46 protein-coding genes and 1 pseudogene are annotated in these 57,671 nt (G+C 67.8%); 23 read left to right on the top strand and 24 right to left on the bottom strand.

The window, feature by feature from the left end; translation table 11 throughout:
* Window positions 1-7: 7 nt before the first annotated feature.
* From narJ to KYC_RS21040, 5 genes are all read right to left on the bottom strand, one after another.
* Complete coding sequence (narJ, locus tag KYC_RS21060; protein WP_008166146.1) at window positions 8-655, bottom strand: nitrate reductase molybdenum cofactor assembly chaperone; 648 nt, start codon at window positions 653-655, stop codon at window positions 8-10.
* Window positions 656-670: 15 nt separating this feature from the next.
* A complete protein-coding gene (gene narH, locus KYC_RS21055) occupies window positions 671-2,236 on the bottom strand; it encodes a nitrate reductase subunit beta (protein ID WP_008166145.1) in 1,566 nt (521 codons plus the stop codon).
* The gene (locus KYC_RS21050) at window positions 2,233-5,976 is read right to left on the bottom strand and encodes a nitrate reductase subunit alpha (protein WP_008166144.1); all 3,744 of its coding nucleotides are present in this window, start codon (window positions 5,974-5,976) and stop codon (window positions 2,233-2,235) included. The genes narH and KYC_RS21050 overlap by 4 nt, the downstream gene beginning before the upstream one ends.
* Window positions 5,977-6,137: 161 nt before the next feature.
* Entirely contained in the window at window positions 6,138-7,523 is a 1,386-nt protein-coding gene (locus KYC_RS21045; RefSeq protein WP_008166143.1) for a NarK family nitrate/nitrite MFS transporter, read from the bottom strand.
* 26 nt (window positions 7,524-7,549) lie between these two features.
* Window positions 7,550-8,809 (bottom strand): MFS transporter, encoded by a 1,260-nt coding sequence (locus KYC_RS21040; protein ID WP_008166142.1) that lies wholly within the window; start codon window positions 8,807-8,809, stop codon window positions 7,550-7,552.
* Window positions 8,810-9,052: 243 nt separating this feature from the next.
* Between KYC_RS21040 and KYC_RS21035 the strand changes: the two genes are divergently transcribed.
* The 6 genes from KYC_RS21035 (at window position 9,053) to KYC_RS21010 (ending at window position 15,666) form a co-directional block, all read left to right on the top strand.
* A complete protein-coding gene (locus KYC_RS21035) occupies window positions 9,053-10,303 on the top strand; it encodes an NnrS family protein (protein ID WP_008166141.1) in 1,251 nt (416 codons plus the stop codon).
* 238 nt (window positions 10,304-10,541) lie between these two features.
* On the top strand, window positions 10,542-11,015 hold the full coding sequence (locus KYC_RS21030) for a MarR family winged helix-turn-helix transcriptional regulator (protein WP_043519037.1): 474 nt from the start codon (window positions 10,542-10,544) through the stop codon (window positions 11,013-11,015).
* On the top strand, window positions 11,012-13,063 hold the full coding sequence (locus tag KYC_RS21025) for an FUSC family protein (protein WP_008166138.1): 2,052 nt from the start codon (window positions 11,012-11,014) through the stop codon (window positions 13,061-13,063). The genes KYC_RS21030 and KYC_RS21025 overlap by 4 nt, the downstream gene beginning before the upstream one ends.
* Window positions 13,060-13,272: a DUF1656 domain-containing protein gene (locus tag KYC_RS21020; protein WP_008166131.1), complete on the top strand. Its 213-nt coding sequence runs from the start codon at window positions 13,060-13,062 to the stop codon at window positions 13,270-13,272. Before KYC_RS21025 ends, KYC_RS21020 begins: the two co-directional genes overlap by 4 nt.
* 2 nt (window positions 13,273-13,274) lie before the next feature.
* Window positions 13,275-14,189, top strand: coding sequence for an efflux RND transporter periplasmic adaptor subunit (locus KYC_RS21015; protein WP_008166126.1), 915 nt, complete (start codon window positions 13,275-13,277; stop codon window positions 14,187-14,189).
* A gap of 55 nt (window positions 14,190-14,244) precedes the next feature.
* Entirely contained in the window at window positions 14,245-15,666 is a 1,422-nt protein-coding gene (locus KYC_RS21010) for an efflux transporter outer membrane subunit (RefSeq protein WP_043519036.1), read from the top strand.
* Between the two features lie 180 nt (window positions 15,667-15,846).
* On the opposite strand, the gene ypfH is transcribed toward KYC_RS21010, so the two are convergent.
* Entirely contained in the window at window positions 15,847-16,551 is a 705-nt protein-coding gene (ypfH, locus tag KYC_RS21005) for an esterase (RefSeq protein ID WP_008166122.1), read from the bottom strand.
* A 117-nt stretch (window positions 16,552-16,668) separates the two neighbouring features.
* Here ypfH and KYC_RS21000 point away from each other — a divergent pair, with 117 nt between their 5' ends.
* From KYC_RS21000 to KYC_RS20980, 5 genes and pseudogenes are all read left to right on the top strand, one after another.
* Entirely contained in the window at window positions 16,669-18,210 is a 1,542-nt protein-coding gene (locus KYC_RS21000; RefSeq protein WP_008166120.1) for an amino acid permease, read from the top strand.
* Between the two features lie 158 nt (window positions 18,211-18,368).
* Window positions 18,369-19,073, top strand: a complete 705-nt coding sequence (gene imuA / locus KYC_RS20995) for a translesion DNA synthesis-associated protein ImuA (RefSeq protein ID WP_008166118.1) — start codon at window positions 18,369-18,371, stop codon at window positions 19,071-19,073.
* A pseudogene (locus tag KYC_RS20990) lies at window positions 19,003-20,471 on the top strand (Y-family DNA polymerase). Before imuA ends, KYC_RS20990 begins: the two are co-directional and overlap by 71 nt.
* Before the next feature lies 1 nt (window position 20,472).
* Window positions 20,473-23,712, top strand: a complete 3,240-nt coding sequence (locus KYC_RS20985) for an error-prone DNA polymerase (protein WP_008166115.1) — start codon at window positions 20,473-20,475, stop codon at window positions 23,710-23,712.
* Window positions 23,713-23,836: 124 nt separating this feature from the next.
* Window positions 23,837-24,220 carry an I78 family peptidase inhibitor gene (locus KYC_RS20980; RefSeq protein WP_043519035.1) on the top strand — a complete coding sequence of 128 codons (384 nt, stop codon included), beginning with the start codon at window positions 23,837-23,839 and terminating at the stop codon, window positions 24,218-24,220.
* A 24-nt stretch (window positions 24,221-24,244) separates the two neighbouring features.
* On the opposite strand, the gene KYC_RS20975 is transcribed toward KYC_RS20980, so the two are convergent.
* The 9 genes from KYC_RS20975 to KYC_RS20935 all read right to left on the bottom strand — a co-directional run bounded on the left by KYC_RS20975 (window position 24,245) and on the right by KYC_RS20935 (window position 31,928).
* Window positions 24,245-25,210, bottom strand: coding sequence for a LysR family transcriptional regulator (locus KYC_RS20975; RefSeq protein WP_008166111.1), 966 nt, complete (start codon window positions 25,208-25,210; stop codon window positions 24,245-24,247).
* Window positions 25,211-25,249: 39 nt separating this feature from the next.
* A complete protein-coding gene (locus KYC_RS20970) occupies window positions 25,250-25,984 on the bottom strand; it encodes an amino acid ABC transporter ATP-binding protein (protein ID WP_008166110.1) in 735 nt (244 codons plus the stop codon).
* An 11-nt stretch (window positions 25,985-25,995) separates the two neighbouring features.
* On the bottom strand, window positions 25,996-26,685 hold the full coding sequence (locus KYC_RS20965; protein ID WP_043519034.1) for an amino acid ABC transporter permease: 690 nt from the start codon (window positions 26,683-26,685) through the stop codon (window positions 25,996-25,998).
* Window positions 26,678-27,367: an amino acid ABC transporter permease gene (locus tag KYC_RS20960; protein ID WP_008166108.1), complete on the bottom strand. Its 690-nt coding sequence runs from the start codon at window positions 27,365-27,367 to the stop codon at window positions 26,678-26,680. The genes KYC_RS20965 and KYC_RS20960 overlap by 8 nt, the downstream gene beginning before the upstream one ends.
* A gap of 124 nt (window positions 27,368-27,491) precedes the next feature.
* Window positions 27,492-28,313, bottom strand: a complete 822-nt coding sequence (locus tag KYC_RS20955; RefSeq protein ID WP_008166107.1) for an ABC transporter substrate-binding protein — start codon at window positions 28,311-28,313, stop codon at window positions 27,492-27,494.
* A 66-nt stretch (window positions 28,314-28,379) separates the two neighbouring features.
* Entirely contained in the window at window positions 28,380-29,582 is a 1,203-nt protein-coding gene (locus KYC_RS20950) for an aminotransferase class I/II-fold pyridoxal phosphate-dependent enzyme (RefSeq protein ID WP_008166105.1), read from the bottom strand.
* Window positions 29,579-30,259, bottom strand: coding sequence for an RraA family protein (locus tag KYC_RS20945; RefSeq protein ID WP_008166104.1), 681 nt, complete (start codon window positions 30,257-30,259; stop codon window positions 29,579-29,581). Before KYC_RS20945 ends, KYC_RS20950 begins: the two co-directional genes overlap by 4 nt.
* A gap of 157 nt (window positions 30,260-30,416) precedes the next feature.
* The gene (locus KYC_RS20940; RefSeq protein WP_008166103.1) at window positions 30,417-31,289 is read right to left on the bottom strand and encodes a ParB N-terminal domain-containing protein; all 873 of its coding nucleotides are present in this window, start codon (window positions 31,287-31,289) and stop codon (window positions 30,417-30,419) included.
* A 27-nt stretch (window positions 31,290-31,316) separates the two neighbouring features.
* Entirely contained in the window at window positions 31,317-31,928 is a 612-nt protein-coding gene (locus tag KYC_RS20935) for an LON peptidase substrate-binding domain-containing protein (RefSeq protein ID WP_008166101.1), read from the bottom strand.
* Between the two features lie 233 nt (window positions 31,929-32,161).
* Here KYC_RS20935 and KYC_RS20930 point away from each other — a divergent pair, with 233 nt between their 5' ends.
* Window positions 32,162-32,590 (top strand): VOC family protein, encoded by a 429-nt coding sequence (locus KYC_RS20930; protein WP_008166099.1) that lies wholly within the window; start codon window positions 32,162-32,164, stop codon window positions 32,588-32,590.
* A gap of 26 nt (window positions 32,591-32,616) precedes the next feature.
* Here the strand turns inward: KYC_RS20930 and KYC_RS20925 are convergent, their stop codons facing one another.
* Complete coding sequence (locus KYC_RS20925; protein ID WP_008166096.1) at window positions 32,617-33,537, bottom strand: helix-turn-helix domain-containing protein; 921 nt, start codon at window positions 33,535-33,537, stop codon at window positions 32,617-32,619.
* A gap of 170 nt (window positions 33,538-33,707) precedes the next feature.
* Between KYC_RS20925 and KYC_RS20920 the strand changes: the two genes are divergently transcribed.
* Window positions 33,708-34,748, top strand: coding sequence for a methyltransferase (locus KYC_RS20920; RefSeq protein ID WP_008166095.1), 1,041 nt, complete (start codon window positions 33,708-33,710; stop codon window positions 34,746-34,748).
* Between the two features lie 21 nt (window positions 34,749-34,769).
* Here KYC_RS20920 and KYC_RS20915 read toward each other — a convergent pair whose 3' ends face one another.
* The gene (locus KYC_RS20915) at window positions 34,770-35,615 is read right to left on the bottom strand and encodes an IclR family transcriptional regulator (protein WP_008166094.1); all 846 of its coding nucleotides are present in this window, start codon (window positions 35,613-35,615) and stop codon (window positions 34,770-34,772) included.
* Between the two features lie 131 nt (window positions 35,616-35,746).
* On the opposite strand from KYC_RS20915, the gene KYC_RS20910 reads away from it, so the two are divergent.
* Together KYC_RS20910 and KYC_RS20905 are read left to right on the top strand one after the other, a co-directional pair.
* A complete protein-coding gene (locus tag KYC_RS20910; RefSeq protein WP_008166093.1) occupies window positions 35,747-37,408 on the top strand; it encodes a GMC family oxidoreductase in 1,662 nt (553 codons plus the stop codon).
* A 75-nt stretch (window positions 37,409-37,483) separates the two neighbouring features.
* Window positions 37,484-38,824 (top strand): MFS transporter, encoded by a 1,341-nt coding sequence (locus KYC_RS20905; RefSeq protein WP_008166092.1) that lies wholly within the window; start codon window positions 37,484-37,486, stop codon window positions 38,822-38,824.
* Between the two features lie 18 nt (window positions 38,825-38,842).
* Here KYC_RS20905 and KYC_RS20900 read toward each other — a convergent pair whose 3' ends face one another.
* Genes KYC_RS20900 through KYC_RS20890 form a run of 3 tightly spaced genes read right to left on the bottom strand, consistent with a single transcriptional unit; the run spans window position 38,843 to window position 44,638 of the window.
* Window positions 38,843-40,279 (bottom strand): efflux transporter outer membrane subunit, encoded by a 1,437-nt coding sequence (locus tag KYC_RS20900; RefSeq protein WP_008166091.1) that lies wholly within the window; start codon window positions 40,277-40,279, stop codon window positions 38,843-38,845.
* A gap of 5 nt (window positions 40,280-40,284) precedes the next feature.
* Window positions 40,285-43,434: an efflux RND transporter permease subunit gene (locus KYC_RS20895; protein ID WP_008166090.1), complete on the bottom strand. Its 3,150-nt coding sequence runs from the start codon at window positions 43,432-43,434 to the stop codon at window positions 40,285-40,287.
* Window positions 43,435-43,462: 28 nt separating this feature from the next.
* A complete protein-coding gene (locus KYC_RS20890) occupies window positions 43,463-44,638 on the bottom strand; it encodes an efflux RND transporter periplasmic adaptor subunit (RefSeq protein ID WP_008166089.1) in 1,176 nt (391 codons plus the stop codon).
* Window positions 44,639-44,854: 216 nt separating this feature from the next.
* Here KYC_RS20890 and KYC_RS20885 point away from each other — a divergent pair, with 216 nt between their 5' ends.
* Complete coding sequence (locus tag KYC_RS20885; protein WP_043519033.1) at window positions 44,855-45,442, top strand: TetR/AcrR family transcriptional regulator; 588 nt, start codon at window positions 44,855-44,857, stop codon at window positions 45,440-45,442.
* Between the two features lie 58 nt (window positions 45,443-45,500).
* Here KYC_RS20885 and KYC_RS20880 read toward each other — a convergent pair whose 3' ends face one another.
* The 3 genes from KYC_RS20880 to KYC_RS20870 form a co-directional block, all read right to left on the bottom strand.
* Window positions 45,501-46,511, bottom strand: a complete 1,011-nt coding sequence (locus tag KYC_RS20880) for an aldo/keto reductase (RefSeq protein ID WP_008166085.1) — start codon at window positions 46,509-46,511, stop codon at window positions 45,501-45,503.
* A 118-nt stretch (window positions 46,512-46,629) separates the two neighbouring features.
* A complete protein-coding gene (locus tag KYC_RS20875) occupies window positions 46,630-47,685 on the bottom strand; it encodes a serine hydrolase domain-containing protein (protein WP_043519032.1) in 1,056 nt (351 codons plus the stop codon).
* A 21-nt stretch (window positions 47,686-47,706) separates the two neighbouring features.
* On the bottom strand, window positions 47,707-48,903 hold the full coding sequence (locus KYC_RS20870) for a pyridoxal-phosphate-dependent aminotransferase family protein (protein WP_008166081.1): 1,197 nt from the start codon (window positions 48,901-48,903) through the stop codon (window positions 47,707-47,709).
* Between the two features lie 200 nt (window positions 48,904-49,103).
* Here KYC_RS20870 and KYC_RS20865 point away from each other — a divergent pair, with 200 nt between their 5' ends.
* The 7 genes from KYC_RS20865 (at window position 49,104) to KYC_RS20835 (ending at window position 56,699) form a co-directional block, all read left to right on the top strand.
* Window positions 49,104-49,853 carry a GntR family transcriptional regulator gene (locus tag KYC_RS20865; RefSeq protein WP_008166079.1) on the top strand — a complete coding sequence of 250 codons (750 nt, stop codon included), beginning with the start codon at window positions 49,104-49,106 and terminating at the stop codon, window positions 49,851-49,853.
* A 23-nt stretch (window positions 49,854-49,876) separates the two neighbouring features.
* Complete coding sequence (locus KYC_RS20860) at window positions 49,877-51,448, top strand: ABC transporter substrate-binding protein (RefSeq protein ID WP_043519031.1); 1,572 nt, start codon at window positions 49,877-49,879, stop codon at window positions 51,446-51,448.
* A 63-nt stretch (window positions 51,449-51,511) separates the two neighbouring features.
* A complete protein-coding gene (locus KYC_RS20855; protein ID WP_008166076.1) occupies window positions 51,512-52,429 on the top strand; it encodes an ABC transporter permease in 918 nt (305 codons plus the stop codon).
* Between the two features lies 1 nt (window position 52,430).
* A complete protein-coding gene (locus tag KYC_RS20850; RefSeq protein ID WP_008166074.1) occupies window positions 52,431-53,339 on the top strand; it encodes an ABC transporter permease in 909 nt (302 codons plus the stop codon).
* Between the two features lie 2 nt (window positions 53,340-53,341).
* Window positions 53,342-54,331, top strand: coding sequence for an ABC transporter ATP-binding protein (locus KYC_RS20845; protein WP_008166073.1), 990 nt, complete (start codon window positions 53,342-53,344; stop codon window positions 54,329-54,331).
* Window positions 54,328-55,308: an ABC transporter ATP-binding protein gene (locus KYC_RS20840; protein ID WP_008166071.1), complete on the top strand. Its 981-nt coding sequence runs from the start codon at window positions 54,328-54,330 to the stop codon at window positions 55,306-55,308. The genes KYC_RS20845 and KYC_RS20840 overlap by 4 nt, the downstream gene beginning before the upstream one ends.
* Window positions 55,305-56,699, top strand: a complete 1,395-nt coding sequence (locus KYC_RS20835) for a M20 family metallopeptidase (protein ID WP_008166068.1) — start codon at window positions 55,305-55,307, stop codon at window positions 56,697-56,699. The genes KYC_RS20840 and KYC_RS20835 overlap by 4 nt, the downstream gene beginning before the upstream one ends.
* 36 nt (window positions 56,700-56,735) lie before the next feature.
* On the opposite strand, the gene KYC_RS20830 is transcribed toward KYC_RS20835, so the two are convergent.
* On the bottom strand, window positions 56,736-57,671 hold a 936-nt coding region (locus tag KYC_RS20830; protein WP_008166066.1), incomplete at its 5' end, for an alpha/beta hydrolase.

Here is a 57,671-nt window from a genome sequence, read left to right as displayed (position 1 = left end):
CTGAGCATTAATGAGTCGCGGTCGAACGGGGATAGAAGTGCACGGTCTGCGCCCCGTCTCCGGAGAACGGCCGCAGCAGCGGTTCCACGCCGTCCGGCCCCGCACCGAAGATCTCCATCGCCTCGTCCATGTCGCGCACCGGCGCCTCGGTCTGCACACGCGGAATCACCCGCGACTGGGCGCGCAGCGCCACGAAGATGCAGGCGTAGGGGCTGTCGCCCTTGGCCAGGCGCGAGCCGATGGCGGCCAGCACGTGGATGGCCTCGTCCAGCAGTTCCTGCGCCTGGTCCGGGTCAATGACCCCCAGGAACTCCAGGAACAGCGGCACGTGGTCCGGCAGTTCGGACACGACGGGCTCGAAGCCGTGCGCACGATAGGTGTCCAGCAGGTCCACCATGGCCTGGCCGCGGTCGCGGCTTTCGCCGTGCACGTGTTCGAACAGGTGCAGCGAATGCGAGCGGTTGCGGTCGAAGGTGGCGACGTAGTTTTCCTGCAGGGAAATCAGGTCGTTGGAAGCCAGATAGCCGATCAGGGGCTGCAGGGTTTCCTCGGCTTCCGGGTAGGCGGCCAGGGCCTCCTCCATTTCACCCAGGTATTCCAGCAGCTCGGGCTCGGGATAGCAGAGCAAGGCGGAAAGCAGGCGGTACAAGCTCATGGTGTTCTCCTATCCTCAGGCCGAAACGGCCTTCTTGCGTGACTTGGGCATCTCGATGAAGATCTCGCTGCCCTGCGGCTTGCGGCCGAACAAGGTGCCTTCCGACACCCCGCCCGAGCAGCCGTTGCCGAAGGTGAAGCCGCAGCTGCCCTTTTCGTTGAAGCTGTCTTCCACCACTTCCTTGTGGCTGCTGGGCACGACGAAGCGGTCTTCGTAGTTGGCGATGGCCATGATCCGGTACATGTCCTGCACCGTTTCCTCGGACAGGCCGACCTGGTCCAGCAGCGCCGTGTCGCGTTCGCCATGAACGGTCTCGGACCGCTTGTAGGCGCGCATGGCGAGCATGCGTTCCAGGGCCTGCAGCACCGGGGCTTCCTTCCCGGCGGTCAACAGGTTGGCCAGGTAGCGCACGGGGATACGCAGGCTGGACACGTCGGGAATCACGCCGCTCTTGCCCACGGTGCGCTGGGGCATCTTGCCGGATTCGGCGGCCGACTGGATCGGCGACAGCGGCGGGATGTACCAGACCATCGGCAGCGTGCGATATTCCGGATGCAGCGGGAAAGCGACCTTCCACTCGACGGCCATCTTGTAGACGGGAGAGTTGCGGGCGGCTTCGAGCCAGGATTCCGGGATGCCCTGCTCGCGCGCCGCGGCGATCACCTGGGGCGAGTGCGGGTCCAGGAACAGGCCCAGCTGTTCTTCGTACAGGTCCTGCTCGCTGGCGGTGGACGCGGCGTTCTCGATCTGGTCGGCGTCATACAGCAGGACGCCCAGGTAGCGGATGCGGCCCACGCAGGTTTCCGAGCACACGGTCGGCTGGCCGGCCTCGATGCGCGGGTAGCAGAACGTGCACTTCTCGGCCTTGCCGCTGTTCCAGTTGTAGTAGATCTTCTTGTACGGGCAGCCCGAGATGCACATGCGCCAGCCGCGGCACTTGTCCTGGTCCACCAGGACGATGCCGTCGTCTTCGCGCTTGTAGATGGAGCCGGACGGGCAACTGGCGACACAGGCCGGGTTCAGGCAGTGTTCGCACAGGCGCGGCAGGTACATCATGAAGGTGTTCTCGAAGGTCGAGTACATCTCCTTCTGGACGCCTTCGAACAGCGCGTCGCGGCTGCGGGCGCTGAATTCGCCGCCCAGGTCGTCTTCCCAGTTCGGGCCCCACTCGATCTTGTCCATCTTCTTGCCGGTCAGCACCGACACGGGACGCGCGGTGGGCGGCGTCTGCGACAACGGCGCGTTCTGCAGGTGCTCGTAGTCGTAGGTGAAGGGCTCGTAGTAGTCGTCGATGGCCGGCAGGTTCGGGTTGGCGAACAGGTTGGCCAGGATGCGCAGCTTGCCGCCCTGGCGCGGTTCAAGCTTGCCGGCGGCGGTGCGTTTCCAGCCGCCGTTCCACTTGCCCTGGTTCTCCCATTCTTTCGGATAGCCGATGCCGGGCTTGGTTTCAACGTTGTTGAACCAGGCATACTCGACACCGTCGCGGCTGGTCCAGACGTTCTTGCAGGTGACCGAGCAAGTGTGGCAGCCAATGCACTTGTCCAGGTTGAGCACCATGCCGATTTGGGCGCGTATCCTCATGATTGCTTCTCTTCTTGTTGCAGTTCTTCGACGAGCGGGCCTTCCAGCCAGTCCACTTTCTTCATCTTGCGCACGACCACGAATTCGTCGCGGTTGGCGCCCACGGTGCCGTAGTAGTTGAAGCCGTAGGCCTGCTGGGCGTAGCCGCCGATCATGTGCGTAGGCTTGAGCACCGTGCGCGTCACCGAGTTGTGGATCCCGCCGCGCTTGCCGCTGGTTTCAGCGCCTGGCACGTTCACGATCTTTTCCTGGGCGTGGTACATCAGGCACATGCCCACCGGCACGCGCTGGCTGACGACCACGCGGGCGGTCAGCGTGCCGTTCACGTTGAAGACTTCCACCCAGTCGTTGTCGACCAGACCGGCCTGCTTGGCCTCGGCTTCGGACACCCACACGTGGGGGCCGCCGCGGCTCAGGGTCAGCATGCGCAGGTTGTCCGAGTACGTGCTGTGGATGCCCCACTTCTGGTGCGGCGTGATCCAGTTCAGGACCAGTTCCTTTTCGCCGTTCGGATACTTGCCCAGCATGGGCGCCACCGTCTTGGTGTCGATGGCGGGCTTGTACACGCACGAGCCTTCGCCGAAGTCCAGCATCCAGCGATGGTCCTGATAGAACTGCTGGCGGCCCGTCAGGGTGCGCCATGGGATCAATTCATGCACGTTGGTGTAGCCGGCGTTGTAGCTGACCTCTTCGCTTTCCAGGCCGGACCAGGTGGGCGCCGAGATGATCTTGCGCGGCTGGGCCTGGATGTCGCGGAAGCGGATCTTGTCGTGCTCGCGGCCGACGGCCAGGTGGGTGTGGTCGCGCCCGGTGATCTTGCCCAGCGCTTCCCAGGCCTTGACCGACACATGGCCGTTGGTCTCGGGCGCGAAGGTCAGGATCATTTCGGCCGCGTCGATGGCGGTGTCCAGGCGCGGACGGCCCTGGCTGACGCCGGCTTCGGTGACGCTGTCGTTGATGCCCGCCAGTTCGTGGACTTCATGCTGCGTATTCCAGGTGATGCCCTTGCCGCCGTTGCCCAGCTTGTCCAGCAGCGGCCCCACCGACGTGAACTTGCGGTAGATGTCGTTGTAGTCGCGCTCGACCACCGTCATGGACGGCGCGGTCTTGCCGGGAACCAGGTCGCATTCGCCCAGCTTCCAGTCCTTGGGCTCAAAGGCCTGGCCGAGTTCTCCCGGGGTGTCGTGCATCAGCGGGGTCAGCACCAGATCGCGGCGCTTGCCCAGGTACGGGCCGCCGATTTCGGTGAATTTTTTGGCCAGGAGCTTGTAGATTTCCCAGTCGGTCTTGCTTTCCCACAGCGGCTGCACGGCCTCGCTCAGCGGGTGGATGAAGGGGTGCATGTCGGACGTGTTGAGGTCGTCCTTTTCGTACCAGGTGGCGGTCGGCAGCACGATGTCGCCGTACAGGCAGGTGGTGCTCATGCGGAAGTCCAGCACCGTCAGCAGATCCAGCTTGCCTTCGGCCGCGTCTTCTTCGTACGTGACTTCCGACGGCTTGATCGCCGCGGCCTCTTCGCCGAACACGGCGTTCTGCGTACCCAGCAGGTACTTCAGGAAGTACTCGTGGCCCTTGCCGCTGGAACCCAGGATGTTGGAGCGCCACACGAACATGTTGCGCGGGAAGTTGGCGGGATCATCCGGGTTTTCGCAGGACATGCGCAGTTCGCCCGACTTCATCATGTCGACGGCGTGCGCCACGGGATCCTTGCCCAGGCTGTCGGCCTGCGCCACCACGTCCAGCGGATTGGTGCGCAATTGCGGGGCCGACGGCAGCCAACCCATGCGCTCGGCGCGGGCGTTCAGGTCGATCATGCTGAGTTCGCTGTACTTGGCTCGGTCGGCGGTGGGGCCCAGCACTTCCTGCACATTCAGTTTTTCATGGCGCCACTGGCTGGTATGCGCATAGAAGAAGGACGTGCCGTTCATCTGGCGCGGCGGGCGGACCCAGTCCGCGGCGAACGCCAGGGGCGCCCAGCCGAACTGCGGACGCAGCTTTTCCTGGCCCACGTAGTGCGCCCAGCCGCCGCCGCTCTTGCCCACGCAGCCGCACATCATCAGCATGTTGATGATGCCGCGGTAGATCATGTCCATGTGGTACCAGTGGTTCAGACCGGCGCCGACGATGACCATGGACTTGCCTTCGGTATCGTGGGCGTTCTGCGCGAACTCGCGCGCCACCTGGATGACCTGCGCGCGCGGCACGCTGGTGTGCTTTTCCTGCCAGGCCGGGGTGTAGGGCACGTCGTCGTCGTACGAGGCCGCGACGTTGCCGCCGCCCAGTCCGCGGTCCAGGCCGTAGTTGGCCATCTGCAGGTCGTACACCGTGGCAACCAGGGCCTCGGTGCCGTCCGCCAGGCGGATGCGGCGGGCCGGCACGTTGCGCACCAGCAGTTCGTCGTGTTCGCTGCCGAAGTACGGGAAGCCCACGCCGACCACGGTGTCCGACTTGTCCAGCAGGCTCAGCGTCGGCAGGATTTCGCGGCCGTTGCCGCCGTCCTTGGATTCCAGATTCCAGCGGCCGACCTTTTCGCCGCCATTGACCGCGCCCTCGCCCCAGCGGAAACCGATGCTGCCGTTGGGGGCCACCAGATCGCCGCTGGTTTCGTCCAGCACCAGCGTCTTCCAGTCGGGGTTGTTCTGTTCCCCCAGCGCATTGTCCAGCTGCGAGGCACGCAGGAAATGGTCGGGCGCGTAGAAGCCGTCGCGCTCTTTGAGCAGCACCAGCATCGGCATGTCGGTGTAGCGGCGCACGTAGTCCGTGAAGTAGGCCGACTTGCCCGACAGGTGGAATTCCTTGAGGATCACATGGCCCATGGCCATGGCCAGCGCGGCATCGGTGCCCTGCTTCGGGGCCAGCCAGATGTCGCCGAACTTGACCATTTCGCCGAAGTCGCTGGACACGGCCACGGTCTTGGTGCCCTTGTAGCGGACCTCGGTGTAGAAGTGGGCGTCGGGCGTGCGGGTCTGGGGCACGTTGGAGCCCCACACCATCAGGTAGGTCGAGTTGTACCAGTCGGCCGATTCGGGGACGTCAGTCTGTTCGCCCCAGATCTGCGGGCTGGCGGGGGGAAGATCGCAGTACCAGTCGTAGAAGCTGAGGCAGGCGCCGCCAAGCAGGCTCAGGTAGCGCGCGCCGGCGGCGTAGCTGACCATGGACATGGCGGGGATCGGCGAAAAGCCGATCAGGCGGTCGGGACCGTACTTCTTGATGGTCAGGGCGTTGGCGGCGGCAATGATTTCGGTGGCGGTGTCCCAGTCGGCGCGCACAAAGCCGCCCAGGCCGCGGACCGACTTGTAGCGCTTGGCGCGCTTGGGGTCCTGGCTGATCCATTCCCAGGCCGCGATGGGGTCCATGGTCTTGCGGGCTTCGCGCCACATTTCGATCAGGCGGCCGCGGATCATCGGGTACTTCACGCGCTGCGCCGAATACACATACCAGCTGTACGACGCGCCCCGCGGACAGCCGCGCGGCTCATGGTTGGGCAGATCGGGCCGCGTGCGCGGGTAGTCGGTCTGCTGCGTTTCCCAGGTGATCAGGCCATTCTTGACATACACCTTCCAGGAGCAGGAACCGGTGCAGTTGACGCCGTGCGTCGAGCGCACCACCTTGTCGTGCTGCCAGCGGGCGCGGTAGGCGTTTTCCCACTTGCGGTCCTCGTTCACCGTTTCGCCGTGACCGTTCGCGAAGGTGGACTTCACCCGCGACATGAACTTCAACCGGTCCAGAAAATGACTCATTGTGTTTCTCCAAGAACGCCGGCCTGGCCGGCGCGTACTGCGATCAATGCTGTTGAAACAACTTTAGGGCTGGGGCGTCTGGCGGACCATTCGCCGGTGGCACAGGCCGGATTCGGCAGAGTGACTAGTCACCCCAACCACCCGGCCTGCCCGGCCGCGCATCAGCAGGGCACGGGCGCGTTGCGGCGCGCGTAGTACCACCACGTGATCACCATGCAGCTGGCGTAGAAAGCGATGAAGCAATACAGCGCGGTCTGGACGCTGCCCGTCATTTCGAGCGAGGTGCCGAAGCTGCGCGGGATGAAGAAGCCGCCATAGGCCCCGATGGCGCCGGAAAAGCCCAGTACGGCGGCCGATTCCTTGGCCGCGTCCGCCATGGCCTGCTTTTGCGCCGCCGGGCCCTTGCCCTGCGCGGCCTGCGTGCGTTCACGCAGGAAGATCACCGGAATCATGCGGAACGTCGACCCGTTGCCCACGCCGGTCAGCGCGAACAGCACGATGAACATCGCCAGGAAGCCGTTGAAGTCGCCCGCGCGGCCGCCGGCCGGGAGGAACATCACCACGCCTGCCACTGCGGCGATCATGGCGGCGAAGGTGAACAGCGTGACCCGCGCGCCGCCCAGCTTGTCCGAGATCCAGCCGCCCAAGGGACGCGTCAGGGAACCCACCAGCGGGCCCAGGAACGCGTAGGCCATCGGGTTCACCGTCGGGAACAGGGTCTTGGTCAGCATGGCGAAGCCCGCCGAAAAGCCGATGAAGGAGCCGAAGGTGCCCACGTACAGCCAGCACATCAGCCAGTTGTGCTTGCGCTTGAAAATCACCGCCTGGTCCGCGAACGAGGCCCGTGCGTCGGCGATGTCGTTCATCCCGAACCAGGCGGCAATCGAAGCCAGCGCGATGGGAATTACCCAGATGAAGCCCGCGTTCTGCAGCCACAGGTTCTGCTGGGCGCCGTTTACGGTGATCACCTGGGGATCGCCACCGGCCACGCCGAAGACGCCCACCGAGATCACCACGGGAACTACGAACTGCACCAGCGACACGCCCAGGTTTCCGATGCCCGCGTTCAGCCCCGTTGCCAGGCCCTTCTTTTCCTTGGGGAAGAAGAAGCTGATGTTGGCCATGCTGGAACTGAAGTTGCCGCCGCCCAGGCCGCACAGCAGCGCCAGGATCAGGAGCGTGGGGAACGAGGTGGTCGGGTCGCGCAGCGCAAAGCCCATGCCCAGCGCGGGTATCAGCAGCGAGGCGGTCGAGATGGCCGTCCACTTGCGCCCGCCGAAGACGGGCACCAGGAACGAGTAGAAGATGCGCAGCGTGGCGCCAGACAGCGCGGGCAGCGCCGTCAGCCAGAACAGCTGGTTCTTGGACAGCATGAAGCCGGCGCGGTCCAGGTTGACCACCACAACGCTCCACAGCATCCAGATGCTGAACGCCAGCATCAGCGCCGGGATCGAAATCCACAGATTGCGGTTGGCGACGCGCGCGCCAGTCTGTTTCCAGAAGCCGGGATTATCCGGCTCCCAGCGCGCGAGGACATGAGTGGACATGGGTTTCTCTCAGGGTGGTGGGTGGGTCAGGCGGCTTGCTGCCGGGCGATGGCCGCGCTTTCGGGCCGGAAACTGAAGTGCATGAAGATGAGCGAGACGCAGACGGTGCCGTAGAGCAGCATGAAGGCGCTGGAGCGCACGCCGGTCAGGTCCAGCAGCACGCCGAACATGATCGGGAGCACGAAGCCGCCCAGGCCGCCGGCCAGGCCGACGATGCCGGACACGGCGCCGATGTTGTCGCTGAACTCATCGGAGATGAACTTGAAGACGGACGCCTTGCCGATCGCCATCGCGATGCCGACGATGAACAGCAGGACGGTGAAGGTGACGGGGCCCAGCGCGATGCCGAAGGAACGCGGGCCGTTTGCGGTCATGACAGTGAATTCGGTCTGCGGATAGCTGAGCAGGAAGAACGCCACCCAGCACACCCACATCACCCACCAGGTGGTCTTGTAGGCGCCGTAGCGGTCGGAGATCCAGCCGCCCACCGCGCGCAGCACGCCGCCGGGCAGCGAGAAGCAAGCGGCCAGCAACGCGGCCAGCTTCATGTCGAAGCCGTATTCGCCGATGTAGTACTTGGTCATCCACAGCGCCAGCGCCACATAGCCGCCGAACACCACCGAGTAGTACTGGCAATAGCGCCAGACGCGCGGGTCCTTCAGCATGGCGAACTGCGCCGACAGCGACGCGCCGCCCGCCACGCGATGCGACGGATCGGACGACGAGAACATCCAGAACAGGATCGCGGTGATCAGCAGCGCCACGGCGTACACCTGCGGCACGATGACCCAGGCGCCGCCGGCGGCCGCGATCAGCGCGGGGGCCACGAACTTGGTGATGGCCGACCCGGAGTTGCCGGCGCCGAACACGCCCATGGCCAGGCCCTGCTTGTTGCGCGGGAACCAGCGCGCCACGTACGGCGTGCCCACCGAGAACGAGCCGCCGGTCAGGCCGACGAACAGGGCCAGCACCAGGAACTGCCAGTACTCCGTGGCGTAGGACAGCAGCCAGATCGGCACCACCGCCAGCAGCATCAGCACGAAGAAGACGGGACGGCCGCCGTAGCGGTCGGTCCAGATGCCCAAGGGCACCCGCACGAGGGAGCCGGTCAGGACCGGCATGGCGGCCAGAAGGCCGAACTGGGTTTCGGACAGGCCAAGCTGCGTCTTGATCGGGATGCCCAGAACTGCAAAGATCATCCAGACCGCAAAACAGATGGTGAAGGCAAACGTACTGGATATCAGGACCCGCATCGGCGCGCCGGCCGAGGAATGATGTGCTGCCATGGTTAGTCTCGCTTTTTGCTGACAAATTCCTATGTGGCTAGCCTAAGGAGGCCGCTCGCCGCGCACCATTCCCCACCCGACCAAAGGGGCATTTCCGATGTGCCTAGTCATGCGGGTGAACCGGACAGGCTTGCGCTGGATCAAGCGCGCCGCTCGTGGCCGCTTGGCCGGCGGAGTTAATATGTATTTCAAATACACGTTTAAACCCGCAACCCCGCGCCTGCATCGCGCAAGGCCCCGACCATGACGACGCTGCTCTCCATCGAAGAACCCGCACGGCCCGCGCGCCGCCCGCCTCCCGCCTGGGGCGCCTTCACCGAAATGGGCTTTCGCCCCCTGTACCTGGCCGGCTGCTTCTGGGCGCTGGTGTCCGTGCTGCTCTGGGTGCACGCGCCCGCGCGCCTGACCGGCGTGCTGAACGGCATGTTCTGGCACGCGCACGAAATGTTGTGGGGCTTTGTCGCCACCATCGCCGTGGGCTTCCTGCTGACGGCGGGCGCAAACTGGACCGGCAAGAATCCGCTGCGCGGCAATCCGCTGGCCGTGCTCTGCGTGCTATGGATGGCGGCGCGCGTAGGCTATCTGGTGCCGGGACGCCCCGCGTTCCTGGTCGCGGCGGTAGCCGAAATGCTGTTCTTCCTGTGGGCGGCCGGGGCGCTGGGACGCGCCGTCGCCGTCACGCGCAACCAGCGCAACTACGGCGTGCCCCTGCTGCTGCTGGCGCTGGGCGCGACGAATGCGCTCTATCTCTGGGCCACCGTCCAGGGCGATTACCTGACGCTGATGCGCTACTTCAACGCCGGGCTGCTCAGCATGGCCGTGCTTACCCTGCTGATCGCCCGCCGCGTCATGCCGTTCTTCGCCAAGCGCGCCGTCGCCGGGCTGGACATTCCGCCACACACCAAGAGCGGCCACTGGCAGTTGGGCGCGGGCATCGTCGCCATCGCCTGCCTGCTGGCGGGCGCGCAGCAGGCCGCCGCGCTGGCGCTGGCGGCAAGCGGCGTGATCGCGTTGGTGCAATGGGTGTCGTGGAAGCCCTGGGCCGTGCGGCGCGTGCCGCTCTTGTGGATCCTCTACGCCGGCTACCTGGGCCTGGGCATCGGGCTGTTGGTGGGCGCGGCGCAACTGGCCGGATACGTCGTCCGGCAGGCCTGGCCCGCCCACGTGATCGGCGTGGCCGGCTTCTCGGTGCTGATCCTGGGAATGGTGACTCGCACCGCGCTGGGCCATCTGGGGCGTCCCCTGCAGACGGACCGCAGCATGGTCGTAAGCTACGCCCTGATGATCCTGGCCGCCCTGCTGCGGCTGGCCGCCCTGCTTCCGACCGCCGCTACACTGGGCCTGCTGCACGCATCCGCCACCGCCTGGGCGCTGGCGCTGGGGCTGTACCTGTGGCGGTTCTTCCCCATGATGATCCGGCCAAGGGCGGACGCCGTGGCCAAGCAAGGCGCGCCAGTCATGCGGGTGATGCCGGTGTCGCGGACTAAAAGCTGACGTTTGATGTTGGCGGGCGGCCCATTTTGGGCGGGTGTCAGACACCCATCGCCAAGACTATGCCCCGAGGGTGTCAGACAGCTGGCCGATCAGCGCCAGACTGCCTGACAGGCGATTGCCGTCCCCGGTTTTCCACCCATGGAAAACCGCCCTCCTATCTTCCCAATTGAAAGAATCTATCGCGATAGTCGCTATTTTCAATTATTAGTAAGCTAATAGATAGGATACAATCTATTCCATGAACTCGCCCTCCGACTCCCAACTCATGGCCACCACCGCAAACCTGATGGTGCTGTCGCGCGCCTATCGCGGCGCCGCCGACAAGGCGCTTGCCGACTACGGCCTGTCGCAGGCCACCGCTTGGCCCGTCATCCTGGCCGGCCGTCTGGGAGACGGCGTACGCCAGGGCGCGCTGGCCGAGGCGCTGGGCGTCGAAGGCCCGTCGCTGGTGCGCGTGCTGGATCAGTTGGTCGCCGCCGGCCTGATGGAACGCCGCGAAGACCCCCACGACCGCCGCGCCCGCACCCTGCACCTGACCGACGCCGGCCATGCGCTGCGCGCCCAGGTCGAAGACGTGCTGGTCGAACTGCGCCGCCGCATCTTCAACGGGGTCAGCGAGGCGGACCTGGAAGCTTGCCTGCGCGTCTTCGATGCGCTGAAGGTATCGCTGGGCCGCACCGGAGCGGGCGCGCAAGAGGACGCGCGGCCATGAAGCTGCCGAACGTCCGCGAATCCATTTTTTCGCTCAAGAGCTATCTGAGCGCCATCACGGCGCTCTACCTGGCGTACAGCATCGGGCTGCCGCGTCCGTTCTGGGCCATGACCACCGCCTATGTGGTGGCCCAGCCCTGGTCCGGCGCCGTGCGGTCCAAGGCGCTGTATCGCCTGGTCGGCACCTTCATCGGGTCGGCCGCCACCGTCTACATGGTGCCGCGGCTGTCGAATTCCCCGGTCGTCATGACCGGCGCGATGGTGCTGTGGGTGGGCGCCTGCCTGTATATGTCGGTGCTGGACCGCACGCCGCGGTCCTATCTGTTCATGCTGGCCGGCTACACCGCCGCGATGATCGGCTTTCCCAGCGTCACCGAGCCGTCCCTGGTGTTCGACACGGCGCTCGCCCGCGTCGAGGAAATCAGCCTGGGCATCGTGTGCGCCACGCTGGTCCACAGCATTGTCCTGCCGCGCGGCCTGGCGCCGGCGCTGACGCTGCAGCTGGACAAGGCGGTGCGCGACGCCCGCAACTGGATGCACGACACCCTCAGCGGCAAGAACGCCGAACAACGTGACAAAGACCGCCGCGTGCTCGCCAACGACATCACCCAGCTGCGTCTGCTGTCCACGCACGTCCCGTTCGACACCAGCAACCTGCGCTGGACGGCCGGCGCCGTGCGCGCCATGCAGGACCAGATCTCGGCGCTGACGCCCGCGGTGTCGGCCGTGGAAGACCGCATGCGCGCCCTGCAGGCCGACGGCCAGGAATTGCCCGCCCCCGTGCAGGCGCTGCTTTCGGACATCTCGGAATGGATCAACGCCGGGGCGCAGGCCTCGCACGAAACCGCCGTGCGCTTGCGTGCCGTCGTGACGCGGCTCACGCCCGCCATCGACAGCCGTTCCACGTGGCGCGACGCCCTGCTGGCCAGCCTGATGACGCGGCTGCGCGAACTGATCGACACCTACGACGAATGCCTGGCCCTGCGCCGCGATATCCGCGCGGGCCTGCAAGGCGCGCCGGTGCGCGCGTCGCGGCCCTCCCGCGATCCCAATTCGGCGCTGCACCGCGACCACGGCATGGCGCTGCTGTCCGCGCTGGCCGCGGGCGTGGCCATTTCGGTCTGCTGCGCCTTCTGGATCGGCACGGCCTGGAGCAACGGCGCCACCGCCGCGCTGATGGCCGCCATCTTCAGCTGCTTCTTCGCGTCGCAGGACAATCCCGTGCCCGGCATCATGCAGTTCCTGACCTATACGGTGTATTCGATTCCGCTGTCGGCGCTGTACCTGCTGGGCATCATGCCCGCCATCCATTCGTTCGAGATGCTGGCCCTGTCCATGCTGCCGACGGCCTTTGTGCTGGGCATCTTCATCGCCCGCCCGGCCAGCGCCGGCAAGGCCATGGCGATGCTCTTCGGCTTCCTGGGAACCATGGCGCTGCAGGACACCAACACCGCCGACGTCGTGTCGTTCATCGACACGCAGGTCGCGCAATGCATGGGCGTGGCCACGGCCGCGATCATCGCCGCCATCTTCCGCACCGTCAGCGCCGACTGGAGCGCGCGCCGCATCCAGGCCGCCAACTGGAAAGAGCTGGCGACGCTTGCCAGTTCGCCGCGTGCGCCCTCGCGCCATACGTACGCCGCCCGCATGCTGGACCGCATCGGCCTGTTGCAACCGCGGCTGGCGCTGGCCAAGCGCCCCGATGACGTGGTGGCCGCCGACGCCCTGAAAGACCTGCGCGTGGGCCGCGACATCGCTGAACTGCAGCGCGCGCGCCGTCATCTGCCGATGGCCGACCCCACCATACAGCCGGTGCTGAACAGCCTGGCGCAGTTCTTCCGGGTCCGCTCGTCGGGACGCACGCACGAAAAATCGCCCGAGTTCCTGGCGCAGATCGACCGCGCGCTGTCCAGCGTGGCCGCCACGCCGCAGGGCCCCAACGCGCGCGACCGCGCCGTGGTGGCGCTGGTGGGCATCCGCCGCGCGTTCTTCCCCGAGGCGCCCGACTACCAACCCGCCCACCCGACGCTGGAGGGCCAAGCATCATGATCGGCGAATTCAATCTCTACGGCATCTATTTCCCCTGGCTGCTGGTGCTGGGCGTGATCACCCTGGGCGTGGCCTGGGGCGTGCGCCGCGTGCTGGCCCGCGCCGGACTGTATCGCCTGGTGTGGCACCCCGCGCTCTTCGATCTGGCGCTGTTTGTGGTGCTGCTGTATGGCGTATCCCTCATTTCCCCTTATTTTCTCCAGAGATAGGTATGAAACTCCCCAATGCCCTTCGCCCTGCTGCTATCGGCAAGTTCGCGGTGACGGCCGTCGTCGTCGCCGCCGCCGCTTACGCCGGCTGGCAGCTCTGGGACCACTATGAAGTCGAACCCTGGACGCGCGACGGACGCGTCAAGGCCTATGTCGTGCAGGTTGCGCCCGACGTCTCCGGACTGGTGACCCGCGTGCCGGTGCACGACAACCAGGACGTGAAGGCCGGCGACCTGCTGTTCGAAATCGACCGCGCGCGCTTCCAGCTGGCGTTCGACCAGGCCCAGGCCTCAGTGCGTTCGCAGCAGGTGGCGCACGACCAGGCGCTGCGCGACGCCAAGCGCAACCGCTCGCTTGGCCAGCTGGTAGCGGCCGAAGCTGTCGAGCAAAGCCAGACCAAGGTGCAGCAGACCGAAGCCGCGCTCGCCCAGGCGCAGGTGCAGCTGAACACTGCGCGCCTGAACCTGGAGCGCAGCCGCGTGGTCGCGGCCAGCGACGGCCGCGTCACCAACCTGGACCTGCGCGCCGGTTCGTACGCCACCGCCGGCCGCGGCGTGATGGCGCTGGTGGACGCGGGCTCGTTCTACGTCGAAGGCTACTTCGAGGAAACCAAGCTCCCCGGCATCCACGAAGGCGATCCGGTCACCGTGACCCTGATGGGCGACCCGCGCCACATCCGCGGCCACGTGGAAAGCATCGCCATGGGCATTGCCGACCGCGACCGCAGCACCGGCGCCAACCTGCTGCCCAACGTGAATCCCACCTTCAACTGGGTCCGCCTGGCGCAACGCATCCCCGTGCGCGTGAAGATCGACGACGTGCCCGACGGCGTGCGCCTGGTTGCCGGCCAGACCGCCACGGTGTCGGTGGACCCCGCCCCCGCGCAATCGTCCGCCGCCACGCGCCAGGCCTCCTGACGCTCGCCCTGCCTTCCAACCCATTACCCAATATCGACAACAAGCCGTAGCTGCCATGAACACCAGACACCTCCTTCCGCTGATGCTGGCCCTTGCGCTGGCCGGATGCGCCTCCGTGGGCCCCGACTACCAGGTGCCCGCCGAGTCCGCGTCCCTGCGGCCGGGCGCGCAAACCTCCTTCGTGCAAGCGCGGGAGACCGCGTACCGGCAGGAAGCGGTGCCCGGGCACTGGTGGCGCCTGTACGCCGATCCCGTGCTGGACGGTCTGGTGGAAAAGGCCCTGGCAGCAAACACGGACCTGCGCGTGGCCAGCGCCAACCTGGAACGCGCCCAAGCCGCGCTGCGCGAAACACAGGCGCAGCAGCAGCCGACCATCGGCGTGAACGCATCGCCCACTTTCGGCCATGCCTCCGGCCTGCAGCAACTGCAGCCGGGCATAGACCCTCCCAATCACTGGTCCTATTCCACCGGCGCCAGCGTGTCGTACCAGCTGGATCTTTTCGGCCAGATCCGCCGCGCCGTGGAAGCGTCCACCGGCGACGCGCAGGCGGCCCAGGCTGCCTATGACGCCACCCGCGTCACCGTTGCGGCCGAGACCGCGCGCGCTTACGCCAATATGTGCGCGGCCGGCATGCAGCTCGCATCGGCGCAGCATTCGGTGCAGGTGCAGAAAGAATCGCTGGACGCGGTCAGCCGTCTGCAGCAGGCCGGACGCGGCACCACGCTGGACGTGACCCGCGCGCGCAGCCAGCTCGAACAACTGCAGGCCAACCTGCCGCCCTTCCAGGCACAGCAGCGCACGGCGCTATACCGCCTGGCCGCCCTGACTGGCCAGACGCCGTCCGAAATCTCGCCGGCGCTGCTGCAATGCGCCAGCGCGCCCCGCCTGACGGAAACCATTCCCGTGGGCGACGGCGCCGAACTGCTGCGCCGCCGGCCGGACATCCGGCAGGCCGAGCGCGCCCTCGCAGCCTCCACCGCACGCATCGGCGTGGCGACGGCCGATCTCTATCCCAAGATCACGCTGGGCCTGTCGGCGGCGTCGGGCGGCCCGGCCACCATGTTCGGCGACCGCGGCACGTTCAGCTGGAGCGTGGGGCCGCTGATCTCGTGGACCATTCCCAACACGGGCGCCGCGCAGGCGCGCATCGCCGAGGCCGAGGCCAACACCAAGGCCGCCGCCGCCCGCTTTGACGCTACCGTGCTGAACGCGCTGCGGGAAACGGAAAGCGCGCTGGTCGTCTACGCCCGCCAGCTGGACCGCGACACAGCCCTGCGCGCCGCGCGCGACCAGAGCGCCGAGGCCGCCTCGCAGGCGCGCCGGCTGTTCCAGTACGGCAAGACCGACTACCTGACGGTATTGGACGCCGAACGCACGCTGGCCACCAACGAAAGCGCGCTGGCGGCTTCGCAAGCCGAACTCAGCAGCGACCAGATCGCGCTGTTCCTGGCGCTGGGCGGCGGCTGGGAAAAGTAAGCCGCTCTCTCCCCCTCATTTCCGCCCTGCGCCGCTGCCGCCTGCGCGGTCTGCTCGCGCCCTGAAAATCAATTTCCACAATATGGAGATTGGATTGATCCCGGAAGTGCGGCCGCCGCTCATCGGGCGCCACCCGTGACCGGCGCGCCCACACCGGCCGGCGCGCAAGATGGACAGCCATCAATGCACCGTCGTGCCGTCCGGCGGCGTCTGGTTCAATCCCAGCGCCGCTTCCCAGCTGCGCAGCGGCACGCAGGTCTGCAGGCGCAGGATGGCGCGCTGGATCAGGGCCGGATGCAATTCATGGCCGACATGGGTGGCGATGTCGATGGTGGAGTCGCCGTGCAGCTCGGCCAGCCGGGCCTGCGCCGCCTGGGCGTTGGCCACGCTCATGACGGGGTCGTCGGCGCCGTGCAGCAGGTGGATGGTGGTGTATTGCGGGGCGCTCTTGGGCAGTTGCGCGTAGCGGCCCGAAAACGCCAGGACGCGGCCGGCCATGCCGTCATGGGCCTGCACCAGTTCCAGCGCCATGATGGCGCCCTGCGAAAAACCCGCCAGCGCGGTGTCGGATTGCAGCAGCCCGAAGCGCGCCTGCGCGTCGCGCACATAGGCTTCCAGGGGCGGCATGGCGCGGGCCACGCGTTCGGCGCGGTTGTCCTCGGTGACGCCGCGCACGGAAAACCATTGCCGGCCCGAGCCGCCGCCGTCGAAGGGCTCGAAGCCTTCGGGAATCAGCACCGCCGCCGTCGGAAACGCGGCGCGCAGGGCCTGGGCCAGGGGCTCCAGGCCGTCGGGGGAGCCGCCCACGCCATGCAGCAGGATGAACAGCTGGCGCACGTCGACGCCCGGATCGGGAAGAAATTCGATAGAACTGGAAGACGCCATGAAACCGCTCCGTACAGGCCTGGGGCCGCCGGAACGCGCCCCGATTGCCGCATTGTAAAATGCGCCGCCCCGACGCCGCCTGCCCTGCGCGCGGCGGCGGCCATCACCGATTCAGCCATGCATACACCGACTACCGACACGGGCGCCGCAGCGCCCGCCAGCCAGAACCAGCTGCACCGCGTGCTCAAGGCGCGCCACCTGACCATGATAGCGCTGGGGGGAGCCATCGGCACCGGCCTGTTCGTCGCCTCCGGCGCGGCCATTGCGCAGGCGGGCCCGGGCGGCGCGCTGATGGTCTATCTGCTGATCGGCCTGATGGTCTACTTCATCATGACCAGCCTGGGCGAACTGGCGACCTTCATGCCGGTGTCCGGGTCGTTCTGCACCTACGCGTCGCGCTATGTGGACCCGGGCTTCGGCTTTGCGCTGGGCTGGAATTTCTGGGTCAGCTGGGCCACCGTCGTGGCCGTGGACGTGGTGGCGGCGCAGCTGGTGATGGCGTACTGGATGCCCGACACGCCGGGATGGATCTGGAGCGTCGCGTTCCTGGCGCTGACGTTCGGGCTGAACGCGTTTTCCGCGCGCAGCTTTGGCGAAGCCGAGTACTGGTTCGCCATCATCAAGGTCGTGGCCGTGCTGTGCTTCATCGCGGTGGGGCTGGCAATGCTGGCCGGCATCATCCACGGCGGCGGACCCGTGGGGCTGGAGAACTGGAAGGTGGGCGACGCGCCCTTCGTCGGCAATGCCGCGACCTGGGTCGGGGTGGCGATGGTGGTGGCCTATTCCTTCCAGGGCACCGAATTGGTGGGCGTGGCGGCCGGCGAATCCGAGAATCCCCGGCGCAACGTGCCGCGCGCCATCAACAGCGTGTTCTGGCGCATCCTGCTGTTCTATGTGCTGGCCATCCTGATCATCGGGCTGCTGGTGCCCTACACCGATCCGCAGTTGCTGCGCAACGAAGTCGAGGACATCGCGGTCAGCCCGTTCACGCTGGTGTTCCAGCATGCCGGACTGCTGTCGGCGGCCACGGTGATGAATGCGGTCATCCTGACCTCGGTGCTGTCGGCGGGCAACTCGGGCATGTACGCGGCCACGCGCATGCTGTTCAACATGGCGGCCGAAGGCCGGGCGCCCGCCCTGTTCAAACGCCTGACCGCCAACGGCGTGCCGCTGTACGCGCTGATGGCGACCACGCTGCTGGCCTGCCTGTGCCTGTTCAGCGTGGTGTACAGCCCGAAGGCGGTCTACATCTGGCTGCTCAACTTCGCAGGCATGACGGAATTCATCGTCTGGCTGAGCATCGCGATGAGCCACTACCGCTTCCGCCAGGGCTACGTGAAGCACGGCTACGACACCGCCGACCTGCCCTACAAGGCCGGCCTGTTTCCCTTTGGCCCGCTGTTCGCCTTTGTACTGTGCCTGCTGGTGACGCTGGGCCAGAACTACCAGGCGTTCCTGGCGGACCGCATCGACTGGATCGGCGTGGTCTCGACCTACCTGGCCATTCCGCTGTTCCTGGGACTGTGGCTGGGCCACCGGCTGCTGCGCAAATCGCGCTGGGTGCGGTACGAGGACATGCGCTTCTACGGGCTGGAAGCGGACTATGGCGGGGATGCGTCCCCGGAAAATGCGCGCCAGGCCCGCCCCGCGCCGGGCTGATCCCGCGCGAACCGCCGCGTCAGGGCGCATCCGCGCCCGCGCCTGCCCCGCCCCCGCTGAGGCACGGCGGGGCCACTTTTGGATACGCCCGCCGGCCGGAAAGGCCGCTACAATACTGTATATTCATACAGCTTATTGAGTCTCCGGGCGTCATCGCCATGCAGTCCCCCGAACGTATCCATCCCGCGTTGTGGCGCGCCACCCAGTTGGCCCGGGGCGCCGCGCGCACCCTGCCCACCGGGCATGCGGCGCTGTCGGCCGAACTGCCCGACGGCGGCTGGCCGCTGGGTTCGCTCATCGAACTGCTGACCCCGCATCCCGGCGTGGGGGAAATCCGCCTGCTGCGCCCCGCGCTGGCCCAGCTGGAAACGCGGCGCCCCATCGCGCTGGTGCAGCCGCCGCACGCGCCGCACATCGCCAGCTGGATGAGCTGGCGGCTGGATCCCCGCCAACTGCTCTGGGTGGCCCCCGAAAAGCCGGTCGACGCGCTCTGGGCCGCCGAACAAATCCTGAAAAACGGCAGTTGCGGCGCGCTGGTCTGCTGGCTGCCCCACGTGCGCCCCGAATCCCTGCGCCGCCTGCACCTGGCCGCGCAGGCCAGCGACCTGCTTTTCATCGCCGTGCGCCCGTCCCGCGCCGCGCAAAACGCCACGCCCGCCACCCTGCGGCTGGCGCTGGCGCCCGCGCCGGGCGGCTTGTCCGTCCACATCCTCAAGCGCCGGGGGCCTGTCTGCGACACCCCGCTGTACGTGGGCCTGGAGCCCGGCGCCCTTACGCCTTCTTCCCCCCGCCATGCGCCTCTGGATCGCCGCCTGCCTGCGCTGCCTGCCGCTGGACGCCATACGCCCGCACTGGCCGCATGACCAGGAGGCGTTCGCCGTCCTGGACCAGGAACGCGTCGCCGCCCTGACCCCCGCCGCCCGCCAGGCCGGCGTGACGCCCGGCATGCGCCGCGCGGGCGCGGCGGCCATCGCCCCCGGCGTGGAGCTGCTGCCCCGCAATCCCCAAGCCGAAGCCGAAACCCTGCAGGGCGCGGCCCTGGCCCTGCTGCAGTACACGCCGGAAATCGCCCTGGCCGACGGCGACACCGTGCTCCTGAACGTGGGCGCCAGCCTGATGTTCTTCCGCGGTCCGCGGGCGCTGAGCCGGCGGGTGGCCGCCACGCTGCGCGCGCTGGACCTGCGCGTGACGCTGGGCATGGCGCCCACCGCGGCGGGCGCCTGGCTGCTGGCGCGCCGCGCCGGTCGCGGCGTCCCCGCCGCACCCTGACGCTGCCCGCCCTGGCGCGCCGCCTCGATGCCCTGCCCCTGGCGCTGCTGCCCCAGGCGCAGGCCCGGCAGGACTGGCTGGACGACATCGGCTGCCACACGCTGGCGCACCTGCGCGCCCTGCCGCGCGCGGGCCTGCAGCGGCGCAGCGCGCCCGACCTGCTGCAGGCCCTGGACGCCGCCTACGGGCAAACGCCCGAAGTGCACCGCTGGATCGAACCGCCCAGCCAGTTTTCGCGGCGCATCGAACTGATGGACTATGTCGAACACACCGACGCGGTGCTGGCCGTGGCGCGCCGCCTGGCCGAACAGCTCGGCGGCTGGCTGACCGCCCGGCAACTGGCCGTGCGGCGCGTGGTGCTCAGCATGGACCACGAACGCGGCCGCCACGCCCGGCCGCCCACCGAACTGGAACTGGCGCTGGCCCAGCCCGTCTGGCAGGCGCCGCAGCTCCTGCACCTGCTGCGCGAAAAACTGAACCACTTCACGCTGGAGGCCCCGGTCATCGCCGTCACGCTGCTGGCGCCCGACACCGTCGAACAGCCCGCCGCCAGCACCACCCTGTTTCCCGAGCCCGGCGGCACCGCCGCCGACCATGCCCGGCTGCTCGATCTGCTGGTCGCCCGGCTGGGCCGCGACCAGGTGCGCCATGCCCATCCCACCGCCGACCACCGCCCCGAGACCGCCAATTCCTGGGGCGACGCGCTGGCCGCGCCGCAACGCCCCGAGCCCCTGCCCGCCCTGCTCGACCGCCCCTTCTGGCTGCTGGACGCCCCGCAGCCCCTGAAGCTGTCCGGCCACCGGCCCCAATACGGCGGCCAGGCGCTGCGGCTCATGCGCGGCCCGGAACGCATCGAAAGCGGCTGGTGGGATCCTGTCCTGACCGTGCGCGACTACTTCGTCGCCGAAGACGCGGCGGGCGCGCGCTACTGGATCTACCGCGAGCGCGACGCCGAAGCGGCGCGCTGGTTCCTGCACGGGCTGTACGCCTGACATGCGCCTGGACGACGACGCCCCCGATCCCCTGGACCCGGCCGACGCCCTGGTCCAGCTGCCCGGCTACGCCGAGCTGCAATGCCAGTCCAATTTCTCGTTCCTGCAAGGCGCCTCGCACCCCGAGGAACTGGCCGCGCGCGCCGCCGAACTGGGCTATGCCGCCCTGGCCCTGACCGACGAATGCTCGCTGGCGGGCGTGGTGCGCGCCCACACGGAAGCCAAGGCCCTGAAGTTGCCGCTCATCATCGGCGCCACCTTCCAGCTGCGCGCCGCGCCCGACGCCGCGCCGCTGGGCCTGACCCTGCTGGCGCAGACCCGCGAAGGCTACGGCAACCTGTCCGAACTGATCACGCTGGCGCGCACCCGGGCGCCCAAGGGCGAATACCGCCTGGCCCCGCAGGACCTGGCCGATCCGCCCGAAGGCTACGCGCACCTGCGCAACCTGCCCGAATGCCTGGCCATCCTCACGCCCGCCTACGGCACCGACGCCGATCGCATGGCCGACCAGGCGCGCTGGCTGGCCCGCGTCTTTCCGCGCCGAGCCTGGGTCGGGCTGACCCTGCTGCACCAGTCGCGCGACGACCTGCACCGCGCCGCCGTCGAGCACGCGGCTCGCGAATCGCAACTGCCCGTCGTGGCGGTGGGCCAGGTCCAGATGCACGTGCGCTCGCGCAAGCCGCTGCACGACACCCTGACCGGCATCCGCACGCGCCGGCAGGTGTCGCAGTGCGGCTATGAATTGTCCGGCAACGCCGAACAGCATTTGCGCAGCCGCATGCGCCTGGCCAGCCTGTACCCGCCCGAGGCGCTGGCGCAGACGCTGGCGGTGGCGCGCCGCTGCGGCTTTTCGCTGGACGAACTGCGCTACGAATATCCCGACGAGATCGTCCCGCCCGGCCACACGCCGGCCAGCTATCTGCGCCAGGAGGCGCAGGCCGGCGCCCTGCGGCGCTTTCCGGCCGGCGTTCCCGGCATCGTGGCCGCGCAGATCGAAAAGGAACTGGAACTCATCGCCGACCTGGGCTACGAAGCCTATTTCCTGACCGTCTACGACATCGTCCAGCACGCCCGCAGCATCGGCATCCTGTGCCAGGGCCGGGGCTCGGCCGCCAACTCCGCCGTGTGCTATTGCCTGGGCATCACAGCCGTGGATCCGGCGCGCGGCAACAACCTGTTCGAACGCTTCATCAGCAAGGAACGCAACGAGCCTCCCGACATCGACGTCGACTTCGAACACCAGCGCCGCGAAGAAGTCATCCAGTACATCTACCGCAAATACGGCCGGCAGCGCGCCGCCCTGACCGCCGTGGTCATCTCGTACCGCCCGCGCAGCGTGCTGCGCGATACCGGCCGCGCGCTGGGCGTGGACCCGGGCGTCATCGACGCCGTGGCCCGCGCCCACCAGTGGTGGGACGGCAAGAAGGAAATGCTGCGCACGCTGGGCGCCTGCGGCCTGGACCCGGAATCCCGGGTGGCGCGCCAGTGGGCGTCGCTGGCCCAGACCCTGATGGGCTTTCCGCGCCACCTGTCGCAGCACCCGGGCGGATTCGTCATCTCGCGCGGCAAGCTCTCGCGCCTGGTGCCCATCGAAAACGCCGCCATGCCGGACCGCAGCGTCGTGCAATGGGACAAGGACGACCTGGACGCCCTGAAGCTGCTGAAGGTGGACGTGCTGGCGCTGGGCATGCTGTCGGCCCTGCGCCGCACGCTCGAACTGGCCGGCCAGCGCCGCGGCCAGCCCCTGGCGCTGCAGGACATCCCCGAAGGCGACACGCCCACCTACGACATGATCTGCGACGCCGACACCATCGGCGTGTTCCAGATCGAATCGCGCGCGCAGATGACCATGCTGCCGCGCCTGCGTCCGCGCGAATACTACGATCTGGTGGTGCAGGTGGCCATTGTGCGCCCCGGCCCGATCCAGGGCGGCATGGTCCACCCCTACCTGCGGCGGCGCCAGGGCAAGGAAGACGAGACCTACCCCAGCGAACGCGTGCGCAGTGTGCTCAGCCGCACCATGGGCGTGCCCATCTTCCAGGAACAGGTGATGCAGATCGCCGTGGTGGCCGCTGGCTTCTCGCCCGGCGAAGCCGACCAGTTGCGGCGGTCCATGGCCGCCTGGAAGCGCAAGGGCGGCGTGGACAAGTTCCGCATCAAGCTGGTCGGCGGGCTGCTGGCCCACGGCTACACCCTGGAATTCGCCGAAGCCCTGTTCCGCCAGGTGGAAGGATTCGGCGAATACGGCTTCCCGGAAAGCCATGCCGCCAGCTTCGCCCTGCTGGCGTATTCCAGTTCCTGGCTCAAGCGCCATGAACCGGAAGCCTTCCTGGCGGCCCTGCTCAATTCCCAGCCCATGGGTTTCTACGCCCCCGCGCAGCTGGTGCAGGACGCCCGCCGCCACGGCGTCTGCGTGCTGCCCGCGGACGTGACCGTCAGCGGCTGGGATAGCGCGCTGGAAACCCTGCCCGCCGGCCACCCCGGCGCCCGCCGCCGCCCGCACGCCCACGCGCCCGCGCCCGATGCGCCCCGCCCCGCCGTGCGGCTGGGACTGAGCCTGATCCAGGGCATGCGCGAAGACGCCGCCCGCCGCATCGAAACCGCGCGCGCCGCCGCCCCGTTCGCGGACACCGCCGACCTGGCCCGGCGCGCCGGGCTCAACCGCCACGACCTGAACGCCCTGGCCGCCGGCGACGCCCTGCGCACGCTGGCCGGGCACCGCCGCCAGGCCAGCTGGGAGGCCGCCGCCAGCGTGCAGAGCCGCGACCTCCTGCGCGATGCCGAGATCGTGGACGCCCAGGCGCCGCAGTTGGCCGCCCCCTCTGAAAGCCAGACCGTCGCGGCGGACTACCGCAGCGTGGGACTGACGCTGCACAGCCATCCCGTGGCGCTGTTGCGTCCCCAACTGGCCGCGCGCAATTTCCAGCCGGCCTCGGTGCTGAACGGTTATCCCAACAAGCGCGTGGCGCGGGCCTGCGGCATCGTCACCGTGCGCCAGCGCCCGCAAACCTCCAAGGGTGTGATCTTCGTCACGCTCGAAGACGAAACCGGCCCCGTCAACGTGGTGGTGCGCCCCGAACTGATCGAACGCCAGCGCCGCGAACTGCTGGGCTCGACGCTCCTGGGCGTGTTCGGGGCCTGGCAGAGCGTGGACGGCGTGCGCCACCTGATCGCGCAGCGGCTGGTGGACATGTCCGACCTGCTGGGCGGCCTGGCGGCGCATAGCCGCAACTTCCATTGATGCTGCGCAGCACCGGCGGCGGCCGGGCGGACGCGCCGCCGGCAGCCGCCCGCCGATCCCTGAGCACAGCGTGTCGCCGCTGGTCTATCATGGCTTTTTGTCCGCTCGTTGTAAGGAGTCCTACATGATCCGCAAGCTGATCCCCTTCCTGCTGGTTGCAACCCTGGCCGCATGCGCCAATACCGGCGGCTCGCGTTCCACCAGCGCGCCGGCCTCCTCCAGCTCATCGAGCGCGTCATCCTCCCCGAGCGACAGCGCCGGCTCCTCGTACGGATCGGGGTCGGCCATGGCGGGCAGCGCAACCAAGAGCTGCGATGCCGGCCCGCTGCAATCGCAGATCGGCCAAAAGGCCACGCCGTCCGTCATGGAAGACCTGCGCACCCGCAGCGGTAGCGCGACGGCCCGCATGCTGCGCCCCGGTCAGCTGGTCACCATGGAATACAACAGCACCCGCCTGAACCTGATCGTGGACGACAAGGACGTCATGACGGCAATCCGCTGCGGCTGACGGCCGCGCCGGCCGCGCCGGCCGCTAGGGATCGAGCGGCCGGGCCGCCGGCGGCACGTGGGGCAGGAACGCCCCCGCCACCTCGAACGCGCACTCCTCGCGCGCAATGTCGATCACCCGGGACACCACCGGGTTGACGATGTTTTTCTTATGCACCGCGTAGTAATTGATGGTGGGCAGGTCCGGCTGCACGTTCAGCTGGCATAACGCGCCGCGCGCCACCAGCGGCGCGAAGTAGGCGCCCGGCAGGTAGCTGATGCCCAGGCCCAGCATCGTCAGCTGCGCCATCATCCCCAGGCTGTTGCAGGTCAGCACGCGCTTGACCGGCAGCCCCTGTTCCGCGAACCAGGCGTCGTACAGGTGCGACAGCGCCGAATTGGTGGGCTGCGAAATCACCGGGTACGGCGCCAGGTCCTGCGGCGTCAGGTTGGCCGAAAAGTCGATGTCCAGCGCCGGGCTGGCCATCCAGACATTGGTGACCGCCCCCAAGTGCGTGCAATCGTACTGGTAGCCCCAGAACGGGCCCGGCATGATGGCCAGGTCCAGTTCGTCCTTTTCCAGCCGTTCGTACAGCGTGATGCCGCCGTCGATCTCGGGCATGAGCTGCACGCGCGGGTAGCGCTGGCTGATCTGGTTGATCAGCCCCGCCAGCCAGGTCATGCCCACCAGTTCGGTCACGCCCAGCCGCACCACGCCTTCGAAGCTGGCCGGGTCGGCCATGTTCTGAACGATGCGGCTGTTCAATTCCAGCATCTGGCCGGCCAGTTCGAACAGCTTGCGGCCCTGCGGCGTCATCAGGAGCTTCTTGGCCCGCCGCTCGAACAGCGGCGAGCCCGCAAAGGCCTCGAGCTCCCCCACCCGCTTGGCGACGGCCGACTGGGTGGTGTGCAGCTTGCGCGACGACGCACTGAAGCTGCCCAGTTCGGAACTCCAGTAAAAGGCCTCTAGCTGTTTGAGGGTGTACATCGCGGCGGTCGACGAGAAACGCATGAAACCCTCACCTTAACATCGCGGCCCGACGGAACCGGATCATCCCCGCGGATGCAGAATGTCCGCCAGGAAGCGTTGTGCGCGCGGATGGGCCGGGGCGCTGAAGAAGCGCTCGGGCGTGTCCATTTCCAGGATCTCGCCCGCGTCCATGAAGACGACGCGGTCGCAGACGTCGCGCGCGAAACCCATCTCGTGGGTCACGCACACCATCGTCATGCCGTCCTTGGCCAGGCCCTTCATCACCTGCAGCACTTCGCCCACCATTTCCGGATCGAGCGCGCTGGTCGGCTCGTCGAACAGCATTACCGGCGGCTGCAGCGCCAGCGCGCGCGCGATCGCCACGCGCTGCTGCTGGCCGCCCGACAACGAACCGGGATAGGCGTCGATCTTGTGCGCCAGCCCCACGCGGTCAAGCAGGCCGCGCGCCAACTCCACCGCCTGCTTGCGCGGCTGTTTGCGGATGTTGACGGGCGCGAAGATCACGTTTTCCAGCACGCTCATGTGCGGAAACAGGTTGAACTGCTGGAACACGAAGCCGATCTTCTGGCGCAGCGCGTTCAGGTTGGCGCCCTTTTCGTAGATGTCGGCGCCGTCGATCAGGATGCGCCCCTTCTCGATGGGCTCCAGCCGGTTGATCGTGCGGATCATGGTCGACTTGCCCGAGCCCGACGGCCCGCACACCACCAGCACCTCGCCGCGCGCGACCGACAGATCCACGTCCTTGAGCACATGATGCTCGCCGTACCACTTGTTGACTTTCTCGAGTTTGATCATGTTTTGTTCCTTTACGCCATGGCGCGCGAGCGGCGGATGCGCAGGTCCAGCCAGGACAGGCCGCGGCTCAGGCTGAAGCACACCACGAAATAGATGATGGCCAGGATGCCGAACACCTGCAGCGGCTGGGTCAGCACCAGGTTGTTGACCTGGTTGGCCGCGAAGGTCAGTTCGTTGACGCTGATGACATAGCCCAGCGAGGTTTCCTTGATGGTGGACACGAACTGGCTGGTCATGCTGGGCAGCACGTTGAACAGCGCCTGTGGCAGCACCACCTTGCGCATCGTCGTCCAGTAGCCCACGCCCAGCGAGCGCGACGCCTCGATCTGGCCGCGCGGCACCGCCTCGATGCCCGAGCGGATCACCTCGGACAGATAGGCGCTTTCATAGACCACCAGCGCGAAGATCAGCGTCCAGAAGCCGCTGACGACCTGGCCGGTCAGCTTGGGCACCACGAAATAGGCCCAGAAAATCAGCATCAGCAGCGGCATGCCGCGCACGACGTTGACCAGCGCCTTGCTGGCCGTGCGCAGCCAGCCGTAGGGGCTGACCCGCGCCAGCGCGATCAAGAGCGCCAGCGGTAGCGACATGGCCAGGCCCAGGGCCGCCAGGATCAGCGTCAGCGCCAATCCGCCCAGCGGTCCGTTCGGGTATTGGCCCACCAGCAGCGTGGGCCAGTATTGCATCAGAAGATCAAGCACCGTGGCCTCCGCGGTTCAGTCGATAACGGGCGTAGATGCGCGATCCAAAAGCCATGATCAGGAACGACCCCAGCAGGTACATAATCGTCGCGGCGCCGAAGGTGGCGAAGGTGCGGTAGGTCTCGTTTTCGATCTCGCGCGCCTGGTAGGTCAGTTCCATCACGCCGATCGCCATGGCCACGCTGGTGTTCTTGAACAGCAGCAGCGCGCGGCCGACCAGCGGCGGAATGGATATGCGCACCGCCTGCGGCACGATCACGAAGCGCATGCACTGCAGATAGCTGGCGCCCAGGGCGCGGGCCGCCTCGAACTGCGTGCCGGGAATGGCGCGCAGGCCGCTGCGGATGTCTTCGGCGATGTACGCGGCCGACCCCAGCGCCAGCGCGATCGCGGCCAGCGACATCTCGGCGTTGTGCGCGTACAGCCACATGCGGAAACCCTCGGGCAGCAGCTCGGGCATGCCGAAGTACCAGAACAGCACCTGCACCAGCAAGGGCACGTTGCGGTGGTATTCCACGTAGGCGTCGACCAGCCAGCGGCACGGCGCCAGATTGGTGGCGCGCACGACCACCAGCGTCACGGCGATGGAAAACGCCATGACCCAGGCGACCAGGAACAGCTGCACGGTGACGGCCATGCCGCTCAGCAGCAGCTGGTATTGGGAAGCGTCAAGTAAGCTCATAAAACTTTCAATCTCCTGCGATCGCGCGGTCCACGCCAAGCGTCACGGCTTCCCGCGCATCGTCTTGCATGACGCGGGAAGCCGTGACGGGGACTGGCGAATGACGGCGCTGTGGTCCGCGCCCTTAGCCGGCGATCGGGCCGATCTTGAAGCCGCGCTGCAGCTTGTACGGCGTTTCGGGGCCGAACCACTTGTCGAACAGCTTGGCGGCCGCGCCCGAGGCCTCGGCTTCATCCAGCGCCTGGTTCACGGTTTCCAGGAAGCGCGTTTCCGACTTGCGCACGCCCAGGCCCCACGGCTCGTCGAACACCGCCTTGTCGATAACGCTCACGGGCGCCGTCGGCGGGCTTTGCAGCACCAGGCGCACCAGCACCAATTCGGAAGCGAACTGCGCGTCCACCTTCTTTTGCTGCAGGGCCAGGTAGGTGGCCGAGCTGTCGCCATAGCCAATGACCTGCGACTTGTCCAGGATGCGCTTGATCTCGCGTTCCGAGCTGGAACCCTTGGTCGCGCCCACCCGGCGGCCGTTCAGGGACTCGATCGAATCCAGGCCCGAGTCCTTGCGCACCATCAGCTTTTGCGGGCTGACGTAGTAGGCGTGGCTGAAGGCGATCTGCTGGGCGCGGTCGGGCGAATAGCCCAGGTTGGCCGCCAGGATGTCCACGCGCCCTTCGTTCAGTTCCGGCACGCGCGCCGCCACCGACAGCAGCTTGTAGTTGACCTTGACGCCCAGCTTGTCGGCGACGAGCTTGCAGACGTCCACGTCGTAGCCCACCAACTGGCGCGTCGCGCCGTCCTGGAAGCTGAACGGCTGCGACGTGCCCAGCGTGCCGCAGACCAGCTCGCCGCGCGCCTTGATGTCGTCCAGCTGATCCGCCTGGGCGGACGCGCCCAGTGCCAGCGATGCCAGGCCCAGGCAGGCGGCGATGAGAGTGTGGCGCTTCATGGTTGATTCCCCTTGAATGGTTGTGTGGTGAACAAGCTAATAAAAAGCCGGGCCAATGGCGTCCGGTCAGGCCAGCTTGGCGCAGGCCTCGCGGATGGCCGAGCAACCCTGGCGGATATCGTCCAGCGACGCGGCAAACGACAGGCGGAACGTGCCCGGCGCGCCATACGCATGGCCGTCGATGACGGCCACGCCGGCCTCGCGCAGCAGGTAGTGCGTCAGGTCGGTGTCGGTGGCGATCACGTCGCCGGCCGGCGTTTTCTTGCCCAGCAGACCCGAGCAGTCCGGGAAGACATAGAACGCCCCTTGCGGCACGACGATATCCAGGCCCGGCGCGCCGGACAGCTCCGCAATCGCCAGGTCGCGGCGTTCACGGAACACTTTGGCGAATTCGGCCACGCAGTCCTGCGGCCCGGACAGGGCTTCCAGTGCGGCCGCCTGGCTCACCGACGAGGCGCCCGAGGTGCTCTGCGACTGCAGGATCGCCATCGCCTTGATCAGTTCGTCCGGACCCGCGCCGTAGCCGATGCGCCAGCCCGTCATCGCGTAGGCCTTGGACACGCCGTTGACCACCAGCGTGCGCGCGGCCAGTTCCGGCGCGACCTGCAGCGGGTGCACGGTCGGCTCGCCGGTGAAGTTCAGGCGCGCGTAGATGTCGTCGGTCATCAGCCAGACGTGCGGATGGCGCTTGAGCACGTCGGCCAGGCCGCGCAATTCATCGGCCGTGTAGACCGAACCGGTCGGGTTGCTGGGCGCGTTCATCATCAGCCACTTGGTGCGCGGCGTGATGGCGCGCTCCAGCGCGTCGGGCGTGACCTTGTAGCCGGTCGCCGGGGACGTTTCCACCGCCACCGGCACGCCGCCGTTGACCAGCACCATGTCCGGGTACGAAACCCAGAACGGCGCCGGAATCAGGACTTCGTCGCCGTCGTTCAGCGTGGCGGCCAGGCCGTTGAAGATCACCTGCTTGGCGCCGGTGCTGACGATGATGCGCGAGGCCGGGTATTCCACGCCAGTCGCTTCCAGCAGGTGAACGCCGGCGGCCTTGCGCAGGGCCACCGTGCCCTGCGCGGGCGGGTACTTGGTTTCGCCGCGGTTCATGGCGGCGGTGGCGGCCTGGCGGATGTGTTCCGGCGTCGAGAAATCCGGCTCGCCGATGGTCAGGTCGATGATGCGGCGGCCCTGCTCGCGCAGTTCGGCGATGATGGCGCGCGCGGCCACGCTGGGCGACAGCTTGATGCGCTTGATGCGGTCGGCGACGATGCTCATTTGGCGGCCCCCGTCTTCTCGGCCAGGGTCTTTTCCAGCCAGGGCTTGGTGTACGTGCCGGCGCGCAGCTTTTCCTTGGCCACGGCTTCGTCGGCCTCCTTCTTCTGCGCCAGCGCCAGCACGGCGGCGGCGTGTTCGGCGGGAATCACCACCACGCCGTCGGCGTCGCCCACGACCACGTCGCCCGGGTTGACCACCTGGCCGCCCACGGACACCGGCACGTTGATCTCGCCGGGGCCGTCCTTGTAGGGGCCCTTGTGCGACACGGCGCGCGCGAAGCAGCCGAACTCGCCCTGCGCGAACACGTCCACGTCGCGCACGGCGCCGTCGATCACGAAAGCCTCGATGCCGCGCGACTGCGCATCCATCATCATCAGTTCGCCGACCAGCGCGTTGCTGGCGTCGCCGGCGCCGTCGACGACGATCACGTCGCCCGCGCCGCCCAGCGAGATCGCCTTGTGGATCATCAGGTTATCGCCCGGGCGGGTCTTGACGGTGAGCGCCAGGCCGACCGTGCGGCGCGTGCCACCGTGCAGCGGACGCAGGCCCGACACGCCGTACAGGCGGTTCATGCAGTCGCTGATCTGGGCCGAGCCGATGCTGGCGTATCCGGCCAGCACGTCGGCGGCGACGGCCGGCGCGGGCCGGGAAAGAATGCGATATCCGATGGGATTCATAAGGGAAGTCAGGTGTGAATGCGTGTAGCGGTTAAGCGAACATGCATTACAAAGCCCCACGCGCCTTTCCTCAAAACGATATAAATTCCCACCGATCCACGAATTTTTTTCGTGGATTACATCCATTAAGGGTTATCCCTTATTCCTGCATCCAGGCTCAATCGTCGCCGCCGGCCGCGCTGCGCGCCTCGGACAACGCCACCGTCAGGTGCATGACCTTCTTCTTGAGCTGGTCGCGCTCATCGGTCAGCCGCGCCAGCAATTGCCGCAGCCGGGCGATTTCGCCAGGCAGGTCCTCAAGGTGCTCGATCGGGACTTCGGGCGCGGCTTCGCGGGGCGGCGGCGCCTTGGCCTGGCGCACTTCGCGCGCGGCCTGCTGCAATTCCTTCTTGCCGCCGGCCACGGCCGCCGCCTGGCGTTCCGCCGGCAGCGACGCTACCGCGGCGGCGGCGTTGATGGAAATCGCGCCGTCTTTCACGGCGCGCACCAGTTCGGGCGCCGCGGTCTTCTGGATTTTCTCGATCTGGCCCAGCGTATTGCTGCTGATCCGCGCCGCGCGCGCCAGCGCCTGGCGGCTGGGAACGGCGGGCGACCAGGACGGCTTGGCGGGCTCGGCCGCTGGCGAGCCGTCGCCCGCGGGCGACGCCGCCGGCGCAGACCCGGCTTCGTCTTCATCCCAGGGCGGAGAGCCGTCGTCCGGCGCCACGCGCGATAGCAGGATTTCCTTTTTGCGCAGCGCCAGCACGCCGCGCTGGAAGTCCGACACGCTGCGCCGTCCCAGGTGGTTTTCGATCATCCACAGATGCACGTCTTCCATGGACTTGAAGCGCGGGTTCTGGATGGTCTGGAAAGGAATGTTGTGCTTCCTGCACAGCGCATACCGGTTGTGGCCGTCCACCAGCAGGTCGCCCCACAGCACCAGCGCATCGCGGCAGCCCTCGGCCAGCAGGCTGCGCTCCAGCGCGGCGTGCTCGTCTTCGGTCAGCGGGTCTATATAGGCGCGCAGGCCTTCGTCTATCCTGATTTCCATATTGTCCAAGTCAAATCGCGCCGCGCCCTACGCCAGCCCCTGGCCGCGCAGCACGTCCTGCACGGACGCCAGGCGCGCGACCGGGTCGGCCAGGGCCAGCAGGTCGGCCTTGTCGTCCGGCGGCAGCGGCAAGAGTTCACACCAGCGGTTGGCCACCCAGCCACAGTCGTCCAGGCGGAACGGCGGCGCCAGCGGCATTCTTTCGGGCGGCACGCCGTCTTGCTGCCATTGGGCCACCAGGCGCCCCAGCGCGTCGGCGCTGGCCTGCATGGCCGCCGGCACGGGCGTGGGCGGGTCATCGGGAATGGGCTCGGCCTCGCCCATCCAAAGACCGTATTTTGCCACTTCGCTGGAAAGCAGCCGGAACCGCCCCGTGCCCGTGCAGCGAATTTCCAGCAGCGCCGGCATGGGCGCCTCCCAGGCGTCGATCCGGGCCATGGTGCCCACGGGCGCCAGCGTCTCCACGCCCTCCGGCGACCGCACTTCGCTGCCCGCCAGGAGGCCCACGATGCCGAACTCGGTGCCCTGCGCGATGCTGCGCCGGATCATGTCCAGGTAGCGCACCTCGAAGATCCGAAGATGCGCCACGCCCCCGGGAAACAGCGCGTTCGATAACGGAAACAAGGGAATCAGCGACATGGCCGCCTCCTGTTCATGTCACGTGGAAGACATCGTCCACCGGCACCTGCAGCGCCGTCGCCAGCGCAAAAAGCGTTACTCCACCGCCGTTCCGCGATCCCATCCGTTGACCTATCATGAGGCGCGGCCCGCGCCCCAGGCGTTGCGCCGTTGGCGGATCAGACTCCCATCATAGAGCCGGGCCGCCCGCCTTGGCCATGCGAACGGGACGGCAGCCCCAGTACGGAGACATCATGCCCCAGCTATCCGCTTACCTGAGTTTCGACGGCGACTGCGCCGAGGCCATGCGCTTCTACGAACGCGTGCTGGGCGGCCGGCTGGAAGCCATAGTCCGCTATGCCGACGCGCCCGCGGACGCGGCCCTGCCCGCGCTCTCGCCCGACGACGCCGGGCGCATCCTGTATGCCCGGCTGACGCTGGACGAGCAGACGCTGATGGGCGGCGACGCCACCGCCAGCCACCCCTACGCGGGCAAACAGGGCGTGGCCCTGTCGCTGGTCTACCCCACCGTATCCGACGCGCACCGCGTGTTCGAGCATCTGGCCGAAGGCGGCAACGTGACCCTGCCGCTGCAGAAGACGTTCTGGGCAGAGGCCTACGGCGCGCTGATCGACCGCTATGGCACCCGCTGGATGGTCAGCGGCGGACGCACCGGCCATTAGCCACGCGCCGAAGCGCCCGCAGGCATTCAGCCGCGCTTGCCGGCCACGGACTTCGGCGTGCGGCCATAAAAGCGCGTGAACGCCGCGCTGAAGTTGGCAGGATGGCGATAGCCCACCCGATACGCCGCCTGCGCGACCTGGCAGCCGGATTCCAGCAGTTCCCAGGCGCGCCGCATGCGCAGCGCGGTCAGCAGCCGGCCGGGACTATCGCCATACAGCGCGCGAAAGCCCTGCTTGAGCTTGAACTCGTTCAGCCCCGTGGCCAGGCACAGGTACTGCACGGTCAGGTCGCGGTCCATCTGCGACTGCATCAGGGCGCGCGCGGCTTCCAGCCGCGCAATATCGGCCTGGCTGACCGGAGCGGCCGGCGGCGCGGGCGCAAGCGCGCGCAACTGCCGCGCCAGCAGCGTCAGCGCGCGGATGTGGGTGTCCAGCGGATCGGCGCCCGACGCCAATTCCGCGCTTGCCGCCGCAAGGTCGGGAGGGGTCGGCCCCTGCGCAAGCTGGCGGACCCGCCCGTCGCCCAGCAGGCTCTCCGCGCGTTCGTCGCCCGCATAGCGGCGCAGGACGCCCTCGCCAACCAGCAGGCGCAACTGCGAAACGGCGGCGCCGGCCACATAGCGGCGCTCTCCGGCGCCGCGCCGGAACGCAGTCACCGTCGTGTGCCCGCCGCAAAAGTCCAGCGCCGTGCCGTCCGCGCCGCGATACGCCGAGACGCCCTGCATGGCCAGCGTGATCACCAGCGTGCGTCCGCCGTGGCTGGCGACGCTCTCTTCGATGAGGTCGCGCGCGGGCGCGTAACGGGAATGGACCAACGACAGGCCGTCGTCCAGTTCAAGCCGGTCGGCGTGGCAATCGCCAATATCGTCAGGCAGCGAATGGCGCTGCCAGCCGGCGCGGGCGCCGGCGACCGGCCGGGCCAGCGTAGCGGATATGCGAGTGGGCATGGAACCTTGTGGACGGACGACGCAACCTGCGCGGACCGGATCGCTCCGCGCCGGCGCGCATAGGAAAGAATCCGGAACGCATACAAAACTGGATGATAGGAGTTCTCAATAAGAAATACCATCTTCGGGATGGCCGCGACAGGATGGCGGCCCCCCTACCAGGAAGCCTCATGCATTCAGACCAGACCCACCCCCTGCAGCGTTATTGGAATCTGGCCGCCGCGCCAGTACAGGCCGCGGCGCTGGACGCCGCGCTGGAATTCGGCGTGTTCGACCGCCTGCACGAACCCGCCAGCGCCGCCGAGGTGGCCGACGCGCTAGGCCTGCGTCCGGCGCAGACCGCCAGCCTGCTGGACATGCTGTGGAGCCTGGATCTGCTGCAGCGCATCGACGGCATGCCAGCGCGTTACGTGTGTCAGCCGCAGGCGCGCCTGCACTTTTGCCAGGGCCAGCCCGGCTACTGCGCGGACGCCTGGCGGTACCGGCGCCGCGCCCTTGCGCATTTCGGCGATCAGATGCGCGCGCTGCTGAGCGCGGAAGGACCGGCGCCGGACCCTTACGTGCAGACCAATGCGCAGGGTTGGGCCGACGCGGCGCGCGTGCAGATCGGCCAGGAACAGCGCGCGATCGCGGTTGCCGCGGCGCGCGAAGCCGTGCGCTGCGTGCCCGGCGCGGCCCAGGCCCGGCGCATCCTGGACCTGGGCGGCGGACCCGGCCTGATCGGAATAGACCTGGTGCGAAGCAACCCCGCTGCCCGCGGCGTGGTGTTCGACTGGCCCGAGACTGCCGCGGTGGCGCAGGAAAACATCGCGCAGGCCGGCCTGTCGGACCGGATGAGCGTGCTGGGCGGCGACCTGGCCCGCGATCCCATCGGCCAGGGCTACGACCTTATCTGGTGCTCGTCGGTGCTGCACTTCGTGCCGGACGCGGCCGCCGCGCTGCGCAAGATGCGCGACGCCCTGGCGCCGGGCGGGCTGTTGCTGATGGCGCATGCCGAAATTCCCGCAGACGCCGCCGCCGCGGCCCGCGTGCTGGCGTTCTACATGCCGATGCAATTGTTGGGACGGCGCGTGACGCGCCAGGGCGAACTGCGCCGGATGTTGCTGGATGCGGGCTATGCCGACGTGCGCGGTTTCGATTCCGCGGCGTTCCCGATGGCGCCGCTGCATGTGCTGACGGCCCGCAAGGACGAACTCGCCGCGCGGCAATAGACGCGGCCGCCTTAGCGCGCCTCAGCCGCCGGGCCGGTGCGCCGCCAGCACATCGTGCAGCGACTGCGCCGCGCCCTGCAGCACCGGCACCGCGCGCAGCAGGTCGTCCAGCATCACCCGCGCGGTCGGCGCATGGCAGGCCACCGCCGCCACCACGCGGTTTTCGGCGTCGCGCACCGGCACCGCCACCGCGCTCATGCCGCGCACGAACTCCTCGTTGTCGATGCCGATGCCGCGCGCGGCCAGGCGTTCCAGTTCGGCCTCCAGCGTGGACGGATCCGTCAGCGTGCGCGGCGTATTACGCGTGAGCGGCAGGCGCGCCAGCACGCGGCTGCGCTCCAGGCGGTTCATCGACGCCAGGAACAGTTTGCCGCTGGCGGTGCAATGCATGGGCACATGGCCGCCCACCGCAAAGAACAGGCGCAGCGGCTCGGTCGTTTCCACGCGTTCCATGTAGACCACCTGGTCGCCGTCGGGCGCGGTCAGATTGCAGGTTTCGCCCAGCGCGCCCACCAGCTTGGTCAGCACCGCGCGGCAGGCGCGCGTGAACGCGCTGGCCCGCAGCGTGGCCAGCGCCAGCGCGGTCGCCTGCGGCCCCGGCACGAAGCCGTTTTCCGTCGGCGTGGCCGCCACAAAGCCGGCGCGCTGCATCGCGCCCAGCAGCCGCATCAGCGTGGTCTTGGGCATATCGAGCCGTTGCGCCAGCTGCGCCAGCGTGGGCGGGTGCTGGGCGCGCGCCAGGTAGTCCAGCACGAGCAGCGCGCGCAGCGAACGCGCGGCCTCCTGCTGCTGTCCGGCGGCGTCTTCGGCGGCCTGACCCGATGCTGCACTGCGATTTTGAAACCGAAGCTGCATGTTCTGTTCCATTTCTCCGCCCCTGCGCGTGTTGTGCTTTGTTCTGCGCGCCTGCTTCCTAGAATCGCCTCAGATGCCGGCCTGGTCCGCATTGCAAGCGGACCGCGGCCCTGCCCGACAAATATAAGGGAGACCGCGCGGAAATGTCCGATACCGTGGATTACATCGTGGTGGGCGCCGGCTCGGCCGGATGCGTGATGGCCAACCGGCTGAGCGCGGACGGCGCGCATTCCGTCTGCCTGCTGGAGGCGGGCCCCAAGGACACCTACCCCTGGATACATATTCCCATCGGCTACGGCAAGACGATGTTCCACAAGGTGGTGAACTGGGGCTACTACACGGACCCCGACCCCAACATGCTGGACCGCCGCATCTACTGGCCGCGCGGGCGCACGCTGGGCGGGTCCAGCTCCATCAACGGCCTGATCTACATCCGCGGACAGCGCGAGGACTACGACGCCTGGGCCGACGCCGGCAATCCCGGCTGGGGCTGGGACGACTGCCTGCCCTACTTCCGCAAGCTGGAAAACAACGACCTGGGCGCCGGCCCTACCCGCGGCACGCAAGGCCCGCTGAACGCCACCTCGATCAAGACGCCGCACCCGCTGGTGGAAGCGCTGATCGCGGCCGCCGGCAAGCTGGGCGTGCCCCACGTGCGCGACTTCAATACGGGCGACCAGGAAGGCGTGGGTTACTACCAGCTCACCACCCGCAACGGCCGCCGCTGCTCCACCGCCGTGGCCTATCTGCGCCCCGCGCAGGACCGCCCCAATCTGCGCGTGGAAACCGACGCGCACGCGATGGCCGTGCTGTTCGAAGGCAGCCGCGCCTGCGGCGTGCGCTACCGGAAGGACGGCCAGGTCCGCACGCTGCGCGCACGCCGCGAAGTGGTGCTGTGCGCGGGCGCGCTGCAGTCGCCGCAACTGCTGCAGCTGTCCGGCGTCGGCCCCGCGGCCCTGCTGCGCGAGTTCGGCATCGGCGTCGTGCGCGACCTGCCGGGCGTGGGCGAGAACCTGCAGGACCACCTGCAGATCCGCCTGATCTACGAGACCAGCCGCCCCATCACCACCAACGACCAGTTGCGCACCCTGGCCGGTCGCATGCGGATGGGGCTGCAATGGCTGCTGCTGCGCAGCGGCCCGCTGGCCGTGGGCATCAACCAGGGCGGCCTGTTCTGCCGGGTCGATCCCGCCAGCGCCAGGCCCGACACCCAGTTCCATTTCGCCACCCTGTCGGCCGACATGGCGGGCGGCAAGGTGCATCCGTTTTCGGGCTGCACGTACTCGGTCTGCCAATTGCGGCCGAGTTCGCGCGGGCGCGTGCGGCTGCGCAGCGCCGATCCGTTCGAGGCGCCGTCGATGCAGCCGAACTACCTGTCCACCGAACTGGACCGCCGCATGGCCGTGGCGGCCGTCAAATACGCGCGCCGGATCGCGGCGACGGAGCCGCTGGCCGGCCTGATGAAGCGCGAGTTCCGCCCCGGCCCGGATGTGCGCACGGACGATGAGATCCTGCATTTCTGCCGGGAGTACGGCGCCACCATCTTCCACCCGTCGGGCACCGCCCGGATGGGGCCGCGCAGCGACCCGATGGCCGTCGTGGACGAGCGCCTGCGGGTGCATGGCGTGGCCGGGCTGCGGGTGGTGGACTGTTCCATCATGCCCACGCTCGTGTCGGGCAACACCAACGCGCCGGTCGTAATGCTGGCCGAGCGCGCAGCCGATTTCATGTTGCAGGACATCAGGCAGGCGCGCGCGCAGACCGTGCGCGCACCGGCCCGGATGGAGATCACAGACCCCGGATAAACCATCGCGGATCGCGCATAGACCCGGCCCGCGGCAGCGCAGATTGCCAGGCCGAACCACCAAAGGAGACTAGACATGGCCAAGCAAAACGAAGCGGCGGTGCGCAAAGTCGTCACCGCCTCGCTGATCGGCGCCACCATCGAGTGGTACGACTTTTTCCTGTATGGCGTCGTCGCCGGCATCGTGTTCAACAAGCTGTATTTCCCTTCCGGCGACCCGCTGGTATCCACCATGCTGGCCTACACCACCTTCGCGGTGGGCTTCGTGACCCGGCCGCTGGGCGGGCTGATCTTCGGCCACTTCGGCGACCGTATCGGCCGAAAGAGCATGCTGGTGATGACGCTGATGATCATGGGCGTGGCCACGTTCCTGATCGGCCTGGTGCCCACGTACGCCACCATCGGCATCTGGGCGCCCATCCTGCTGCTGCTCCTGCGCGTGTTCCAGGGCATCGGCCTGGGCGGCGAATGGGGCGGCGCGGTGCTCATGGCCTATGAGTACGCGCCGCCGGAGAAAAAGGGCTTCTACGCGTCGCTGCCGCAGATCGGGCTTGCCATCGGGCTGTGCCTGGCGTCCGGCACGGTGGCCTTGCTGTCGGTGCTGCTGACCGATGAGCAATTCATGTCCTGGGGCTGGCGCATCGCCTTCCTGGTGTCGGCCGTCATGGTGGCCGTGGGCATGTACATCCGGCTGAACATCAAGGAAACGCCGGAGTTCACGGCGGTCAAGGCCAACAACGCCGAAAGCCGCATCCCGTTCATGGACATGATGCGGCGCTATCCCGGCAACGTCGTCAAGGGCATGGGCGCACGCTACATCGACGGCGTGTTCTTCAACGTGTTCGGCGTGTTCTCGATCTCGTTCCTGACCCAGTCGGTGCAGATTACGCGGACCGAGGCGCTGATCGGGGTGATGGCCGCCGCGCTGGTGATGTGCTTCTTCATCCCGTTCTTCGGCCGCCTGTCCGACCGCATCGGCCGCACCCGGGTCTACTTCTGGGGATCGCTGATCACGGCGGCGGCGTCGTTCCCCGGCTTCTGGATGATGATCAACAGCGGCGGCAATGTCATGCTGATCTGGCTGGCGATCATCATTCCGTTCGGCATCCTGTACGCCGCCGTGTACGGACCCGAAGCCGCGCTGTTCTGCGAGCTGTTCGACGCCAAGGTGCGCTACACCGGCATTTCGTTCGTCTACCAGTTCTCCGGCATTTTCGCGTCGGGCATCACGCCCATCATCGCGACCGCGCTGCTCAAGACCGGCGGCGGCCAGCCCTGGCTGATCTGCCTGTACGTGATGTTCGCGGGCGTGGTGTCTGCCTTCTGCGCGTGGCTCATCGGACGCGGCAGGCAGCCGGCCGAGCTGGACGGCGCGGCCCGGCCCGCAATGCCGCGCGCCGGGCTGCGCAAGGCCTGACCCGGCGCGGGCGGCGCATCAGTCCAGCGCGGCCTGCGGCGGCTGCGCCGCCCGCCAGCCGCCGCCCAGCGCCTTGAACAGCGTCGCCAGCGCCGCCTGGCGCTGGGCGCTGACGTCGATATAGGCGATCTGGTCCGTGTAGGCGCTGCGCTGCGCGTCCAGGTAGCGCAGGTGGCTGTCCACGCCGCCGCGGTAGCGCGCCTCGGACAGGCGCATGGCCTCCTGGCTGGACTGCGCCAGCGCAAGACGCGAAGCCTCCTCGCGGCGCAGCGTCTCGGTGGCGGCCAGGGCGTCGGAAACTTCCTTGAACGCCGTCTGGATCGTCTTTTCATACTGCGCCACGGCGATATCCTTGCGCACCGTCGCCAAGTCCAGGTTGGCCATGTTGCGCCCGCCGGCAAAGATCGGCAGCGTGATCTGCGGCGTGAACGACCAGGCGCGCTGGCCGCCATCGAACAGGCCGGACAGGTCCGCGCTGGAGCTGCCGAACAGGCCGGTCAGCGAAATGCTGGGAAAAAACGCCGCCCGCGCCGCGCCGATACTGGCGTTGCGCGACTGCAGCTGGTGCTCGGCGGCCACGATGTCCGGCCGGTTCTCCAGCAGTTCCGACGGCGCGCCGGCCGCGATCTCCTGCACCAGCATGGGCGCGTCCGCCTGCCGCTGCGGCAGGTACGGCGACAGGTCGCTGATTCCCACCAGCAGACCCAGCGCGTTGCCAGCCTGGCGCACCTCGCGGTCCATGCGTTCCAGTTCCGCGCGCGACTGTTCGGTCAGGCCCAAGGCCTCCTGGTAGTCCAGCGCGGTGGCAGTGCCCGCCTGGCGTCGCTTGACGATCAGTTCCAGCGAGGCCTCGCGGCTGGCCAGCGTCTGGCGCGTGACCTCCAGGCGGCGCTGCGCGCTGTCGCGCGACAGGTAGGCCTGGATCACTTCGGCCACCAGGCTGATCTGCGCGCCGTGCGCGGTGGCCTCGGTGGCCAGGTATTCCTGCAGGGCCGCGTCCGACAGGCTGCGCACCCGGCCGAACAGGTCGATCTCGAACGCCGTGAGGCCCAGGCCGGCCTGGTAGCTGCTTTGCACGCCGGACGCGCCAGTGCTGCTCAGGTCGCCCGGAACGCGCTGACGCGTGCCCGTGCCCTGCGCGTTGATACCGGGCAACTGGTCCGCACGCTGGATGCGGTACTGCGCGCGCGCCGCCTCGATGTTCAGCAGCGACTGGCGCAGGTCGCGGTTGTTCGCCAGCGCCAGCTCCACCAGCTTGCGCAAGGCGTCGTCAGTGACGAACGATTGCCAGTCCAGCGTCGCGGCCGCGGACGGCTGCGTCCCGGTGGCCGCCTGGCTCCAGTGGTCGCCCACCGGCGAGGCCGGGCGTTCATGGACCGGCGCCAGCGAGCACCCGGCCAGCGCCGCGGCAAGCAGCACCGCGGAAATCCGCAAGGGAAAGAAGTTCTGCATCATGGAAATCACTCCTGCACCGTGCGCGGCTCAGCGGCGGGCGCGGCCGGGGACTTGCCCCGCTTGCGCCGCACCATCGACAGCACCCACACGAAGAAGATCGGTACGAAGATCACGCCCAGCAGCGTGGCGGTCAGCATGCCGCCGATCACGCCCACACCCAGCGCGCGCTGGCTGGCGGCGCCTGCCCCGGTCGCCAGCGCCAGCGGCACCACGCCCAGGATGAACGCCAGCGAGGTCATCACGATCGGGCGGAAGCGCAGCTTGGCGGCCTGGATGGCGGCGTCGGCCAGCGAGTGCCCCTGCTCGCGCAGGCTCTTGGCGAACTCCACGATCAGGATGGCGTTCTTGGCCGCCAGCCCGATGATGGTGATGAGACCCACCTTGAAGTACACGTCGTTGGACATGCCCAGCAGCGTCACCGCCAGCACCGAGCCCAGCGCGCCGATCGGCACGATCAGCATCACGGACGCGGGGATCGCCCAGCTTTCATACAGCGCGACCATCAGCAGGAACACCACCAGGAAGGCCAGCGCGAACAGCATGGGCGCCTGCGCGCCGGCGAACTTCTCCTGGTAGGACAGCCCGGTCCATTCGAAGCCGATGCCGTCCGGCAGCCCGGCCACGATGCGCTCCAGCTCCGCCATCGCCTCGCCGGTGCTGTAGCCGGGCATCGCGTCGCCCGCGATCTTGAACGCGGGATAGCCGTTGTAGCGCGAGATCTGCACCGGCCCGTTCTCCCAGTCCGTCTTCACGAACGCGCTCAGCGGCACCATCTTGCCGGACTTGTTCGGCACGTTCAGCTGCAGGATGCTCTCGGGCGTCATGCGGTCGCGCACGTCGGCCTGCACCACCACGCGCTGCAGGCGCCCGGCGTTGGCGAAGTCATTGACGGTGGCCGACCCGTAGGCCGACGAAATCGCCGTGCTGATCACGTCGAAACCCACGCCCAGCGCCTCGGCCTTCTGGCGGTCGATGTCCAGCCGCAGCTGCGGCGCGTCCGCCAGGCCTTCCATCATGGCGTAGGCGATGACCGGCGAACTGTTGGCCTGCGCCAGTAGCTGGTCGCGCGCTTGCGTCAGCGCCGCCCGGCCCAGGCCGCCGCGGTCCTGCAGGCGCAGCGCGAAGCCGCCCGAATTGCCCAGACCCTCGATGGGCGGCGGGTTGACGGCCATGACGGAACCGTCGTCGATGACCGCGAAGCGCCCGTTCACGCTATCGGCTACGTCGGCGGCGGACTGGCCCTTGCCGCGCTCGGACCAGTCCTTGAGCGTGGGGAATGCGATGCCCGCGTTCTGGCCGGTGCCCGAAAAGCTGAAGCCCATGACCGTGAAGGCGTCGCCCATGGCGTCCAGCGACATCAGGTGCTGCTCAACATCGCCCACCACCTTGTCGGTGCGCAGGTGCGTCGCGCCCGGCGGCAGCTGCACGTCGACGATGACGTAACCCTGATCTTCCGGCGGCACGAAGGACTCCGGCACGCGCACATACAGCACGGCCAGCACGGCGACGATGGCCGCGTAGATCACCATGTAGCGGCCGGTGCGCTTGACCAGCCGCGAATTCAGCGCCTCGAAGCGTCCGGTCAGGCGGTTGAAGACGCGGTTGAACCAGCCGAAGAAGCCCTTCTTTTCCTCGTGGTGGCCCTTGGGAATGGGCTTGAGGAAGGTCGCGCACAGGGCCGGCGTGAAGGTCAGCGCCAGGAAGCCCGAGAACAGGATCGACACCGCCAGCGACAGCGAGAACTGCTGGTAGATCACGCCCACTGACCCGCTCATGAACGCCAGCGGCAGGAACACCGCCGACAGCACCAGCGTGATGCCGACGATGGCGCCGGACACCTGCTCCATGGCCTTGACCGTGGCCTCGCGCGGCGACAGGCCTTCTTCGGCCATGATGCGCTCGACGTTCTCGACCACCACGATGGCGTCGTCCACCAGGATGCCGATGGCCAGCACCATGCCGAACATCGTCATCATGTTCACCGAGAAGCCCAGCACCGACATCACCGCGAACGTGCCCAGCAGGCACACCGGCACCACGATGGTCGGGATCAGCGTATAGCGGAAGTTCTGCAGGAACAGGAACATCACCAGGAAGACCAGCACCATGGCTTCCAGCAGCGTATGCACCACCTTCGTGATCGCAACGCTGACGAACTTGGAGGTGTCGAACGGCACGGAGTACGCCACGTCCTCGGGGAACGAGGCCGACAGTTCCTGCAGCCGCGCCTTCACGGCCTTGACCGTGTCGATCGCGTTGGCGCCCGGCGCAAGCTGCACCGCCGCGCCCACGGACTTCCTGCCGTTCAGGCGGGTCTCGAAGTCATAGCTCTGGCGGCCCACTTCCAGGCGCGCTACGTCGGCCAGGCGCACGGACGAGCCGTCCGCGTTGGCGCGCAGCACGATCCGGCCGAACTCCTCGGGGTTGTCCAGCGTGCCCTTCACGGCCAGCGTGGCGGTCAGTTCCTGCTCGGGCGAGCCCGGGCGGCTGCCGAAGCTGCCGGCCGGCACCTGCACGTTCTGCGCGGCGATGGCGGCATTGACGTCAGCCACCGACAGGCCCAGGCCCAGCAGCTTCTGCGGGTCAATCCAGACGCGCATCGCCGCTTCGGCGCCGAAGAACTGCACCTTGCCCACGCCGTTCACCCGGCGGATCTCGTTGTTGATGTGGCGGGCGGCGTAGTCGGACAGGCCCACCACATCCTTGTGCGCGTCCTCGCCCTTATAGGTCAGGGCGTAGATCATCAGGAAGTTGGAGCTGGCCTGCTCGACCTGCAGGCCCTGCTGCGTCACCGCCGTGGGCAGGCGCGCCTCGGCCTTCTTGATGCGGTTCTGCACGTCCACCTGCGCCAGGTCCGGGTCGGTGCCCGGCTGGAAGGTGACCGTGATTTCGGCGCTGCCGCTGGAACTGCTGGACGACTCGTAGTACAGCATGTTCTTGGCGCCGTTCAGCTCCTCTTCGATGACGCTGGTCACCGAATCGACCAGCACGGTCGCGGAAGCGCCGGGATAGGTCGCGGCAATCGTCACCTGCGGCGGCGCCACCACCGGAAACTGCGACACGGGCAGCGAAGGAATCGCCAGCAGCCCGGCGAGCGAGATGAAGATGGCCACCACCCAGGCGAAATTGGGGCGGCCAATGAAAAACTTGGACATGTCTAACCTCGTTCAGGCGCGCATTGCATCAGGGCTGCGCCGGGGCCGCAGCCTCGCCGGCCGCGGCCAGTTTCGGCTGGGATACTGGGGTCACGCTGACCTTCTGGCCGGGTACGGCCGCATTGACGCCGCCGACGATGACCCGGTCGCCGGGGGCCAGGCCCTCGACGATGTGCCAGTCGCTTCCGCGCATGGCGCCGGTGCGCACCGCACGCGTTTCGACCACGTCGTCGGGCCCCGCCAGCAGCACCTGCGGCTTGCCGTCCGTACTGCGCGTGACGGCGCGCTGGGGCACCAGGATCGCCGCCGGGTCCACGCCCTGTTGCGTGCGCACGCGCACATACATGCCGGGCAGCAGCAGCACGTCTGGATTGGCGAACTCGCCGCGCAGCGCCACCTGGCCCGTGGTCCGGTCCACCGCGATATCCGAGAACAGCAATTGGCCCTCGCGCTTCTGGTCCGTGCCGTCGATGGTGATGGAAATGCGCGCGCCCTCGCCCGCCGCCAGGCTGCCGTCCTGCATGGCGCCGCGCATGCGCAGCATGTCGCCCACCGGCTGGTTGAAGTCCACATAGACGGGATCCAGTTGCTGGATCGTCGCCATCGCCGTGGCCTCGTTCTGGCCCACGAGCGCGCCTTCGGTCACCTGCGCACGGCCGATGCGGCCGGAAATAGGCGCCTTGACCGTGGCGTAGTCCAGGTTCAATTGCGCGGTCTCGACGTCGGCCTGGGCCGAGCGGCGCGCGGCCTGGGCGCTCTTGAGCGTGGTGGTGGCGGTATCGAAATCCTGCTGGCTGACGGCTTCGATCTTGACCAGGGGCGCATAGCGCCGCACCACGGCCTGCGCGTCGGCGACGGCGGCGTCCGCCTTGGCCAGTTCGCCCTGCGCACGCGACAGCGCCGCCTTGAAAGGCGCCGGGTCAATGCGGAACAGCACGTCGCCCGCCTTGACGTCCGCGCCTTCCTCGAATTCGCGGCTGAGCACGATGCCCGCGACGCGGGCGCGCACCTCGGCCACGCGCATGGGTTCGACCCGGCCCGGCAGTTCGCTGGACAGCGCGAAACGCTCCGGCTGCACAGCCAGCACCTGGACCGGACGCGCCCCTGCGGCCTGCGGCGGCGCATCGTTCGCCCCGCCGCAACCGGCTAACAAAATCGCCGTCGCCAACACCGCCAGGGGCAGCCGCCATTCTTTGTTCAACATCATTACCTACCCCCGCCCGCGGCGACTTGAATTCAATGAGACGCCGATGCTACCTTAGAGATTGTTTTGAATCAATATTGATTCATTGGAATCCAGAATTCGTAATTCCGGAACAATCCAGTCGCTTACTTCCAAAACCGAGGACGGTTTGTACAAATTGAATCAGCCATGATCCAATACGGCCCAGAGGAAACCGACACATGACAGGGGCAGGCGATGTCTGAAGAGGCAGGGCACGAGCGGCTATTGGTCGCTCTGGCATTGGCGATGGTGGACCAGCCGCGGGCCACGCTGCAGGAGCTGGCCAAGGCCGTGGGCGTCAGCAAGGCGACGCTGTACCGGTTCTGTAAGACGCGAGATCAGCTGGTGCTGCGCCTGATGACGCATTGCGCCCAGGTCATGAAACAGGCGCTGGCGGACTCGCACCTTGATTCGGCGCCGCCGCGCGCCGCCCTGCGCAGCCTGATCGAGCAGCACCTGGCGCACAAAGAGCTCACGGCATTCCTGATCTACAACTGGAAGCCTGATACCGAACTGGAACCCGACATCATGAACAGCTGGTCGGGCTATCAGGAAACGCTGGACGGGTTTTTCCTGCGCGGGCAGCGCGAGGGCGTCTTCCGCGTAGACATCACGGCGGCCGCGCTCAGCGAACTATTGATTGCCGTCATCACCAGCATGGTGGACGCCGAGCGGCGCGGCCGCATCGCGCGGATGGGCATCGCCCAGGTGGCCGAACAGATGATGCTGCACGGCATCGCGGCCGATCCGGGCGGCGGCCCGGGCGGGCGCGCCGCGGGCTGAGGGCGTTCCGGGGCCGGGGCGGCCGCGGGATTCTAGCGGCCCCTGCCCCCTCACAACTTCAGGCGGACGCGACCGGACGTCCGTAGAACGGATAGTTCGGGTCGTTGTAGCCATGGGCCGAGGCATGGCCCGGCGTGACCCACCCGTCCACCACCGCTTCGTCCTCGGGCGTGATCTTCACGTCCAGCGCGGCGTAATAGTCGTCCATCTGCGCCAGCGTGCGCGGGCCGGCGATGACCGCAGTGACGACGGGATTGGCCAGCACCCACGCGGTGGCGAAATGGCCCGGCAGCACGCCGCGGGCGGCGCTGTGCTGCACCAGCTTCTGGGCGATCTGCAGCGATTCCTCGCGGAACTCGGTGGCCAGGATGCGGCGGTCGCCGCGCCCGGCACGGGTGTCCGCCGCCGGGGCCTGGCCCGGCAGGTACTTGCCCGTCAGCACGCCGCGCGCGATGGGGCTGTACGGCACCACGCCCAAGCCGTAGTGCTTGCAGGCCGGCAGGATTTCGACCTCGGGGCCACGGTTCAGCATGTTGTAGTACGGCTGGCATACGACCGGCTGAGGCACGCCCATTTTTTCGCACAGGCGCATCACTTCGGCGATGCGCCAGCCGCGGAAGTTCGACAGGCCGAAGCTGCGCAGCTTGCCCGCCCGGATCAGGTCGCCCAGCGCCCACAGCGCCTCTTCGAGGTTTTCCTCGTGATAGTCGCGGTGCAGGTACAGGATGTCCATGAAGTCCGTGCCCAGGCGCGACAGGCTCTGTTCCACGCCGCGGATCAGCCACTGGCGCGAATAATGCGCCAGATTCGGACCCTTGCCGACGGGATTGCCGATCTTGCTGGCCAGCACCCAGTCGTGGCGGTGCCCTTGCAGCAGCCTGCCCACGACCTCTTCGGAACGGCCTTCGTTGTAGACGTCCGCGGTGTCGATGAAATTCAGGCCATGGTCGCGCGCCGACGCGACGATGCGCGCGGCCTCGTCATCGGGCGTCTGCTCTCCGAACATCATGGTGCCCAGACATAGCGGCGATACGCGGAGATTGCTGGTTCCCAGTCGGCGGTAGTTCATGGCGTGCGTCCTTTTTCGGATGAAGAAGTCTGGCGTGGCCGCGCGGCATGGCGCGGCCGAACGCCACATCTTGCCCGAAAAATCCTGACACGCCGCAAAACCCGGGCGAGACGTGGGCTTATGCCGCCCCGGCGTCCACCGCGGCCAGGATCTTGCCGAACAGCGCGTCCGCGTGCGCGGAGTTGAGCCAGCGCACGATCACGACCATCTTGCGTTCCGGTTCGACCCAGGTGAATGAGCTGCCCGCCCCGACGCCGAAGAAGCTGGACGCCGGCACGCTGGGGAACACCCGGCCTTCGTGATTCAGCCAGATCAGGTAGCCGTAGTACGGCGCGATGGCGCACGGGGTGCGCATGGCCTGCAGCCATTCGCGCGACAGGATCTGGCGGCCGTTGGCCTGGCCGTCGTTCAGCAGCATCTGGCCGATCAGCGCCTGGTCGCGGGCGCTGATGGACATGCCGCCGCCCCAGTGCGAACCGCCCGGCACGGACGGCATGCGCTGGCCGTCGATCTCGACCCAGGCCTCGTCGTAACCCACCCACTGCCAGTCCTCGCTGCAGCCGATCGGGCGCGTGACGGCTTCGCGGAAGACTTCCGGCAGCGGCTTGCGGAACAGGTGCAAGAGCGCATAGGAAAGCTGATTGATGCGCACGTCGTTGTATTCCCAGTACGTGCCGGGTTCCTGCAGGGGCCGCGCGTCGCCCTTTTTGCCGTCGGGCGGCACGCCGAACGTGACGGCGCGATAGCGGTCCGCCTGGTCCGACACGCCAAAGCGTTCGCCTTCCCATTCGCTGGTCTGTTGCAGCAGATGGCGCCAGGTGATGGACGCATTGCGGCCTTCGTCAAAGCCGATGCCCGGCACGCGCTTGCCCACGGGTTCATCCACGTCGGGCAGCAGGCCGCGGTCATGCGCTACACCGGCCAAAATGGCCAGGTACAGCTTGGCCACGCTGAAGGTCAGGTCGGCGCGCTCGGGCTCGCCCCATTCAGCCACCGTCTTGCCGTCCACCACGACCACGCCCGACACCGGACCGCGGTCATGGATGGGGCCCAGCAGGCGGTTCCAGGGCGGCGGATCGTTCAGGTGCACGCCGAAATTGCCCTTGACGCTGCGGTCCCAGGTGGATTCGTGGTCGTTGGCGAACTGGATCGCCTGCTGCATAAGCGTATTCATTATTTCCCTCGTGGTTGTGCGTCAGCCCGCCTCGCCTTCAGGCGTGCGGGTCAGGTATTCCATGGCGGCCTGCAGCCCGCCCGGGCGGTGCGGGACGCCGGCAGCGGCCAGCCCCATCTCCACCCCGGCCAGCGTGCCGCATAGCGTCAGGTCGTTGAAATGGCCCAGATGGCCGATGCGGAAGATGCGGTCGGTCAGCTTGCCCAGCCCCTGCCCCAGCGACATGTCGAAGCGGTCCAGGATGACCCTGCGCAGCGCGTCGGCGCTGTGGCCTTCGGGCACCAGCACCGCGGTCAGCGCCGGGCTGTGCGCGGCGGGGTCCAGGCTTAGCAGTTCCAGGCCCCAGCCGGCCACCGCAAGCCGCGTCGCGCGGGCGTGGCGTTCGTGGCGGGCGTACACCCGCGGCAGTCCTTCGGCCTGCAGCATGGCCAGCGCTTCGTGCAGCCCATAAAGCAGATTGGTCGATGGCGTGTAGGGGAAATAGCCCTTGGCGTTGGGGCCCAGCATCTCGCGCCAATCCCAATAGGACCGCGGCAGGCGCGCGGTCTCGGCGGCGGCCAGCGCGCGCGGACCCACGGCGTTGAACGACAGGCCCGGCGGCAGCATCAGCCCCTTTTGCGACCCGGCCACGGTGACGTCCACGCCCCATTCGTCGTGGCGGTAGTCGATAGAGCCCAGCGATGAAATCGTGTCCACCATCAGCAGCGCGGGATGCCCGGCGCGATCCATGGCGGCGCGCACCGCGGCGATGTCGCTGGTGACGCCCGTGGACGTTTCGTTGTGCACCACGCACACGGCCTTAATGCGGCGCTGCGCGTCTTCGGCCAGGCGCGCGCCGATCAGCGCGGCGTCCACGGGATGGCGCCAGTCGCCCTCCAGGTAGTCCACTTCCAGGCCCAGGCGCCCGGCCAGCTTGCGCCAGAGGCTGGCGAAATGGCCGGTTTCCACCATCAGCACGCGGTCGCCCGGCGACAGCGTATTGACCAGGGCAGCTTCCCAGGCGCCGGTGCCCGATGCCGGGTAGATCACCACGGGCGACGCGGTCCCGAAGACCTGCTTGATACCCGCCAGCACCGACAGCCCGAGTTCGCCGAACTCCGGACCACGGTGGTCGATGGTGGGCTGGTCGATGGCCCGCAGCACCCGGTCGGGCACGTTGGTCGGCCCGGGAATCTGCAGAAAATGCCGGCCGGACGGGTGTTTATTCAGGGTAAGCATGCGTAGCCCCAAAAGCAGACAGTTTGTATACCAACGAAGAATGCGCGGCGGACGGACAGCCTCTGCCGGGCATGCGGACTTGCGGCATGCGTCACTCTATCCCATTGTTTTTACGTCGATAACCTAGGGTATACACCCATCAATCAAGCCCGGAATACAGGTTTATAGTCTCGCAAAACAAGGGGAATTTTTGTATACCAATGAGCAGCGATCCTAGCCTGATGCCGGATCCCGCCGCGGCTGCCGCCGTGGCCGATCCCGCGCCGCAGCCCGCGGCCCGTGTTGCCGGAAACGGCCGCACGCTGGCGGGCACGGCTGCCGGGCAGCTGCGCGAACGCATCATCCAGGGCGAATTTCCGCCCGGCTCGCGCCTGAACGAACGCGCGCTCTGCGACCTGCTGGGCGTCTCGCGCACGCCGCTGCGCGAGGCCTTCCGCCTGCTGGCCGCCGAAGGCCTGGTGCGGATCGAACCCAATCGCGGGGCCCAGGTGGTGGCCCTGTCCGAAGCCAATATCCGCGAAGCCTTCGAAGTCATCGGCGGCCTGGAGGCCATGTCCTGCCGGCTGGCCTGCGAACGCGCCACCGACACGGAAATCGCCGAAATCCGCGCGCTGACGTACGAAATGATGGCCAGCCATGCCCGCCATGACCTGCCCACCTACTTCCGCACCAACCGCGAGATCCACGAACGCATCAGCCTGGCCGCGCACAACAGCCTGCTCAAGGATCTTTACGACGCGCAGAACGCGCGGATCCAGAACCTGCGCTTCGTCTCGAACGAGAACCGCCAGAAATGGGATCTGGCGATGCGCGAACACATAGAAATGGCGGAAGCCCTGGAGGCGCGCGACGCCGACCGGCTGGCAGCCATCATGCGGCAGCACCTGCAGCGCAAATGCGAGGCGGCGCTGAAAAGCCGGAGCGAGACGATAGATACGCAACACATGTAGTGTCCTCAAGAGGAGCCTTCACCATGGCTGATAGTCGCTTCACACCCGTCTCACCTGCGTTGTCCTCCCGCTGCACCCCTCCGCTCAAGGCCCTGGCCGCCGCCCTGCTGGCTTGCGCCGCCCTGGCCTCCCAGCCGGCATTCGCCGGCAAGAAAGACGACACCCTGCGCATGGCCTACGACCAGGCGCCGGAAAGCGTCGACCCCTACTTCAACAACGTCCGCATCGGCGTCATCATCGCCGCCAACGTGTGGGACACCTTGCTATACCGCGATCCCGTCACCAACGAGTACAAGGGCCAGCTCGCCAAGAGCTGGAAGCAGGTCGACGACAAGACCATGGAGTTCGAGCTGCGCGAAGGCGTCAAATTCCATAACGGCGAAGAGTTCGACGCCGACTCGGTCGTCTACACGCTGAACTTCGTAGCCGACCCCAAGAACAAGGCCGTCACGCAGCAGAACGTGTCGTGGATCGACAAGGTCGAAAAGATCGACAAGTACAAGGTGCGCCTGACCACCAAGGAGCCCTTCCCCGGCGCCAAGGAATACCTGTCCACCACCGCGGCCATCCACCCGGCCAAGTATTACCAGGAAGTCGGCCCCAAGGGCATGAACGCCAAGCCGGTGGGCTCGGGCCCGTACAAGGTGGTGGACTACCAGCCCGGCAAGTCCATCACGCTGGAGCGCAACGCCGACTACTTCAAGGACTCGCCCAAGGCGCAGCCCAAGATCGGCAAGGTGGTCATCCGCTTCATTCCCGACCGCCAGACGCAGATGGCCGAAGTCATTTCGGGCGGCGAAGACCTGATCATGAGCGTGCCCAAGGACCAGGCCGAGCAGCTGGGCGGCATGCCCAACCTGCAGATGGTCACCGGCAACACCATGCGCATCGTGTTCATGCAGATGAACATTCTGGACGGCACGCCGGCCCCGCAGCTCAAGGACGAGCGCGTGCGCCGCGCCATCATCCACGCGATCGACCGCAACGCCATGCTGAAGAACATCGTGGGCGAAGGCGGCGGCCTCATCAACACCATCTGCACGCCCTCGCAGGTGGGCTGCACGCAGGACGGCGCACCCACCTACAAGTACGACCCCGCCCAGGCCAAGAAGCTGCTGGCCGAGGCCGGCTACCCCAACGGCTTTGACATCGACATCGTGGCGTACCGCGAGCGCAACCAGACCGAAGCCATCATCAACTATCTGCAGGCCGTGGGCATCCGCGCCAAGCTGAACTTCCTGCAGTACGCCGCCATGCGCGACATGATCCGCGCCAACAAGGCCTCGCTCACCCACCAGACCTGGGGCTCGAACCTGGTCAACGACGTGTCCGCGTCCACGCCGGTGTACTTCGCTTTCGGCAACGATGACATCACCCGCGACCCGAAAGTGCGCGAGCTGCTCAACAAGGGCGACCACACAATCGACCTGGGCCCGCGCAAGGCGGCCTACAAGGAAGCCCTGGACCTGATCGCGGAAAAGGCCTACGCGGTGCCGCTGTGGACGCTGCCCGCCTATTACGTCGCCACCAAGGACGTGAACTTCAAGCCCTACTCGGACGAGCTGGTGCGCTTCTGGGATATGAGCTGGAAGTAAGGCGCGGTTTGCGCCGGGCCGCGTCCGCCGCGGCCCGGCGTTGCTGAACATAGAGGAAGTCCTATGCTTTATTTCACGATCAGGCGCCTGGGCCTGGCGGCGCTGGTGGCGCTGACCGTTTCCGTCCTGGCGTTCCTGCTGCTGCACCTGTCGGGCGATCCGGCGCTGGCCCTGGCGGGAGAAGGCGCGCGGCAGGCCGACATCGACATGATCCGCAAGACCTACGGACTGGACCGCCCGATCATCGTCCAGTACGCCGACTGGCTCTGGCACATCCTGCAGGGCGACTTCGGCACATCCGTGTACTTCAAGACCGAGGCCGGGCCGCTGATCCTGTCCAAGCTTGCGACCACGCTCAAGCTGGGCATGGCCGCGCTGGCGTTCGCGCTGCTTATCTCGATTCCGCTGGGGGTGCTGGCCGCCATCTACAAGGGCAGCATCATCGACCGCGTCTGCCTGGCGATCGCCGTGCTGGGCCAGGCGCTGCCGAACTTCTTCTTCGCGCTGATCCTGATCATGCTGTTCTCGATTTCGCTGCGCATCCTGCCGGTGTCGGGCAGCGGCACCTGGCAGCACTTCGTCATGCCGGCCATCGCGCTGGGCTACTACGTGGCGCCGGCCTTCATGCGCCTGATCCGCGCCGGCATGGTCGAGGTGCTGGGCGCCGACTACATCCGCACCGCGCGCGCCAAGGGCCTGCCGGCGCGCAAGATCATCTTCAAGCACGCGCTGCGCAACGCCATCGTGCCGGTGGTGGCGCTGGCCGCGGTGCAGCTGGGCTACCTGCTGGGCGGTTCGGTCGTCATCGAGACCATCTTCGCGCTGGACGGGCTGGGCTACCTGGCCTACCAGAGCATCACATACAAGGACTACCCGGTGATGCAGCTCATCGTGCTGCTGCTGTCGGTGCTGTATGTCCTGTTGACGCTTGCCGCCGACGTGGCCAACGCGTGGCTCGATCCGCGCATCCGGGTGTCCTGACATGAACTCGCCTACGCTCTCCCCGTCCGCGCCCGCCGCGGCGCCGCTGGAACTGACCGCGGCCGCCCTGCGCTGGCGCCGCCTGCGGCGCAACAAGGCCCTGCTGGCCGGCGGCGGCATCCTGCTGCTCATCGTGCTGATTGCACTGCTGGCGCCCTGGATCTCGCCGCACGACCCCTACTTCCAGGATCTGGCCTACCGCACCGCCCCGCCCGTCTGGTATGAAAAAGGCACCTGGCTGCATCCGCTAGGCACCGACCAGCTGGGCCGCGACTACATGTCACGCCTCTTCTACGGCGCGCGCATTTCGCTGCTGATCGGCGTCAGCGTCGCCCTGATCTCGGGCCTGATCGGCACCGCCATGGGCATGGCGGCCGGCTACTTCGGCGGCAAGGTCGACATGGCCGTGTCGTTCCTCATCACCACACGCCTGTCCATGCCCGTCATCCTGGTGGCGCTGGCCACCGTGGCCATCGTGGGCGGGTCGCTGTGGGTGGTGATCCTGGTGCTGGGCCTGCTGAAATGGGACCGCTACGCCGTCGTGATGCGCAGCGCCACCCAGCAGGTGCGCTCGCTGGAATACGTGGCCGCGGCGCAGGCCGCCGGCGCCAGCACCTGGCGCATCGTGTGGGGCGAAGTGCTGCCCAACGTGGTGCCGCAGCTCATCGTGATCGCCACGCTGGAAGCCGCCAGCGCCATCCTGCTGGAAGCCTCGCTGTCCTTCCTGGGCCTGGGCGTGCAGCCGCCGCTGCCGTCCTGGGGCCTGATGATCTCGGAGGCCAAGGCCTACATGTTCTTCTCGTTCTGGCTGATCGCCATTCCGGGATCGGCGCTGGCGCTGCTGATCTTCGCGATCAACCTGGCCGGCGACGGCCTGCACCAACTCCTGACGCCTGAAGAGAGGGCCTGAGCATGAACGGCACGGATATCGTCCTGGATGTACAGGGACTCACAGTCGACATCGCCACGCCGCGCGGCGCGCTGCACGCCGTGCGCGACGTCTCCTTCCAGGTCAGGCGCGGCGAGACGCTGTGCCTGGTCGGGGAATCGGGCTGCGGCAAGTCGATGACCTCGCTGGCCATCATGGGCCTGCTGCCCAAGGCCGCCCGGCGCAACACGCGCCGGCTGGCGGTGCTGGGCGAAGACCTGTCCAAGGCTCGCGGACGGCGCATCAACGCGCTGCGCGGCAGCAAGATGGCGATGATCTTCCAGGAGCCCATGACGGCGCTGAACCCCGCCTACGCCATCGGCGAACAGCTGACCGAACACTACATCCACCACCGCGGCGCCAGCAGCCAGCAGGCGCGCGACCGGGCCGTAGAGTTGCTGGAGAAGGTCGGCATCGCCTCCGCCGGCCAGCGCCTGGCGCAGTATCCGCACCAGCTGTCCGGCGGCCTGCGCCAGCGCGTGATGATTGCCATGGCGCTCATGTGCGGACCCGAACTGCTGATCGCCGACGAGCCCAGCACCGCGCTCGACGTCACCATTCAGGCCCAGATCCTGCGGCTGCTGGCGGACCTGCAGGCCGAACTGGGCATCGCCATGGTCCTGATCACGCACGACCTGGGCGTGGTGGCGCGCATCGCGCGGCAGGTGGCCGTGATGTACGCGGGCCAGATCGTCGAGGAAGGCCCCGTGGCCGACATCTTCTCCGCCCCGCGCCATCCGTACACGCAAGGGCTGCTGGGCTGTATCCCCGTGCCCGGCCGCAGCGCGCCCGGCGAGGCGCTGGGCACCATTCCCGGCGTCGTCCCGTCGCTGGTGGGCGAGCTGCGCGGCTGCGCCTTCGCCGACCGCTGCGCCTACGCGCAGGCGCAGTGCCTCACCGCGGTTCCCATCCACGGCCAGCCGCCCGGCCAGCAATGGCGCTGCATCCTCGGCGCCGAAGGAGTGCCGGCATGAGCGCGCTGCTGCAAGCCGATGCCGTCAGCCGGCAGTTCACCGTCCGCGCCGGCATGTTCCGCCCGCGCGCCACGCTGCACGCGGTCAACGGCGTGGACCTTTCCGTGGACCGGGGAGCCGTGCTGGGCATCGTGGGCGAATCCGGCTGCGGCAAGTCCACGCTGGCGCGCATGCTGCTGGGCCTGACCCCGCCCACCGAAGGCGCGATCCGCCTGGAGGGCCAGGACATCCGCCAGATGGACCGGCGCGCGCTGGCCCGCCGCGTGCAGCCCATCTTCCAGGATCCGTATTCGTCGTTGAACCCTCGCCGCTCCATCGCTTCCATCGTGTCGCTGCCGCTGGAGGTGCATGGCATCCCCAACCCCAAGCTGCACAAGGCCATCGAAATGCTGGAGCGCGTGGGCCTGCCGCCGCGGCTGGCCCACAACACGCCCGGCCAGCTCTCCGGCGGCCAGCGCCAGCGCGTCGCCATCGCGCGCGCGCTGGTGATGAATCCCGAAATCGTGATCTGCGACGAGCCGACCTCCGCGCTGGACGTGTCGGTCCAGGCGCAGATCATGAACCTGCTGATGGACCTGCGCCGCGACTTCAACCTGACCTACGTCTTCATCAGCCACAACCTGGCGGTCGTGGAGCACATCGCCACCCACGTGTCGGTGATGTACCTGGGCCGCGTGGTCGAATCGGCGCCCACTGCCCGGCTCTTCCACGACCCGCGCCATCCCTACACGCAGGCGCTGCTGGCGTCGGTGCTGACGCCCGAGCCCGGGCTGGGCATCCCCGACATGGGCCTGGGGCTGTCCTTCCCAGACCCGCTGCATCCGCCTTCCGGCTGCCCCTTCCATCCGCGCTGCCAGCACGCCATGGCGCAATGCAAGACCGAGCGCCCGGCGCTGGCCGTGCGCGAACAGGCCCTGGTGGCCTGCCACCTGTATCCGCCCGCCCCTACGACTTCCCCTGGAGCCCCCCAGCCATGACCCGCGCACAAGCCATCGCCCTAGCGGAACAATGCTTCGATTCCGGCGCCTTCCGGACACTGCTGGCGCGCCGCGTGGCGCTGCCCACGGAAAGCCAGAACCCCGACCGCGCCGCCGTGCTGGCGGACTACCTGGACGCCGAAATCCGCCCGGCCTTCGAAGCGCTGGGCTTCACCTGCCGCACGCTCACCCACCCGAAGGCGCTGGCCCCCTTCCTGTATGCCGAGCGCATCGAAGACCCCGCCCTGCCGACGGTGCTGGGCTATGGGCATGGCGACGTCATCCGCGGGCTGGAACGCGAATGGAAGGAAGGCCTGTCGCCCTGGGCGCTGACCGAATCCGAAGGCCGCTGGTATGGCCGCGGCATCGCCGACAACAAGGGCCAGCACACCATCAACATGGAGGCCCTGCGGCTGGTGCTGGAAGCCCGCGGCAAGCTCGGCTTCAACGCCAAGTACCTGATCGAGATGGGCGAGGAAACCGGTTCCATGGGTCTGCGCGAACTGTGCGCCGAACACAGCGAGCTGCTGGCGGCGGACCTGCTGATCGCCTCGGACGGCCCACGCCTATCCGCCCCCCGGCCCACCATTTTCCTGGGCGCGCGCGGCAGCCTGAACTTCGACCTGACCATCGACGCCCGCGCCGGCGGCCATCACTCCGGCAACTGGGGCGGGCTGATCTCCAACCCCGGCCTGCAGCTGGCCCACGCCATCGCCAGCATCGCGTCGCCCGTCGGCCAGATCCGCATTCCGGAATGGGTGCCCAAGGAACTGCCGGCCGCCGTGCGCCGCGCGCTGGCGGACTGCGAAGTCGACGGCGGCGCGGACGGCCCGGAAATCGAGCCGGACTGGGGCGAGCCCGGCCTGTCTCCCGCCGAGCGCGTGTTCGGCTGGTGTTCCTTCGAAGTGCTGGCCTACAAGACCGGCAACCCCGACACCCCCGTCAACGCCATTCCGCCGCGCGCCTGGGCGCGCTGCCAGCTGCGCTTCGTGGTGGGCGTGGACCCTGACGACCTGATTCCCGCCCTGCGCCGCCACCTGGACAGCCAAGGCTTTTCGATGGTCAAGATCACGCTCACGCGCGAATCCATGTTCCGCGCCACCCGCATCGACCCCGACGATGCCTGGGTGCGCTGGGCGGTCGACTCGCTGGAACGCACCTCGGGCGAAAAGACCGCGCTGCTGCCCAACCTGGGCGGTTCGCTGCCCAACGACATCTTCACCGACGTGCTGGGCCTGCGCACGATCTGGGTGCCGCATTCCTACCCGGGCTGCTCGCAGCACGCGCCGAACGAGCACCTGCCGCCTGAGCTGCTGCGTCAGGGGCTGTGCCTGATGACCGGGCTGTACTGGGACATGGGCGCGGGCGGCACGCCGGCCGTAGCGCGCTGACGCCCAAGGCCGGCGTGAGTCCGCCGGCCATCGTCGCTACAGCGTTCTGCCGAAGAACGATGTCAGCTTGCCGATGGCCGCGTCCACATACTTCGGCACCCAGTAGGTCTCGATATGCGTTGCGCCGTCGATCCTGAACAGCTCCTTGTCGCGCGTGCCCGAGGCCCTGACGAACGCGTCCTCGGTCATATACAGGCTGTCGGCCCGGGTGCCCGCGATCATCAGCAGCGGCCGGTCGATGAGTTCGATCTGGTCGGTCGCGTCAAACCGCATCAGGTCCAGCAGGCTGCTCGTCGTGTACTTGAACGTGGATCCCGGGTGCGCATGCGTCTTCCAGTAGTACTCGTACCCTTGCCGGTACATTTCGAAGGGCAGCCTGGCGATCTGCTCGTCGCTCAGGTTTGCGTCGCCTGAATAGCGTATTTCCCCGCCCGCCGCTTCCTGCGCGCGCGCGGCCGACGCCTGCTGCAGGCGTTCCTGGACGGTGTTCAATTGCGAATCGGCGAATCCGTTGCGGCGGACGCGGCCTGAGTTGAACATGCTCAGCGTCGCCACCGACTTGAAGCGCTTGTCGGATTGCGCGGCGGCCAGCGTGTAGCCGCCGCCCCCGCAGATTCCCAGCACACCCAGCCGGTCCTGATCGACGCCCGCATACCGGGCGATGAAATCCGCCATGCCGTGGATGTCCTCGATGCGATGCTCGGGCTTGTCCACGTTTCGCGGCTGGCCTGCGCTGCCGCCCTGGTACGCCGCGTCCGCGGTGATCGTGACATAGCCCGCCTCGGCCAGGCGCTGGGCATACAGGCCGGCCACCTGTTCCTTCACGCCCCCGTTCGGATGCGCGATCACCACGGCGGGATAGCCCTTCTTCGGGTCGAAGCCTGACGGCGTGTACACGTTGGCGACGATGTCCAGGCCATGCAGCTTGTACGTAACCGGGTGGATATTGACCTTGCCGGGTTCGTTTTGCGT

Source organism: Achromobacter arsenitoxydans SY8 (genome assembly GCF_000236785.1).
Classification (GTDB): domain Bacteria; phylum Pseudomonadota; class Gammaproteobacteria; order Burkholderiales; family Burkholderiaceae_B; genus Achromobacter; species Achromobacter arsenitoxydans.
This window is presented reverse-complemented; position numbering and strand designations above follow the sequence as displayed.

Coding starts and splice junctions, on each gene's coding strand:
- narJ (WP_008166146.1), bottom strand. CDS start 655: ATGAGCTTGTACCGCCTGCTTTCCGCCTTGCTCTGCTATCCCGAGCCC.
- narH (WP_008166145.1), bottom strand. CDS start 2,236: ATGAGGATACGCGCCCAAATCGGCATGGTGCTCAACCTGGACAAGTGC.
- KYC_RS21050 (WP_008166144.1), bottom strand. CDS start 5,976: ATGAGTCATTTTCTGGACCGGTTGAAGTTCATGTCGCGGGTGAAGTCC.
- KYC_RS21045 (WP_008166143.1), bottom strand. CDS start 7,523: ATGTCCACTCATGTCCTCGCGCGCTGGGAGCCGGATAATCCCGGCTTC.
- KYC_RS21040 (WP_008166142.1), bottom strand. CDS start 8,809: ATGGCAGCACATCATTCCTCGGCCGGCGCGCCGATGCGGGTCCTGATA.
- KYC_RS21035 (WP_008166141.1), top strand. CDS start 9,053: ATGACGACGCTGCTCTCCATCGAAGAACCCGCACGGCCCGCGCGCCGC.
- KYC_RS21030 (WP_043519037.1), top strand. CDS start 10,542: ATGAACTCGCCCTCCGACTCCCAACTCATGGCCACCACCGCAAACCTG.
- KYC_RS21025 (WP_008166138.1), top strand. CDS start 11,012: ATGAAGCTGCCGAACGTCCGCGAATCCATTTTTTCGCTCAAGAGCTAT.
- KYC_RS21020 (WP_008166131.1), top strand. CDS start 13,060: ATGATCGGCGAATTCAATCTCTACGGCATCTATTTCCCCTGGCTGCTG.
- KYC_RS21015 (WP_008166126.1), top strand. CDS start 13,275: ATGAAACTCCCCAATGCCCTTCGCCCTGCTGCTATCGGCAAGTTCGCG.
- KYC_RS21010 (WP_043519036.1), top strand. CDS start 14,245: ATGAACACCAGACACCTCCTTCCGCTGATGCTGGCCCTTGCGCTGGCC.
- ypfH (WP_008166122.1), bottom strand. CDS start 16,551: ATGGCGTCTTCCAGTTCTATCGAATTTCTTCCCGATCCGGGCGTCGAC.
- KYC_RS21000 (WP_008166120.1), top strand. CDS start 16,669: ATGCATACACCGACTACCGACACGGGCGCCGCAGCGCCCGCCAGCCAG.
- imuA (WP_008166118.1), top strand. CDS start 18,369: ATGCAGTCCCCCGAACGTATCCATCCCGCGTTGTGGCGCGCCACCCAG.
- KYC_RS20985 (WP_008166115.1), top strand. CDS start 20,473: ATGCGCCTGGACGACGACGCCCCCGATCCCCTGGACCCGGCCGACGCC.
- KYC_RS20980 (WP_043519035.1), top strand. CDS start 23,837: ATGATCCGCAAGCTGATCCCCTTCCTGCTGGTTGCAACCCTGGCCGCA.
- KYC_RS20975 (WP_008166111.1), bottom strand. CDS start 25,210: ATGCGTTTCTCGTCGACCGCCGCGATGTACACCCTCAAACAGCTAGAG.
- KYC_RS20970 (WP_008166110.1), bottom strand. CDS start 25,984: ATGATCAAACTCGAGAAAGTCAACAAGTGGTACGGCGAGCATCATGTG.
- KYC_RS20960 (WP_008166108.1), bottom strand. CDS start 27,367: ATGAGCTTACTTGACGCTTCCCAATACCAGCTGCTGCTGAGCGGCATG.
- KYC_RS20955 (WP_008166107.1), bottom strand. CDS start 28,313: ATGAAGCGCCACACTCTCATCGCCGCCTGCCTGGGCCTGGCATCGCTG.
- KYC_RS20950 (WP_008166105.1), bottom strand. CDS start 29,582: ATGAGCATCGTCGCCGACCGCATCAAGCGCATCAAGCTGTCGCCCAGC.
- KYC_RS20945 (WP_008166104.1), bottom strand. CDS start 30,259: ATGAATCCCATCGGATATCGCATTCTTTCCCGGCCCGCGCCGGCCGTC.
- KYC_RS20940 (WP_008166103.1), bottom strand. CDS start 31,289: ATGGAAATCAGGATAGACGAAGGCCTGCGCGCCTATATAGACCCGCTG.
- KYC_RS20935 (WP_008166101.1), bottom strand. CDS start 31,928: ATGTCGCTGATTCCCTTGTTTCCGTTATCGAACGCGCTGTTTCCCGGG.
- KYC_RS20930 (WP_008166099.1), top strand. CDS start 32,162: ATGCCCCAGCTATCCGCTTACCTGAGTTTCGACGGCGACTGCGCCGAG.
- KYC_RS20925 (WP_008166096.1), bottom strand. CDS start 33,537: ATGCCCACTCGCATATCCGCTACGCTGGCCCGGCCGGTCGCCGGCGCC.
- KYC_RS20920 (WP_008166095.1), top strand. CDS start 33,708: ATGCATTCAGACCAGACCCACCCCCTGCAGCGTTATTGGAATCTGGCC.
- KYC_RS20915 (WP_008166094.1), bottom strand. CDS start 35,615: ATGGAACAGAACATGCAGCTTCGGTTTCAAAATCGCAGTGCAGCATCG.
- KYC_RS20910 (WP_008166093.1), top strand. CDS start 35,747: ATGTCCGATACCGTGGATTACATCGTGGTGGGCGCCGGCTCGGCCGGA.
- KYC_RS20905 (WP_008166092.1), top strand. CDS start 37,484: ATGGCCAAGCAAAACGAAGCGGCGGTGCGCAAAGTCGTCACCGCCTCG.
- KYC_RS20900 (WP_008166091.1), bottom strand. CDS start 40,279: ATGATGCAGAACTTCTTTCCCTTGCGGATTTCCGCGGTGCTGCTTGCC.
- KYC_RS20895 (WP_008166090.1), bottom strand. CDS start 43,434: ATGTCCAAGTTTTTCATTGGCCGCCCCAATTTCGCCTGGGTGGTGGCC.
- KYC_RS20890 (WP_008166089.1), bottom strand. CDS start 44,638: ATGTTGAACAAAGAATGGCGGCTGCCCCTGGCGGTGTTGGCGACGGCG.
- KYC_RS20885 (WP_043519033.1), top strand. CDS start 44,855: ATGTCTGAAGAGGCAGGGCACGAGCGGCTATTGGTCGCTCTGGCATTG.
- KYC_RS20880 (WP_008166085.1), bottom strand. CDS start 46,511: ATGAACTACCGCCGACTGGGAACCAGCAATCTCCGCGTATCGCCGCTA.
- KYC_RS20875 (WP_043519032.1), bottom strand. CDS start 47,685: ATGAATACGCTTATGCAGCAGGCGATCCAGTTCGCCAACGACCACGAA.
- KYC_RS20870 (WP_008166081.1), bottom strand. CDS start 48,903: ATGCTTACCCTGAATAAACACCCGTCCGGCCGGCATTTTCTGCAGATT.
- KYC_RS20865 (WP_008166079.1), top strand. CDS start 49,104: ATGAGCAGCGATCCTAGCCTGATGCCGGATCCCGCCGCGGCTGCCGCC.
- KYC_RS20860 (WP_043519031.1), top strand. CDS start 49,877: ATGGCTGATAGTCGCTTCACACCCGTCTCACCTGCGTTGTCCTCCCGC.
- KYC_RS20855 (WP_008166076.1), top strand. CDS start 51,512: ATGCTTTATTTCACGATCAGGCGCCTGGGCCTGGCGGCGCTGGTGGCG.
- KYC_RS20850 (WP_008166074.1), top strand. CDS start 52,431: ATGAACTCGCCTACGCTCTCCCCGTCCGCGCCCGCCGCGGCGCCGCTG.
- KYC_RS20845 (WP_008166073.1), top strand. CDS start 53,342: ATGAACGGCACGGATATCGTCCTGGATGTACAGGGACTCACAGTCGAC.
- KYC_RS20840 (WP_008166071.1), top strand. CDS start 54,328: ATGAGCGCGCTGCTGCAAGCCGATGCCGTCAGCCGGCAGTTCACCGTC.
- KYC_RS20835 (WP_008166068.1), top strand. CDS start 55,305: ATGACCCGCGCACAAGCCATCGCCCTAGCGGAACAATGCTTCGATTCC.